This window comes from Nocardiopsis sp. CA-288880 (assembly GCF_050955985.1).
Lineage (GTDB): Bacteria > Actinomycetota > Actinomycetes > Streptosporangiales > Streptosporangiaceae > Nocardiopsis > Nocardiopsis tropica.
Genome location: NZ_CP192105.1, coordinates 5,920,528 through 5,978,198, shown reverse-complemented (window position 1 = coordinate 5,978,198; position 57,671 = coordinate 5,920,528). Strand labels below are relative to the sequence as shown.

The following is a 57,671-nucleotide window of genomic DNA, read 5'->3' as shown; positions in this document are numbered from 1 at the left end:
GAGCCCGTCCCGGCCGGTGAGGACGAGCGCGAAGACGATGAGCGGCCAGTGCCACAGGTACAGGGAGTAGGACACGTCCCCCACCCACCGGGCCGGCGCGGTGCCCAGGAGGGCCGACGCGGTCAGGCGGCCGGACCCCTGCTCGGCGGCGATCACCGCCGCGGTGCCCAGGACCGGCAGGGCCGCGGCCCAGCCGGGGAAGGGGGTGGCGTCGTCGTAGGCGACGGCGGAGGCGACGACGGCGGCCAGGCCCAGCCAGCCCAGGGGGGCGCGCACCCTCTCCGGCAGGCTGCCGTGGGCCAGGCCCACGGCGAGCAGTCCGCCCACCGCGAGCTCCCAGGCGCGGGTCGTCGGCAGGAAGTACGCGGACGCCGACTCCTGCGAGGTCAGCACCACCGAGCAGGCGAAGGACAGCACCAGCACCGACCCCAGGAGCACCGTGAGGGAGAGGGCGGTGGTCCGCCGGCGCCGCCGCGTGAGCGCCCACGCCGCGAACAGCAGCGGCCACACCACGTAGAACTGCTCCTCCACCGACAGCGACCAGAAGTGCTGGACGGGGCTGGGCGGCGTGTCGGAGGCCAGGTAGTCCACCGCCTGCCGGGCCAGGTAGAGGTTCTCGACGTAGAACGCCGAGGCCGCCAGCTGCCAGGCCGTGTCGGTGAGCCTGGTGATCGGCAGCAGGAAGAACGAGAGGACGCCCGTGCCCAGGAGCACGACCGTCGCGGCGGGCAGGAGCCTCCGGACACGGCGCACGTAGAAGCCGCGGATCGACACGCGTCCGTGCTCCGTCGCCTCGCGGTACAGCAGCGAGGTGATGAGGAAGCCGGAGATGACGAAGAAGACGTCGACGCCGACGTAGCCGCCCGGAAGCAGGGCGGGGTTCAGGTGGTAGACGAGGACCAGGAGGACGGCGACGGCGCGCAGCCCCTGGACCTCGGGGCGGAACCGGCGTTCGGCCCCGGGAGGTGTGGCAGGCATTCGGTGTGCTCCGCGAGCGGGTTCGGGGACGGGCGACCGGAAGGGCCGCGGAACTGGTGATCGCATTCTGTTATGTTCCGGCGACCTGTGTGGTGTTCCAAGGCAACACGAGGGGAGGTGTTCGCCCAACCTGGGCAGAGCGGACACCTTCCCGTGACCGGATGTTCCCCACACCGTCCCCGGGCTGGTGTGTTCCCGGCACGCGCGCTCCGGATCTCGGGCACACTGTCCTGTACGGACGCCGCCCCGCCGACGGCGCCGCGACCCCCCGTCGCGGCGTTCCCGGCCGCCGGGCCGCGTCCGCCCACCAGAGGGCACCGGTCGGGCACCGTCCGCCGCGGCCTCGCCGCGAGAGGAGGCGCACCGTCACCCCCGTCACCCGAGCACGCCTGATCGCCGCTGCCGCGGCGGTGGCCCTCGTCCCCGGTCTGCTGTACCCGCTCGTCGGTCCCTGGGTCCTGCTGTGGGCCCCGGTCGTCCTGCTGTGCCTGGCGGCCTACCTGTCGCGTTCCGGCGGAGCGGAGGGGCGGTCCGGGGCCTCGGACCCGCCCGGGCCGGAGGCGGGGCCGGGGGCCGAGGGGCCCGTTGGCGCGCGGGGCACGCGGATCCGCCCCGTGGCGCTTCCGAGCGCCGTCGCCGACCACGACCTGTACTTCTCCGCGACGGTCCACTGGCGCTGGTCCGGCCATGTGGACCTGGGCCTGCGCAACCCGGTCGCCCCGGCGGTCCTCGCCGTCGTCACGCGGGCGTCGGACCTGGTCAGCGGGACCGACCCCGCACGTGAGGGAACGGCCGAGTGCGAACTGGCCGCCCTGCTCGCGGTGGAGAAGGCCGTCCTGGGCAGCGGGATCGTGGTGTGGGCGGAGGACGTGAGCCTGCGGCTGGCGGACGAGGACGCGGAGCGGCTGCGACGCCTCTCCGCGCTGCGCAAGGACGCTGCGCTGCGCGACGCGATACGCGACGCCGAGGAGGAGCTGGAGGAGGCCGCGGGGGTTCCTCCGACGCGCCCGGGCGTGTACCCGTTCGGGGAGGCCGACCCCCTGGACGCGCCGTTCGGCGAGGGGGGCGGCGTCGCCGATCCGGTCGGGGCGCCGGACGGGCACGCGCTCGGCGACGGGCCGCCGCAGCCCGCCGGGCCGGGCAACGACGTCGACAGCGAGGGCTTCGAGAGCTACTGGTGGCCCGCCGAGACAGAGGGCCATGAGGCGGCCGAACGCGACGTCCAGGTCGCGATCATCCGGAGCCTGGTCGACGCCGTCGAGGACGAGGCCGCCCGGGCCGAGTTCGCGCGCGAGCAGGTGCGGGTCCTGGGGCTCGGCGGCTTCGACGACGTGGCGGTCCGCGTCCGGGAGGCGTTTCCCGGGCTCGACGGCGGCACGGAGCAGCGCACCGGCTCCTTCGACGCGCCCCGCTGAGAGGGGTTCCCGCCCCGGACCGCCGGGGGACGGGCCCCGGGCGCCGGCGCGGCAGAAAATCTCGCGAGGGCGCGGGAGTCGGCCATGGGGGCTCCGAGCTGCGGGGATTCCGTCCGGACCCCCTTCTCCGACGGGTTCGTGTGCGACGCCGTACGAGCTTTCCTCAAAGAAACCGCATCATTACCACACGTTGGGGTAGCTAGGCAGATGAGCATGAAAAAAGTATCTTTTTCGTGATTATTTCTCCCTTCCGTACCGCGCGTTCCCCGTGAGGACGGCGAGAAGGCGCAAGGCACCGCTCACGGAGCGCGGCCCGGCGTCCTCCGACCGGCGAGGGCCCGCGGGCCCCGCCGACGGTGGGAGCGCGGTCGGCGCACTGCGGGGGCCGAGGACCGGGACGGACCCGGCAGGGAGCCCCCGGGAGAACGACCACGGCGCCCTCCGGCGCCGCGACGGGGTGACCGCGCCCGGGAGATCTGCGGTGACGACGCCGCCACGAACCGACCGAGACAGCGCGGCTCCGCGCTGACGAGGAGGAGAACCGTGATGAGGAACCCCCTGAGGAAGGCCAGGAACCTGACCGCCAAGTGGGCTCCGCCGGCGCGACGGCGGCCCGCCGCCCGCACACCCCTGGCACGCGGACGCAATCCGCTGGCGCCGGGGCGCAACCCGCTGGCCCGTGGAGGCGGCCCCCTGGGGCGGCCCGGCCGCCCCGTGCGGACGCCCGGCCCCGTGAACCCGCTGCGGTTCCCTGCCGGCAGGACCCCTCCGCGCGGCCGCCGGCCCCGCAGGAGCCCCCTCAGCTGGCTCAGCGGCCTCGCCCGGAGCCGAAGGATTCGGTGACCCCGGGGGCGACGCCGCACCGGACTTCCCGCGTTCGGGTGCCCGCCCGGCACACTGAGGCCGAACACAGCGGGAAGGCACGGCCCCGCACGGTAGCGACCGTGCGGGGCCGTCCCGCGTCCCCGTCCCCGGGACCTCCCGCCCGTGCGTCGGCACGGCCCGGCCGCCCGCGGGACCCCCGCCGGCCCCGCGGATCCCCGCGGGGCCGGCGCGGGAGCGCCCGGGGTCAGGCGCGGGGCAGGGTCGGCCTCGGACGTCCGCCGGCCCCCAGCGTGCGGGTCAGGTAGTCGCCGAAGCCCCCGCGGGCGCGCGGGTCCGGCCTGGCGGAGGTCGTCACGGCCAGGTCGAGGGGGCGTCGGACGCGGTAGCCCGCGGCCTCCAGCGCCGTCACCAGCGCGAGGTCCTCGGAACAGGGCAGGGGCGGGAAGCCGCCGACGTCGCTGTAGGCCGACGCCCGGACGCCGAGGTTGGCCCCGTGGACGTGGGGGTGCGTCCCGCCCCTGTCGCGCGGGTACACCCGCTCGAAGCGCTGCCCGGACCCCGGCTCCCGGGAGGACCAGTCCCGCACCGCGACGGTCCCGACGACGGCGTCGCAGTCACGGGCGTGCCGGAGCTGCTCGGCGATCCAGTGCCGGGGCACGAGCGTGTCGGCGTCGGTGACGGCCAGCCAGACCGCGTCCAGGTCGGTGCGACCCACCAGGCGGAGGGCGTGTCCCGCGCCGGTCCGGCGGGCCGCGCCCACGTTCCGGTGGTCGGCGGCCACCACGTGCGCCCCCGCGGCCCGGGCGACCGACGCTGTCCGGTCGGTGCAGGCGTCGGCGACCACCACCACGTGCCGTTCGCGGAGCGGGACGTCCGAGGCGTCCAGCGCCGCGCCGACCGACCTCAGGCAGTCGCCGAGGAGCAGCTCCTCCTGGTGGGCCGGGACCACCACCGCGAGACCCCGGATCACACCAGCCCCCCGGCCCGGGCGACGGACACCGGACCCCCGGCCTCCGGGGCCTGGTACAGGTCCAGGAGGAAGTCCTCCTCGACGTGCTCGACCACCCGCTCCAGCCCGGGGACGGCGGCCAGGGCCCGGTGCGCGTCGTCTCCGGAGCGCGCGTGCTCGGGCACGTGGTGGCGCCAGTGGACGGCCAGGACGGTCCCGCCCGGACCGAGGGACTCCCTTGTCCGGTCCAGGACCGAGGCCAGGTCCCCGTCGTCGAAGTAGTAGAGCAGTTCGGAGAGGACCACGAGGTCGAACGGGCCCTCGGGCCACTCCGAGGGGATCCGGGCGCACCGCACGAGGACGTTCCCGGCGCCCGCCGACTCCTCGCGTGCCAGGGCCGCAGCCTCGGCCGACCCCTCCCAGGCCAGGACCCGGTCGCAGCGCGACGCGAGGTCCCCGGTCAGCAAACCGATCGAACAACCCGGCTCGAACGCGCGCCCGTAGCGCTCCCGCGTCAGGGCGGCCGTGCTCAGGGCGCGCTTGCGCCGCTCGTACCACCGGGACCGGAACCCCCACGGGTCGTCGGAGGAGGAGTACATCGCGTCGAAGTAGGCTCCGTCGACCGTCACGTGAACACCACCTCGTGGTCGCGGGCGAAGTGGGCCAGCATCGAGGGCTCCAGGATCGCCCGGTCCGCCTCGCCGGGACCGATCGGGGCGACCTGCGTGGTGAAGGCGCGGAGCGCGGCGCCCTTCCTGCGCCGGACGTCCCGGGACAGGTCCAGGCGGCTCGCCCGGTCCCACGGGACGCCCGTGTCGCCCGGCCGCCTCCAGTGCCACGTCCAGACCGGGTAGGACACGGAGCGGATTCCGAGCGTGCGGGCGGCGTGCAGGGAGGCGCGGCCGACCGCCTCGTGGTCGGGGTGCGGATCGCCCTCCCAGGGCGCCACGCAGAGGTCCGCGCCGACGCAGAGGTCCGCCAGCCGCCGGGCGAGCTCCTGCTCGTAGACGCCCACGCCGCCGTCGGGCAGGCCCAGGCGCTCGACCCCGGACCCGGCCGCGCCGAGGGCCGCCAGCGCGTCCGCGCGCTCGGCCGCGCGCCGCGCCACGAGCCGGTCCTGCGTGAACACGGTGCTGCCCGGGTGCGAGGCCTCCCCGTCGGTCACCGCCACGATCCGGAGGCGCGCTCCGGAGGCGGCGAGCACGGCGAGCCCGCCGCCGAACCCGAGCGTCTCGTCGTCGGGGTGCGGCGCGACGACGACCGCCTCGCGCACCCCTTCGAGGTCCAGGGCAGGAAGGCGGTCCAGGCCCTTCCACCGGACCCACTCCTCCTCGGGCGTACCGGTGTCCTCCGCCGGACGCGCCGGCGCTCCTTCAGTGGTCATCCCCGTCTCCTCTCGTCTGCGCCGCGAGCGCCCCCAGCGCGGCCAGGTCCCGGTCGGCGTGGTGCTGGCGGACGTACACCGCGAGGTCGGCCGTGGCCCGCGCGTAGGCGGGGTCGCCCGCGAGCGGTCCGGCCCCCAGGGCCTCCCCCGTCCGCCGGAGCACACCGGCGCAGGCCTCGGCGACGACCGCGCGCACCCTCGCGGCGAGCACGGCGCCGCGGGCGGCGTCCAGGGGGTGGTCGTCGATCTCGCGGGCGGCGCGGCGCAGCACCGACTCCGCGGAGTACAGGTCCCGGTCCACCGCGCCGTACGCGCTGAGCACGTGCGGACCGGCGCCCTCCGGCCCGGCGCGGTCGGCCAGGGGCCGCGCCACGGCCAGGGCGCCCCCGTACCAGCAGGCGGCGACCCCTGCGCCGCCGTGGTGGAACCCCGGCCTGTCCAGGTAGTCGCCGGGACCGCCGACCGGTTCGGCCGCCACCCCGTCGAAGCGGACGGTGAGCGTGTCGCTGGCCTCCATGCCCGCCGACGCCCAGGTGTCCGCCAACGGCTCCGCGCCCGCGGTCCCGGCCGCGAACAGGGCCCGTCGCCCGTCCTCGAGCTCGGCACTGACCAGGGCGTGGGTGCAGACGTGGGCCCCGGAGCAGAAGGGTTTGGTCCCGTACAGCCTCCAACGGCCGCCCGACCCGCGCGCCGTCAGGGTCGCGCCGGGGGGATGCGCGGCCCACACACCCCACACGTCACCGGGTTCGGGGGCGGGGCCGTCCAGGTCGGCCAGGATCGCGACGGCGTCGGCATGGCCCTCGGCCAGCCGGGCCAGGGAGAGGTCCTCACGGGCGAGGTCGCGCAGGCGCTCCCAGCGCGCCCACGTGGCGCCGCCGCCGGGGAGCGGCAGGTCCAGCCCGCCCGAGGCGGTCTCCGCCACCAGCCTGGCGGCGACGCGGTCCCCGTGCCGCTCCTCGTGCCCGCCCCCCGTCGTGTCCGGTCCGTTCCCGTCCACTGCCTCTGACGTTTTCACCAGGTCATGCCCCCTCGGTGCCGTGTGGGCCGGACCGCCGCGCCGGACACGCCGAAGCCCGGCCGGGAGACCGGCCGGGCTTGCCGTCCGCGAAGTTCGCGACGGGGCCCGCTCTGCTGTGCGGCCCTACTTCTTGGCCTCTTCGAGCCTGAGCGCCACCCCGAGCGCGAAAAAGGTCGGCGCCCACTCACCGACGAACAGGCCCTTGCGCTCGGCCGCGTCCTTGCCGGCGTCCTCCTTCTTCTTGGAGGCCAACCACGTCAGAATGGTCAGGCCGATGGACGCTGCGCCCGCGCAGTAGGCCATTTCGGAGGTGACGCCCAGTTCGGACAGCTTGCGGATCATGTCGTCTCCCTTGTGGTCGCGGACCTTGCTCGTGCCGCACTCGTGCCGCTGCCCGGGTCCTCGCCGGGACAAACCCAAGGGAGTGCGAGGAATGCCGTGGGGGACCGGGACGACCGCGTGCGGCGCCGCCTCCGCAACGGGGCGGAGCACCGCCGGGAAGGGCCCGGAACCCCCGTTCCGGCGGGCCCCGGCGGGGAGCGTGGCATCCTGGGAGCGACAGGAGCCCGCCCGAGGAGGAACCCCACCGCATGAGCATCGACGCGCGCCAGGCCCGGACGACTCCCGTCCTCGGGTCGCTCGCCGAGCCCACGAGCCTCCGCTCCCGGGTGACCCAGGTGCTGCGCGAGGCCATGGTCGCCGGGGAGCTCGCACCCGACACCATCTACTCGGCCCCGGCGCTGGCCGAACGCCTCGGCGTCTCGGCCACCCCGGTCCGGGAGGCCATGATGGAGCTGACCCGGGAGGGCCTCGTCGAGACGATCCGGCACCGCGGGTACCGGGTGGTCGAACTCGGCGACGTCGCGCTCGACGAGATCATCGAGCTGCGAGCCCTCATCGAGGTCCCGACCGTCGGCCGTGTCGCCGGGACGGCCACTGCCGAGCAGGTCGCCCGGCTGCGCCCGCTCGCGGACCGGCTCACGGAGACCGCCGAGTCGGGGGAGCTCCGGGAGTTCGTCGCCGCCGACACGGCCTTCCACCTCCAGCTGCTCGCCATCGCGGGCAACGCCCGGATCGTCGAGGAGGTGCGGCGCCTGCGCGGCATGTCGCGCCTGTCGGCGCTGCGCCGACTCCACCAGGAGGGGCGCCTCACCGCCACGGCCCGGGAGCACCACGCCCTGCTGGACCGTGTCGAGGCCCGCGACGCCCCGGGCGCGGAGGCGCTCATGAGGCACCACCTCGGGCACGTGCGCGGGGTCTGGGCGGGCCTTCCCGAGTCCTGACACGGCCTCCGCGACAGCGGCGGTCCGGGAACCGGCAGGTCACGAGGGTTTGCTTAAGTGCAATGTGAAATTGTACGTTGCACTAGTCCCCATCGTGAGGCCCACGTCACGTCGGCCCCCACCCCCAGGAGTTGTGCGTGTCACCGCAACAGTCCACGGTCGGAAAACCGGCCACCAACCGCCGGGTGCTCATCGGCAGCCTCAGCGGCAGCACCATCGAGTGGTTCGACTTCTTCCTCTACGCGACAGCCGCCGCGCTGATCTTCGACAAGCAGTTCTTCCCCAACGACGACCCCCTGATCTCGTTGATGCTGTCGTACCTGTCGCTGTCGCTGACCTTCTTCATCCGGCCGTTCGGCGGCATCGTCTTCTCCCACATCGGCGACCGCATCGGCCGCAAGAAGACCCTCGTCATCACGCTGTCGCTCATGGGCGGCGCCACCGTGGCGATCGGCCTGCTGCCCAACTACGACCAGGTCGGCGTCCTCGCCCCGGTCCTGCTGATCCTCTGCCGCGTGGTCCAGGGCCTGGCGATCGGCGGCGAGTGGGGCGGCGCCCTCCTCCTCGCCTACGAGTACGCGCCCGAGAACCGCCGGGGCTTCTTCGGCTCCGTGCCCCAGACCGGCATCACCATCGGCATGCTGATGTCCACGGTCGCCTTCGCGCTCGTGAGCCTCATGCCCGCGGCCGCGTTCGAGTCCTGGGGCTGGCGCATCCCGTTCGTCGCCAGCGTCGTCCTCGTCTTCGTCGGCCTGTGGATCCGCAAGGGCCTCGCCGAGACCCCGGCGTTCCGCGAGGCCAAGGAGAGCGGCGACGTCGCCAAGCTGCCGATCATCGACACGCTGCGCGACCACTGGCGTTCCGTGCTCGTGGCCGTCGGCGCCAAGGTCGTCGAGACCGCGCCGTTCTACATCTTCGCGACGTTCGTCGTCAGCTACGCCACGGGCACGCTCGACATGGAGCAGTCCGTCGTCCTCAACGCCGTGAGCGCCGGGGCCCTCGTCAGCACCTTCGGCATCCTGCTCATGGGCAGGCTCTCCGACCGGCTCGGCCGCCCCGCCGTGTTCCTCGGGGGCGCGGTGCTCATCGCCGCCTTCGCGGCCCCCTTCTTCCTGCTGCTCGACCTCCGGATGGACTGGGCCGTGTACGCGGCCGTCGTGATCAGCCTCGGCCTCGTGTGGCCCCCGGTCACCGCGACCCTCGGCACCCTGACCTCGGAGATCTTCACGACGCGCGTCCGCTACACCGGTGTGACCCTCGGCTACCAGGTCGGCGCGGCCCTCGCCGGCGGCACCGCGCCGCTCCTGGCGACATGGCTGCTCGCCCGGTTCGACGGCGCCTGGTGGCCCATCGCCGCATACCTGGTGGTCCTGGCGGCCATCTCGATCTGCGCGGTCTCGCTCTCCGGGCGGATCGTGCGCAAGGAGTCCGCGGCGATCGCCGCCAGAGAGAACGACAAGGTGACCCCATGAACCCCGCACCCGCCGGCCTGCCCCTCGTCGACGCGGAGGAGGTCCGCGCCCGGATCAGCCCCTCGCGCGCACGGGAACTGGTCGAGAGCGCTCTGCTCGACGGCTTCGACCCGGCCGGGGACCCGGCCCGCGCCCACGCCCCGGCAGGGGAGGGCCACCTGCTGCTCATGCCCTCGACACTGGGGGAGTGGGTCGGCGTCAAGATCGCGTCCGTGTCCCCGGACAACCCCGGGCGCGGGCTCCCGCGGATCCAGGCCGTCTACATGCTCATGGACGCGCGGACGCTGACACCGCGCCTGCTCGTCGACGGCGTCGCCCTCACCTCGCTGCGCACACCGGCCACCTCCGCCGTGGCCGCCGACCGGCTCGCCGCGCCCGAGGCCTCCCGGCTCGTCGTGTTCGGGACCGGTCCGCAGGCCGTCTCGCACACACTGGCGATCGCGGGGATCCGGGACCTCGCCGACGTCCGGCTGGTCGGCCGCACCCCCGGCAAGGTCGCGTCCGCCCTCGCCGAGATCGCGGCGCACGGCATCACGGCGGAGGCCGGCACCGCCGCCGACGTCGCGGACGCCGACATCGTCGTGTGCGCGACGTCCGCCGCCGAGCCCCTGTTCGACGGCTCCCTCGTCCGCGACGGCGCCTGCGTGGTCGCCATCGGCTCCCACGAACCGGACCGCCGCGAACTCGACGCGGCACTGATGGGACGCTCCCACGTCGTCGTCGAGGAGCGCGGCGCCGCGCTGCGCGAGTGCGGCGACGTCGTGCTCGCGATCGGCGAGGGGACGCTCACCGCAGGGGACCTCGTCGGCCTCGCACCCCTCGTGCGCGGGGAGGCGCACCGCAGCACCGACCGCCCCAACGTGTTCAAGGGGTCCGGTATGTCCTGGCAGGACCTCGCCGTGGCGGTGGGCGTGGCCCCCGCCCGCTGAGCCGATGGCGCCGGGGGCGGGCACGGCGCCGCCTCCGGCCCGCGGGGACGGGCGGAGGGCGCCCGGCCGGTCAGCGGCCGGTGTGGCCCCCCGTGCCGCGGGGCAGGGTTCCCGACATGCGGGAACCCGAACGCACCGCCGACGGCCGCCACGTCGTGATCGGCGGCCGGCGGTGGCGGGCGAGCGACCCCGACCTGCCGGACGGGGTGCGCGAGGACCTGGTCGGCCACCTGATGTCGGCCCGCAGGGACGTGGCGGCGGCTCTGCGCTCGCGGGATCCCGGCGCGGAGCGGCTGGCCCGGACCCGCGTGGCCTGGGCCAAGGAGGGCCTGGGCGAACGCGGGACCCCCTGGTGGGAGCTCACCGGTGACGAGCGCCGGAGCCGTTGGGAGGAGGCGCTGCGCCGCCTCGGCGGCCGGGGGCCGGCGGGGGCGCCGCCCTGAGCCGCCCCGGGCGTGGGACGCACCGCAGGGGAACACCGGGGCTGGGCCGTAGGGCATGTCCTGAGCAGGGAGAACGGTTTTCCCGGCGGCGGTCGCGGGTACAGGGGGCGGACACACCCGCGCTTCACGAGCGGCGGTGAACAGGGCGTTCGGTGCGGGTGTTCGCGCCATGGACGACGAGCGGACCGCAACCCCGGGAGGGCGGGGGACCGCCGGGTGCGCGGACCACGCAGAAGGGTGCCGACACGGTGAACCAGAGTCCCCAGGAGACCGGCAAGGGCAAGGAGCCGACCACGCGCTCCGGCGGCAGGAGAACAGGGAAGGGCGATGCCCCGGACGAGGGGAGCGCGAAGCCGGGGACCGCGCGGGCGAGGCGGTCCGACGGTGCGGAGGAGGAGTTGCGGCCCCGCCCGGAGGACATCGACCGGGAGTCCGGCAGAGAGGAGACGGACGTGCTCCTCGACGTGCCGGTCCTGAAGGTCGACGAGATCGAGCTCGAGGTCGAGAACCTCCTGGCCTCCGTCTCGCTCCAGGCCGAGGTGCTGGACCTGCTCAAACTGAAGGTGGGGGCGGACGTCGAACTCGGCCGCGTCCACCTCAACATCAAGGGCGTCGAGGCCCAGGCCCTGCTCAAGGTCCGGCTCGACAACGTCCGGGACATCATCACCCGGGTGCTGCAGACCATCGACGCGAACCCGCAGATCCTCGAGCAGGTGACCCGGGGCGTGGGGACCTCGCTCGAGCAGGTCGCGGGCGGCGCGGGACAGGCCGTGGGAGCCCTGGGCCGGGGCGCCGGAGGCGCCGTGGAGGGCGTGGGCCGGGGCGCGGGGAAGGCCGTGGAGGACGTCGGCGCCGGTGCGGGGACCGCGGTCGGGGAGGTCGGCGCGGGAGCCGGAAGCGCGGTCGAGGAGGTCGGCGCGGGGGCGGGGAAGGCGACGGAGGGCGTCGGCAGGGGCGCGGGCAGCGCGGTCGAGGACGCCGGGGCCGCCGCGAAGGACGTCGGCAGGGGCGCGGGCAGCGCGGCGAAGAGCACCGGCAAGGGTGCCGGGAGTGCCGCGAAGGGCGCCGGGACCGCGGCGAAGGATGCGGCCAAGGGTGCCGGGACCGCGGCCAAGGGTGCCGGCAAGAGCGCCGGGACCGCGGCGAAGAGTACAGGGAAGGGCGCCGGGGGTGCGGCCAAGGGCACCGGCGGCAGGGCCCGGAAGTAGGGTCCGGGGCCGCCCGGCCCGGCGGACGCGAACCCGACCGGCGGCAGACGGGGGTGGAGACCATGGGTGACCGGAAGCGAACCGAGTACGACGTGGAGATCAGCGCCTCCGTGACCGCGGACGAGCTGGTCTTCCAGGAGGCCCCGGAGGTCGTGTCCCGGCCCTGGGGGGAGCCGAACCAGGAGGGGACCGCCGGCAGCGACCGCTCGGGGCTTCCCCGGCCCGTCACGACCGGGGTCGTCTACGAGGACATCCGCGCCGACTACCGGCTCGCCAGCCGCATCCGCCCGCCCGGGGAGCCGTCCGAGGACGACGCCGACGAGGGGTGAGCCCCGGGAGGCCGTCCCGGCGGGAGCCGGAGGCGACCGGGCCCGCCCCGCGACGCCCGGCCGGAGCGGGGCGGCGGAAGGAACGCCCGACCATCGATGCCGAGGTGTGGGCGTTTTCCGGCTTTCCGAAAATGGCCTGTGGATAAAGGGGTTTCTGTCGAAGGCGGATTCCCGCCGGACGTGGAGTGCTGTCCGACCGCCCCGGTCCGTGTTCCGGACGCCGTGCTTCCACGACCCGCCTCCGTTCTGCCCGGGAATGACGGCGGGGAGGCGGAACGGACACAAGCGCCCCGCTTCTCGGGGCGACCGCCGTGTCGTGGCGGACCCGCCGGAGCGGCCGGGGGCAGGGACGCCCCTCCCCCGCGAGGCGCTGTCGCGGAGGGCGTGTGTCCACGCACCCCGGGAAGCAGCTGATTTTCGGGCCGACGCGAAGCGCAGTTCGATGGTCGCCGATTAAAGGTCGATCATGAGTTCGATTTCTTCTGCGTGGAGGTCGTTTCGGGTGGCGCCGTGTTTCCGGTGGTAGTAATTCTGTTTTTGGTCCGTATTTATGCCGCTGGGATTTGTGGGACGCTGCGGGAATTTGATAACTTCCTGGTTGTCGGAGCGGGGCCCGCATGTCCCGCCCGTATTCTTTTTCGGTCATAGTCGGAATGTGTAGGCACCCCCCGTCATGCGTCGTTCCCTGCCCCGTGCGACGACGGCCTGTGCGATTTTCGCCCTGGTCCTCTCGCTGCTGGCCGCCGCCCCGGTCGCGGCCGACGATGGGGCCCCGACCGCCGGTGGGACGGGCGCCTCCGGGGAGCGCGGCGCCCGAGAGGAGCTGAGCGGAGCTCGGGGGAGCGCCGCCCCGGCCGACGAGGGCCCGCGGCCGACCGGCTCCGATGCCGACGGCGCTCCCGACCCCGGGCGCTCCGGCGGTGACCGGACCGAGACCGGGAATTCCGCGTGGACCTACGTCGACCGGGCCTTCCCCGACCGGTCCTACGGCGGCGCCGAGACCGCCAGCGTGGGCACGGGGCGCCTCGCCTGGGACCGCGTCTACACCCGCAGGGCCCTGTTCCGGTTCCCGGTCGCGCCCGGCCCCGGCGCCGCCGTCGACTCCGCGGTGCTCCGCACCGAGGTGGTGTGGTCCTACGACTGCGACAGCACCTCCTACGCGCAGGTGCACCGGGTCGACCCCTTCGACGGAGGGGTCACCTGGAACGACCAGCCCGAGGCCCGCGCCCTGCTCGACACCCGGAGCATCACGGGAGGGCGGGCCGCCTGCCCCGTGGACGGGGGCGTGGAGTTCGACGTCACCGAGGCCTACCGGTGGGCCGTGGACAACGGGGAGTCCCACCTCCACCTCCGGCTCGGTGAACGCGACGAGTCCGGAACCGCGGCCTGGCTCCGCTTCGACGTCGGGAGCGCCCCGCCGGTGCTGGTGGTCGACCACGGCACGCCGCGGTACCCGGGCAAGGCGGTCGGCCCGGCCGGGCGCACGGGCAGCCTCCCGCGCGGGGTTGCGGACGCCGGGCCGGGCGGGGACCGCGCCGCCGTCCACGACGAGAACTCCCCCGTCCCCTCACCGGACCGGTCCGCGGGAGGGCCCGGCCTTCCCGGAGGCACCGTCCCCGGGGTCGTGGGAAGCGATGTCGCACGTGTCCCCGGCCCCGGCGCCGCGGACCGCCTCCGGAGCGGGGGTGGGCGGGTCCGTCCCCGGCGGGGGGAACGGGCCGTGCGCCCGGCCGCTCCGCGCAGCCGCCGACCGCGGGGCGGGGGTACGTCCACCCCGGCTCGCGGGCCTCCGGTTCGCCCGGTCGGAAACCGCTCCCCGGTTCACCGACCACGGAGAACCGGTTGACGGACGACGGCACCCGTCCCTCCCGGTGCGGAATCCGGTTGGGCGGAGGTACGCACCGGCGGCAGCCCGAGGGGTCGGGCAGGCCGCTCTCCGAGCGCCGCGGCGGGCGGGGCACGGAAGCGGTCAGGGAACCGTCGTCGCCGCACCGGCCACAAGACGCGGTGGCCGCCTGCGGTGACGGCACGGTGGCGCCGAGAGGAGAGATGCCCGTCCCGAAACCGGACGCATCTACGGCAGAGCCCGGCAGGGGGCTCTGCCGCCGGAAGCCGCGGCGGTCCGGAACCGCCTGTGCGCGTGGGCACCGCACAGGAGGACTCCGGGCCGCCACCGGCATGCGCGGAGATCGGACGGGGCCCCGCACGGGGACAGGAAAGGTCGCTCCGGAGGGCGAGGAGTCGAGCGTGGTCGCCGTGCGCGCGGATGGTCAGCCCACGCCGGTGAACAGCACGACGTTCGCCGCCACGTAGATCACGGTCGCCACCCCCAGGCCGAGGAGCATCACCCAGGCGGCGGGCCTCCTCCTGCTCAGGTGCACGATCGACCAGACGGTGACGATCAGCCAGACCACCCACGGCGAGAAGATCATCAGTGGGACGGCCGTGTCGACGGCGGCGCCGCAGTCGCTTCCACAGCTCGCGGTCGCCATGACCGAGAAAAAGCCCCAGGCACTCGTTCCGAGGCACACCAGCGGCGCGAGGCAGATGAGGACGATCGTGATCGCCTTGTCCGCGGGCGACCCCTGTCGGCGCTGCGGCGCCGCTCCAGGCCGGGAACCGGGCCGGGGGGAGTTCGGGGGGACGCCGAAGGGGGGTGCATGGGACATGGGCGTCATCCTGCCACGTGTGGGGATCGACGACCAGCGCGGCCGGCTCCGGTTCTCGGGCCGGACGGGGTGGCCGCTGCTTCCCACGGACACGGGAGAGGCCCTGACCTCTGCGCTTTCGCGCTGGTCAGGGCCTCTCTCCTGTGGGGTGAGTGACGGGACTTGAACCCGCGACTTCTTGGACCACAACCAAGTGCTCTACCGGCTGAGCTACACCCACCACGTTCGCCTGGCCTCGCGGCCCTGCGTACGTATGAAATCTTAGCGGACTCCGGGGAGTGCTTCGATCAGTTTTCCGCCGTGGCGTCCCCGGAGGCCCCGTCGCGGGGCTTGAGCCCGTTGCCCCCGGCGATCACCTCGGACGCGACGGCGCGTGCCTCGGCCGAGCTGGGACCGGGTTCGGGCACGAACGCGGTGGCGCGGAAGTAGCGCAGCTCACGGATGCTCTCGGTGATGTCGGCGAGCGCCCGGTGCCCGCCGTTCTTGTCGGGGCTCGCGTAGTACACGCGCGGGTACCAGCGCCGCAGCAGTTCCTTGATGGAGGAGACGTCCACCATCCGGTAGTGGAGGAACTCGTCGATGCGCTTCATGTCGCGGGCGAGGAAGGTGCGGTCCGTGGCGATGGAGTTGCCGCACAGCGGGGCCTTGCGGGGCTCGGTCACGTACCGGCGGATGTGCTCCAGGACCATGTCCTCGGCCTCGTGCAGGGTGACGCCCTTGTCCAGCACCTCCAGCAGGCCGGACTTGGTGTGCATGTCGCGGACGAAGTCGCCCATGGCGTCCAGTGCGGCCTGCGGCGGTCTGATCACGACGTCGACGCCCTCGTCGAGGACGTTGAGCTCACCGTCGGTGATCAGACAGGCCACCTCGATCAGCGCGTCGTTCTCGAAGTCGAGGCCCGTCATCTCGCAGTCGATCCACACCAAACTGTCATTCATACCGGTCAGCTTAGAGGTTGTGGGAAGTGCCGGGGATGACGGAGGGGCGGCCGGGCCCGTGGCCCGACCGCCCCTGGGGCCGGGTCAGTCCCAGACCAGGCCGCTGACGCCGAAGACGGCGTCCATCCAGTCGTAGACGCCCCAGAACTGGACGTAGGCCAAGCCGAGGACGACCACCAGGATCAGGAGGAAGAAGAAGCAGCCGCATCCGCAGCCGCGTCCGCAGCCGCCCTTCTTCTTCCTCTGCGACTGCGGGGGCGCCTGCGGGGGCTGCTGCGGGTACAGGCCGCCGGGCGGCCGGCCCGACCCCCTCTGCGGCTGCTGGTGGCCCCCGCCCATCGGCGGCTGCCCGCCGGGCACGCCGGCACGGGGGTACCCGGGCGGCGGCCCCTGGGGAGGGCGGTTCATGTGCTGAGGGGGCGGCATGGGGGGACCCTGGTGGGGGTGCCCGCCCATGTTCGGGTTTCCCATCTGCTGCGGCGGGTACCCGGGCGGCGGGTAACCGCCCTGGTGGTGCGCCGGGGGGAAGCCGGGCTGGGGGCCCGACGGCGGGATCTGCGGGCCGGAGCGCTGGTGCGGCGGGAAGCCGCTCGGGTACGGCCCGGAGGGGGAGCCCGGCGGAACGGCGTGCCCCGGCTGCGGACCGGAGAGGGGCGGGACGCCGGGATGCTGCTGCGTGGGCGCCTGCTGCGCCCCGGAGGGCTGGCTTCCCGGGACCTGCTGTCCCGGCGGCTGCTGTCCGGGGGCGTACCCCTGGGCCTGCTGGTCCGGAGCCGGCGAGGGCCAGGGCTGTCCGGGCTGCGGTTCGCCGGGCACGGCCGCGGCGGCGCCCGGAGCCTGGCCGGGGGGCTGCGGCCGGGGGTTGCGGGCCTGCTCCTCGGCGAGGCGCGCGGCCTCCTCCCGGAGTTCGGCCTCCTTGCGGACGCGCTCCTCCTCGCGCTGCTTGGCGGCCTCCTCCTCGGCCTTGCGGCGCTGCTCCTTGCGCTCCTCGGACAGGTCCGCCCAGCCCTCCTTGAGGCTTCCCAGGAACTTGTTGAACTTGCCGCCCTTGCCCTCGGGGTCCTCGTTGTTCCCGGCCCCCGAGAACATCGGGTCGGAGGGGTCGAACACCGCGGTTCCGGAGGGCTCCGGGGCGGACGGCGTGAACACGGCGGTGGCGGGGGCGTCGGAGGAGGGGGTGAACACCGCCGTCTGCGGGGCGGGGCGGATGTCGTCGTCGGTGAGGTTGGCCGTGGGGATGTCGTCGTCGCCGAGGTCCGCGGTGGGCGTCTCGTCCTGGTCCCGGCCGGAGGCGTCGCCGGGGCCCACGCGCATGGTCGCGCCGACGCCGCTCAGGTCGGCGGTCGGCTCCTCGTCCGCGCCGGGGCCGCGCACGTCGGCGGTGGGCGTCTCGTCATCGGAGGCGCCGTGGACCCAGGAGGGGTTGATGCGCACGGTGCCGGGGTCGTCGCCGACCGGGGCCGGGGCCGCCGGGGCGGAGGCGCTCTGGGCCCAGGACGGGTCGATGCGCACGGTGCCGGGGTCCTCGCCGATCGGCGCGGGGGTGGGGGGCGCCGGGTTCTGGCCGGACGGCCCGGAGGCGTCCTGGGCCCAGGAGGGGTTGATGCGCATGGTGCTGGGCTCGTCGTCCGCCGGGGCGGGGGGCCCGGAGGCGCCCTGGACCCACGACGGGTCGATCCGCATGGTGCTGGGCTCGTCCTCGACCGGAGCGGGCGCCGCCGCCGCGGAGCCCAGCCGGACGGTCCCGGCCTCCTCCTCGTCCGGGGCGGCGGAACCCCCCCGGTCGGGAGCGCCCAGGAACGCTGTGGCGGCCCCCTCGTCGTCCTGGCCGCCGGCACCGCCCTGGAGTTCGCTCAGGGAACGGGTATGCCGCGTCCACTCCTCGCCGTTCCACCATCTGAGCGTCTGCGCGTCGCCTCGCGGGTCCGCGTACCAACCCGGCTCGATAGATCCACCCATGGGCGACAGACTAAGGGGTGGAGGAGCGGCGCTCGACCAGTGGTACCCGGTCCCATGTGCCCGGGGGTGTACGGATCACGACCCCGTCGCCCTCCGTGTCCGAGTCGTCGCCCGGAGTTGCCCTGTGGTGCCTGTTCCCGGTGCCGGACGGTCGGGGCGGGCCCCGGCCGACAGCAGGCAGGCGGTGTCCAGCCTCCCCGGCCCCTTGGCGGACGAACCCGGGACCTGGTCGTGGCCGAAGTGGCCGCCCCGGGCCCACGCACGGGCCGCGACCTCGGCCTTGGGGCCCTCGGACCCGGGGCGGCCGGCGGGCCACGCGCGGCGCACCCCCCAGGAGTCCAGCCACAGCAGCAGCGGGGCCAGGCCGAGCATCGGCCCGTCCGTGAACGGGGTCTCCCGGAAGGCCACCACCGACACCACCAGGCACACCCGGCCCTCGTGCCCGTGGTCGAGGTGCTGCTCGTACAGGTCGGTGCCGCCCAGCTGCACACCGACGCGCCTGGTCGCCGCCAGCGTCTGGACGGTCTCGCCGGTCAGCGGGTTCCAGACGAGGTGCGTCGCGCGGCCCTCGTCCACCAGCCGTCGCGCCTCCTCGTGCGCGGACCACGAACCGGGGTCGGAGCCGGTCACCGTCCACACGGCGCGCGGGGCCCCGGTGCCGGGGGGTGTTCGGGTGGCCCCGCCGTCGAGTCTCGCGGCACCGGGCATCCACGCCTTCGCCATGGCACTCCCAATCGGGTCGTCGTGTGGCCGGGCCCGACGCCGGACGGGTCGGACGGCCCGGGCACGCCGACCGCGGGGCACGCGTCCCGGGGGAGGGGCCGGGCGCCGGGGGGCGTTCCCCGGCTCCTCCCTGAGTACGCCAACCCGGGGGAGAAGTCCATATCCCCTTCGCCCTAGGACAGGGTCTTGTCACCCCCAGTCACCCCGGGGGCCGTGCGCGGGGCGGCCCGGACGCGGTTCGCACCGCTGCCGGCCGCCCCTGCCCCGCCGGGGCGGGGACCGCTTACTCGGCCCCGGGGTCGTCCTCCGTGAGCCGCAGGGAGAACGCCTGGAGGAAGATGTCGCCGATCTCGGTGGGGTCCTCCGTCATGTACGCGGCGCCGCCCGTGGCGGCGGCGATCTCCTGGAGCGGTTCCAGGTTCTGCACGTCCGGCCCGAACGCGATCGTGATGATCGGGATGGGGCGCGAGGGGCTCGCCATGCCGTCGATCTGCGCCATCAGCTCGTCGAGCTCCATGCCGCCGGGGTTGTCGTTGTCCCCGTCGGTGAGCATGAGGATGACGTTGGTCCGGTCGGGCCGGTAGGTACGGGACATCTCCTGGTAGGCGGCCAGGTAGGTCTCGTACAGCGCGGTGTCGCCCTGCGGGCGGGGCCGGAGCCCGGCCAGCGCGCCGGCGATGGCGTCGCGGTGCTCGGTCCCGCCGTCCCCCGCGGCCTGGAGTTCGCGGACTGGCGCCAGCTCCTGGTAGTGCAGGTTGTTGTTGACGTCGGTGGAGAACTCCCACAGGCCCAGTTCCGAGGTGGGCGTGAACATCTGGAGGCCCTCCGTCGCGGCCGCGCCCGTCACCTGCATACGGGTCATCCCCGTCCCGGGCACCTCGGCGAGCATCGACCCGGAGACGTCCACGATCGCGAGCACCCGGGAGTCCATCTTGAGCTGGTTCCACGACCGGGTCAGATCGGTGACGGCCCCGTCGGAGGGGACGGGCAGCTCCTCCGGGGCGTCCTCGGCGAAGCCGACGTCCTCGGTGAGCACGGCGGGGTCCATCTGGTCGTCGGGGCCGCGGAACCCCTGCGCGAGCAGGTGGGGGAGGGCCTCGTCCGAGCGCACCGCCTCCCGGAACACCTCGGCGGCGCGGGTGATGTCGCTGTCCTCGCTGCGCACCACGTACGGGTAGTCGAGGTAGTAGGTGCCGCCCTCCAGGTAGTTGGCGCGGGCGGAGGCCTCCTCGTGCGCCGCGTTGTAGCGCCACACGGCCTGCTCGGACATCACCATCGCGGGCGGCGAGTCGGCCTGGCCGCCGCTCAGGGCCAGGAACGCGGCGTCCTCGTCGGAGGAGGCCCCCTGGTGGAGTGCCTGGAGGGCGGCCGTCATGTGGGCGTTGAAGGTGTCGGCGTCGGGGCTCGACCGCTCCAGCGCGGACTGCAGCAGGGAGAGGGTGCTCAGGCCGGTGGAGCTGCGGGCGGGGTCGACGACGCGCACGCTGCGCTCGGACGCCTCGCCGGGGGCGGAGGTGGGGATGACGTCGGCCCAGGCGAGGGGGGCCTCCCCGTCGGCGAACTCGGCGAGTTCGGCCAGGACCAGCGGGGACCGGGCCACGGAGGTGCCGGTCTCGGTGATGACGGCGTCCCCGGCCTGGCTCTGGACCAGGCGGGGCCACATGGAGGAGTCGGGGATCCACACGTCGGACTCGGTGTCGCCCATGGTGGCTCCCGAACCGGTGATCTGGTAGGCGACGTTGGCGGAGTCGACCTGGCGCACCTCGGCCCGGACACAGCGCCCGTCCACCCGGTTCTCCCCGGCGTTGAAGTCCGAGGCGACCTGGTCGACGGCGGGGGCGAGCTCGGGGCTGACGGCCACGTCGAGCGCGATGTCGGAGCCGCCGCATCCGTCGGACTCGCCGAACATGTACACGCCCGCGGCGGTGAGGCCGAGCACGATCACCAGGGCGGCGGCCAGGGCCACGAAGGCCCCGCCCCGGCCGCGCCGGCGTCTGGCCCGGTTGGAGGGCTCTTCTGCGTATCTTCCGCGGTGACGTCCCACAGCTTTCCTCACGGGGTGGTGTACGGACGGGGGCGCCGTACAGGGGGAGACATGTCGGCTCGGGGGCGACCGGCCCGGGACGGGCCGCGCGTACCGGTCCGCCTCGGGAGCGAACCGGCCACCTGTGTGTTACTGGTGGGAACGGTACTCAACCGCCCGGACCGGGTGGCGGCCGGGCGGGCCGGTGGCGACCGGTCGACGCGGGGGTGTACCGGGGGTGAACCTGAGCTCAGTGCCGGTCGCCCCGGGGTATCGGGCGGCCGTTCCGGGAACCGGGTTTTCGGGAGCGCTCGGGCTGAAACCCGATTCCGATATCCAATCGAGACCATCGGGCGCTGTCGTCGCCGGCGCCGACCGGGGAGCGCCCCGGGCCAGCGCCGACACGGGCACGGCCTCAGTTGTCGCAGTCGGGAACGCACAGCCGGCGTGAGATCGAGCTGAGGAAGATGTCGCCGATCTCGTCCGGGTCGTCGGTCACGAAAGCCGAGCCGCTCGTCGCGTCGGCGACCTGCCTCAGCTCCGCCTCCTCCGCCTGGGACCCGAAGGCGATGATGAACATGCTGACCGGCCGCTCGGGGTCGAACCGGTCCTGCAGCGCCGCCACGAGCTCCGCGTGCGAGATGTCGCTGGATCCCTCGTCCTGTCCGGCGGTGAGCAGGATGACGCTGTTGATCTTGTCCTCGTGGTAGGCGTCCTGGACCTCGTCGTAGGCGGCCAGGACGTTGTCGTACAGGCGCGAGCCGCCGCCGCGCACCTCGACGCCCTCGGCCACGGAGGTGAGCTCCTGGCGGCGGGTCGAGTCCCCGTCGCCGTCCGAGGTGCCCAGCGGGTGCATGTCGGCGGACTCCTCGCGGCCCTCCTCCCCGTACGCGTCCGACATCAGCCACAGGCCCATGTCGGTCTCGTCGGGGAACAGCGACAGGCCCAGCAGGGCCGCCTGGAGGGCGGCCTCCATCCGGGTCGGTCCGCCGGCGCCGTCGAGGTCGTCCGCCATGTTGGCCGAGACGTCGGCCAGGACCAGCGTGCGGCTGGGCATCGACAGGCGGTTCCAGTCGGTGACCGAGGCCAGCAGGGCGTCCCCGGTCAGGTCCTCGTGGGTGGCGGGCTCCTCGGGGATCAGCCCGGGCCGGTCGGCGAGGGCGGACGAGGCCCTCCCGTCGGGGTCGCGGAACCCCAGGTCGCGCAGGCGCGAGCGGTAGGCGTCGTCGCGCAGCACCTCGTACAGGTCCGCCGCCGCGGACCGCAGCGCCTCCTCGTCGGTGGTGGTGACGTAGGGGTAGTCGAGGCTGACCGTCCCCTCGGCCGGGTAGTGGGCGGCCAGCTGGGGCGCCGACTCCGCGCGGTCCCGGTTGTAGGACACCACCGCCTGCTCGGGGACGACGATCACCGGGTCCGGGCGCTCCGCGGAGGCCTCCGACCCCGTGTAGAAGGTGGCGAGGTCGATCTCGCCGAACGCGCTGTCCGTCTGCACGTCGCGCACGAAGTCGGTCATGGCGGTGTCCGCCCCGTCCCCGGCGCCCAGGTGGCGGCGCACGGCGTGCATGACCGTCATCCCGTCGGCCCCGCGGTTGGGGTCGACCATGACCAGCGGGCGGTCGGGCTCCCGGCCGTCGGGCAGGACCGCGGTCCAGCTGGTGTCGCCGGGGTCGGGCATGCCCTCGGTCCGCTCGGGGGCGGCGAGGACCACGGGGGAGGACGCCAGGGACGGCGGATCGGTCCCGATGCCCGGGGTTCCGCCCCCCGACACGCGGGCCAGCTCGACCCACGCCGACGACTCGGGCACCCACACGTGCGGGGCGATGGTGGAGTCGGCCGCCCGTCCGCCGGTCAGCGCGGTCATGATGCGGTGCGGAGCGATCTCGTCCACCTGCGCGTACACGCACGCGCCGCCGTAACCGGGACGGTCGGCGTTGAACTCGGTGGCGGCCTCCCGCAGCACGGGGGCGATGCTCTGGGTCGCCGACACGCGCAGGTAGCGGGTTTCGCCGCAACCGAGCGAGTTCAGGGCGACCGGAACCGCGATCGCGGCAACGGCGACGGTCGCGACGACGGCGGCGGTGATCCCCAGCGGCGACCTGAACGCACCGCGGGCGGTCCGGCCGGTCGGGGAGGGATGACGGTGGCGTCCACTGGACACGGGCACTCCGGGGGTGTGGCGGTGTCCGGCTTCCGACCGGCGGCCGCCCGGAAGCCGGGTGGGTGCGAGGGGAGGCCGCGGGGGTGGCGTCCCGCACCCGCGGTAGGGGAAAGGGGCGAACCATCGCGCGTCGGCCGGCGTCCCACAGGGTGGAGACGAACGACCGCGCCCTGGGGTGCGAACGATTCTTCACCTGGACCCTACTCGTTGGTAACGGTGAAGCGGAAGGGGCGGACCGGAGGCGTGGGAGCCCCGGAGACGCCGGATCGGGGTGATCGCTTTGTTACGGTGCTCTCGGAGGAGTGCTCCGCACCGCCCGCTAAGCTTGGGCCCCGCCCCTGGCGTCCACCCCGACTCACACTCCCCGGTGGACGACTCGTGACCAACCGACCCCCGAGGGTTTTTGGTATGTCCCCATCGCACCGTGACCACCGGAGCCGAGGAACAATCGGCACCGCCATGCTCGCCGGCGCCTGCTGCGTCGGCGCGATCGCCTACGGAGTGGTCGTCGGTCCGTCGATGATGCCGCCGCAGGACGTGCAGGCCACCACCGCGATGACCCCCGACGCAGGCCCGGCCGCCCCCGAGCCCGAGCCCGAGGAGGTGGCGGAGCCCGGGCCGGTCGGCTACCTCCAGATCCAGCTGAGCGACCGCGACCGCGCCTGGGTGCAGACGCTGCGCTGCACCGGCGTCGTCGAGGAGGACCCGGCCACCTGCGCCGACCTGGCCCTGGCCGCCGTCGAGTTCCAGGGCAGGACCGAGGGCGCGGAGGGTTCCGAGGAGGAGCTGGAGGAGGCCCTGGCCGGGGTCGAGGCCGAGCCCACCACCGCCGCGGACCCGGGCGGGGAGCAGTTGTTCACCGAGGTCGGCGAGGGCACCGTCTGCACCGACAAGGTGTACGGCCAGGAGGAGGCCACCGTCGTGGGCACCTGGGAGGGCCAGGAGGTCGAGACGACGCTCACCCGCAAGGGCTCCTGCGAGGAGGCGCGCTGGCAGCGGCTGCGCGCCCTCACCGACCAGATCGGCTGACCCCTCCCGCGCCACCCGGGCTCCGGCCCGTCCGGTGCCTCCTGCGCGCCGGCGGCCGGTCCGGCGCCCGGCGCCTCCGCGCGGCCGGGGCCGCAGACCCCCCGGGGCGGGCGGCCCGCCGCCCGGGTCGGACCCGCGTCCCGGAGCAGGGGATAATCCCGTCCCATGGACGTCATCAAGGTCAGTGACCCCGGGGACCCGCGCCTGGCCGACTACACCCGCCTTCGGGACGTGAACCTGCGCCGCCACCTGGAGGCCGAGCACGGCCTCTTCATGGCCGAGGGCGACAAGGTGATCCGCAGGGCCGCCGCGGCCGGGTTCCGGCCCCGCAGCTTCCTGCTCACCGAGCGCCGGGCCGAGGCCCTCGACGACGTGGTCGCCGGTTCCGGCGCCCCCCTGTACGTCGTCACCGAGGAGACCGCGGAGCGCCTCGTGGGGTTCGACCTGCACCGGGGCGCGCTGGCGGCCTTCCACCGCAGGGCGCTGCCCCCGCTCGACGAGGTCCTGCGGGACGCCCGCAGCATCGTCGTGCTCGAGGACCTGGTGGACCACACCAACGTCGGCGCGATCTTCCGCAGCGCCGCGGGCCTGGGCGTGGACGCCGTCGTCCTCGCGCCCCGCTGCGCCGACCCCCTGTACCGGCGGTCGGTCAAGGTGTCCATGGGCGCGGTCTTCACCCTCCCCCACACCCGCATGGACGACTGGCACGGCGGCCTGGACACCCTGCGCGGGGCCGGGTTCCACCTCATGGCCCTCACCCCGGGGGAGGGCTCCCTGCCGATCCGGGACGCCATGGCCGCCCTCGCCCCCGGCGACCGGGTCGGCCTGCTGCTGGGGACCGAGGGCGACGGGCTGTCCGCGCGCTGGCTGGAGCGCGCCACCGCACGGGTGCACATCCCGATGGCCGACCGCGACGTCGACTCCCTCAACGTCACCGCGGCCGCGGCCATCGCCTGCTACGAACTCGCGCGCGGCGCACGCCCGTGAGCCCGGAGGGTCCGGCGTCCCCTCCGCCCGTGCGGCCCGCGCGCCGCACCCCCGTGACGGCGGGGGAGAGGGGCCGGTGGACGTGTGATTCGTCCCACCATCGGACTTCGGTCGACCCGGGACACTAGGGTGGCCGGTGACACGGACCGAGGGAGAGGAAGCGGCGACATGGGCGGCCGAGCACTGGTGCAGTGGGAACGGAACAGGGAGGGCGCCCCGGCCTCCCTGACGGTGGACGTCTACGCCGGAGGACGCGCCCCCGGGGCCGGACTCGACGATGTCGCCTTCTACCAGGTGCCCTACACCCCCTCCTCCCAGGGCGTCGACGAGCGGCTCGACGTGATCTCGCGGATGCCCTCGCTGGAGGTGGTCCAGCTCCTCTCGGCGGGCTACGAGCACGTCCTGCCCCTGGTCCCCGACCACGTGACCCTGTGCAACGGGCGCGGCCTGCACGACGCCAGCACCGCCGAGCACACCCTCGCCCTGATCCTGGCCGCCCAGCGCGACCTGCCCCGGTGGGCGGTCGCGCAGAGGGACCACCGGTGGGAGTCCGTCCCGCTGCGCTCCCTCGCCGACTCGCGCGTGATGATCGTCGGCTACGGCAGCATCGGCAGGGCCGTCGAGCAGCGGCTCCTCCCCTTCGAGACCGAGGTCGTGCGTGTGGCCGGCCGGGCGCGCCCCGACGAGGGCGTGCACGGGGCCGGCGAGCTGCACGCCCTGCTGCCGGACGTCGACGTCGTCGTGCTGGTCACCCCGCTCACCGAGGCCACCCGCGGCCTGTTCGGCGCGGCCGAGTTCGCCCTGCTGCGCGACGACGCGCTCGTGGTCAACGTGGGGCGGGGCCCCGTCCTGGACACCCGCGCCCTGCTGGCGGAGAACGGCCGGGTGCGTGCTGCCCTCGACGTCACCGACCCCGAGCCCCTGCCGGTGGAGCACCCCCTGTGGGACGCGCCGGGGGTGTTCGTCACCCCGCACGTCGCGGGCGGCTCCGCCGCGTTCTACCCCCGCGCCCGGGCCTTCATGGACGCCCAGCTCTCCCGCTGGGCCGCGGGGGAGCCCCTGGCCAACGTCGTCCGGGCCGGGGACGGAGGCCGCTAGCGGGACGGCCGGGGCCGTACCGGCACGGGCGGCCCCGAACCCGGCGGCCCGTGCCGCAGGCGCGGCGACGGCCCCTCCCCCGGGAGGGGAGGCCGACACGGCGTCCGTGCCGGAGGCGGCCGAATGTCGGCGGTCGCGGCCAGAATGGGAGCATGCGGATCGCAGTGGTCGCCGACGGCGAGGGCGGCGGCTGGCTCCAGGAACTGGACACAGTCCCCGGCCCCGTCCGACGTGTGGCCGACCTCGCCGCCGCCGTCCGCGCCGCCGAGCACGCGGGGCCCGAACCGCCCCGGTGGGTGTGGTCGGCCGGAGAGGACGTCTACCCCGACCTGGTCAGGGCGGGCGTCCGGGTCTCCCGCTGCCACGACGCGGCCCTGACCGAGGCACTCCTCCTCGGCCACCAGGTGCGCCACCGTGAGGCGCACTCCCTCGGCGCGGCGTGGGCCAGGCTGCACGGTCTGCCCGTCCCCGCCGATCCGGTCCGGCCGCTCGGCGAGGGCGCCGCGGCCCAGCCCGCGCTCTTCGAGGCCGACCGCTCCACCCTGCCCCCCGGCACCGACCGCCTCGCCGCCCTGGTCGAGGTGCACGGCGACCAGCTGCGCCGTATCGCCGACCTCCCCGACCCCGGGCGGATGCGCCTGCTCACGGCCGTGGAGTCCGCGGGAGGGCTCGCCGCCGCGGAGATGAGCCACGACGGCCTGCCCTGGCGGCCCGACGTCCACGACCGGATCCTCACCGACATCCTCGGACCCCGGCCGCCGGCCGGGCGGCGCCCGCCCGTGCTGGCCGACCTCGCCGCCCGCATCGGCGACGCCGTCGGCCGCGAGGTCAACCCCGACTCGCCGGCCCAGGTCCTCAAGGCCATGGCGTCGATCGGCCACCCCGTGGAGTCCACCCGGTCCTGGGTGCTGGAGCAGGTCGACCACCCCGTCGTGCCCCTGCTGCTGCGCTACAAGGAGCTCTCCCGGCTGCACTCGGCCAACGGCTGGGCCTGGCTGGAGACCTGGGTCGGCGAACACCCCGGTCCCCGGGGCGAACGGCTCGGCCGCTTCCGCCCCGACTACGTGGTCGGCGGCGTCGTGTCCGGCCGCTGGGCCACCCGGGGCGGCGGCGCCCTGCAGATCCCCAAGTCGGTGCGCGGGGCCGTCCGGTCCGACCCCGGCTGGGTGCTCGTCCGCGCCGACGCCGGGCAGCTCGAACCGCGCGTGCTCGCCGCCGTCTCCGGGGACGACGCGCTCGCCGCGGCCGCCGCGGAGGAGGACCTCTACGCCCGCCTCGCCGTGCACGTGGGCGGAGACCGCGAACGGGCCAAGATCGGCATGCTCTCCGCCATGTACGGCCAGACCTCCGGCGACGCCGCGCCCCTGCTGGCCACCATGCGCCGCCTCTACCCGCGCGCCCTCGACCACGTCGACTCCGCCGCGCGCACGGGGGAGGGCGGCGGAGTGGTCCGCTCCTGGCTGGGCCGGACCTCGCCCGCCCCGGACGACTGGGCCGCCGCCGTCTCGGGCCCCGGCGGCGACCGCCGCAGACGGGCCCACGGCCGGTTCACCCGCAACTTCGTCGTCCAGGCCACTGCGGCCGAATGGGCACTGGTGCTGCTCGCCGCGCTGCGCCGGCGCCTGCCGGACATGCCGGAGGGCGGCGGCATCGTCTTCTTCGTCCACGACGAGGTCGTCCTGCACGTGCCCGCCGAACTGGCGGACGAGGCGGTGCGCGCGGTCGCCGACGCGGAGGCGCAGACCCGGACGACGCTCTTCGGGGAGACCCCCGTACGCTTTCCCCTCGCGACGGTCGTCACCGACAACTACGCGCACCTCTAGAATGCCCGCGAGGCCGGGACGTGGGCGTCCACCACCGGACGGCGTGGGCTTCTTGCAAACTCGTCCTGGTGCGCCCATTCTTGGACGCGGTAACCATCGGCAAGGAAAGACAGCCCGTGCGCCTCAGGGGTCCCCCACACCCCGGGTGGCTCACAGAAAGGTGAGATCTCCCCGTGCGGAGCCGTTTCAGAACGTGTACGGGTACCACGGTCGCGTTCGCGGTCGCCTTCACCGCCCTCGGAGCCAGCCCTGCCTGGGCGGACCCGGTGGTCGAGGACCGTCCCCCCGTCAGCGAGCAACTCTCCCTCAACGCCCCCAGCGGCACCGATCCCCGACAGGACCAGGGGGCCGACCCCCGGCCGCCCGACGTCGCCGACGTCGCCGACCTCGAACGCGACGCCTACGTGGCCCCCTTCCGGGAGGCGCGCAGCGTCGAGTACTTCGCCGTCTCCCCGCGCGAGCTGCCGCGCGAGGCCGTCGCCGCCGTCCGCGCCGTCGAGGGCGTGGAGGCAGCCCTGGCCGTCGACGCGGCCCGCGTCGAGATCGACGGCGAGCCCACCTCGGTCCTCGGCGTCTCCCCCTCCAGCTTCCGCAACCACGCGCCCGAGCCCTCCGCCGAGTCCGACGAGATCTGGCAGGGCGTGGCCGAGGGCCGCATAGCCCTCTCCAGGGACGTCGGCACCGAACGCGGACTCGAGGTCGGCAGCGAGGTCACCGTCGCGGGCGGGCGGGGCGAGATCCCCGTGGAGGTGTGGACGCACGCCACCTCCGGCATCGCGGGCATCGACGCGCTCGTGTCGCGTGAGCGCGCCGCCGAACTCGGCATGCCCGAGGGCAACGCCCTGGTGGTCTCGGCGCCCGACGCCGACCTGTGGGACCTGCACGAAGCCCTGGGGGAGGCACTCGGGGAGGACGCCTCGCTCCAGCTCGTCGCGGACGCCCCCGAACCCCTCGTCGACGGCGACGCCGTGCCCTCCACGGTGATCGAGCAGGTCATCGCCAACGCCGAGACCCAGCTCGGCGTCCCCTACGTCTGGGGCGGGACCACCCCTGACGTCGGGTTCGACTGCTCGGGGCTGCTCCAGTGGGCGTTCCGCGAGGCGGGGGTGAGCATCCCCCGGGTGACCCACGACCAGTGGAACGCCGGCGAGCGCGTGGAGTACGAGGACCTCCAGCGCGGCGACCTGCTGTTCTGGCGGTCCGACCCCACGGCGCCGGACTACATCTCGCACGTCGCCATCTACCTCGGCGAGGGCATGATGCTGGAGGCCCCGCGGACCGGCCTCGACGTGCGCGTCACGCCCGTGCGGACCCAGAACTACGCGGGCGCGGTACGCGTCAACGCGTGATTCCCGGGATTTCCCCGTCCGGTATCGGCCCTGGCGGGGAAATCCCTCGGGTGCGAGGGAAATGCGGCACACCGGGAAAAGCAGGAGTGGGCCGTGGTGCCACCGCGTCGGCGGCACCACGGCCCACTCTTTTCTCCTTGTCCGAAAAACCCAGCCGGGAGGGGAAGGCAGGCCTCGGTCAGGAGGGGGAACAGGGCCGTCGCTGAGGGAGGGGGAGACAGCGCGCGAACCCCGTATTCAATGGTTCCGAGTTGCGGCGGAGAGCACTCCGGGAGTTCCCGGGGACCCGCTGCACAGGTCTACATAAGCAGTGACCGGACGATTTGGCAAGAGGCCAGATCAAGGCAGGCAAGCGCTCTCAATCCGCACCCGGACCGCATCGCGGCCGGAGCCGTCCCGTGGGCCGCCGCCCCGTGTCCCCCTCCGTGTCAGCGGCCCGCCGCGTACCCCTGCGACGCGCGGGCGTCGGCGGCCGCGCGCAGCTCGCCGGTGTCGGGGTCGCGGGCCACGGCCGCCAGCCGCCCCAGCGACCACGGCTGCGCGACCTGCACCCGGTGCCCGCGTGCCACCAGGTCCGCGATCGTGTCCTCGCCGACGCCGGGCTCCACGACCAGGCCCCCCGGGACCGTCTCGCGCGGGTGGAACGAGCTCGGGAAGGCGTTGGTGTGGAACATGGGGGTGTCCAGCGCCTCCTGGAGGTCGTCCACCCCGTTGAGGATGCGCAGCAGCGCGGTGAACGTCCACTGGTCCTGCTGGTCGCCGCCCGGCGTGCCGATCGCCAGCACGGCCTGCCCGTCCTCCCGGGTGACCAGGGTGGGGGACAGGGTGGTGCGGGGGCGCTTGCGCGGGGCCAGGGCGTTGGGGGAGTCGGGGTCGAGCCAGAACATCTGGGCCCTGCTGCCGAGCGGGAAGCCGAGGTCGGGGATGACGGGGGAGCTGCTGAGCCAGCCGCCGCTGGGGGTGGCCGAGACCATGTTGCCGAAGGAGTCCACGACGTCCACGTGGCAGGTGTCGCCGCGCAGGTCCGCGGGGTTGGAGAGGGCCGCGTCGCGCACGGTCGGCTCCCCGGTGGTGCGGTCGCCGGGGGTCCGGCCGGGCACGTACAGGGGAGGCTCGAACGGGGAGCGGGCGCCGATGCGGCCGGGCCGCTGCTCCATGCCGGCGCGGGCGTCGTCGACCAGGGCGGCGCGCACGGCGGTGTAGTCGGAGCCGAGCAGCTCCTTGAGGGGGACGTCGGTGAAGTCCGGGTCGCCGTACCAGGCCTCGCGGTCGGCGAAGGCGAGCTTGGCCGCCTCGGCCACCCGGTGGACGAAGTCGGCGCTGATCCCGTCGCGGACGTCGTGCCCGGTGCCCAGGGCCTCCGCCAGCCGGAACTGCTGGAGCATGGTGGGGCCCTGGCCCCACGGACCGGTCTTGTGCACGGTGTGGGTCCCGTAGGCGACGCCGACCGGCTCCTCGTAGGAGGCGCTCCAGTCGGCCATGTCCTGGGCGGTGAGCAGGGCGCGCTGGGGCTCGCCCGTGCCGCTGGGGACGGGGGAGGCCAGGAACTCGCCGACCGCCTCGGCGACGAAGCCCTGCGACCAGGCCCTGCGCGCCGCCTCGATCTGCTCCTCACGGTCACCGCCGGCCCCCTCGGCCTCGGCGACGATCCGGCGGTAGGTGGCCGCCAGCGCGGGGTTGCGCAGCCGGGAGCCGGGCGCGGGCACCGTTCCGTGGGGGAGGTAGACGGCGGCCGAACCCGCCCAGTGCCGGGAGAAGACGGGACGCAGGGCGGTGACGGCCGCGGCGATCCGGTCCAGGACGGGGTAGCCGCGCTCGGCCAGCCCGATGGCGTGGTCGAGGACGTCGCGGACGGTCATCGTGCCGTGGTCGCGCAGGAGCAGCATCCAGGCGTCGAAGGCGCCGGGCACGGTGGCGGCGAGCACGCCGCTGCCCGGGATGCGGTCCATGCCCCCGTAGGCCTCGATGGTCGCCGCGGCCGGCGCCACGCCCTGTCCGCACAGCACGCGGGGGTCCGCGCCCGCCGCCTGGAAGACGACGGGGACCTCGCCGCCGGGGCCGTTGAGGTGGGGCTCGACGACCTGGAGGGTGAAACCCGCGGCGACGACGGCGTCGAAGGCGTTGCCCCCGCGTTCGAGCAGGGACATGCCGGTGGCACTGGCCAGCCAGTGGGTGGAGGCGACCATGCCGAAATCGCCGCGGAGCTGGGGACGTGTGGTGAAACCGGGCATCTGAGCGGGCCCTTCCTCGGGGGTGGGGGGATGGCGGTCGCCATCGGTGTCCTGGGCCGGGGAGCCCCGGACGGGGGTGGTGACGGGGCGGTCGGCCGTGGTCGCCCGGCCGCCGACACGGAGTGACGGTACATCATGGGATGTTCCCGGCCGAGGGGGCCGGGGAGGGGGCCGTCCACCGGCCGGAGGTCCTCCTCCCCGCCTCGTCCGCGGAGGGAGCCCGGGGCCGGCGCGACGCACCGGCCCCGGGACGATCCGACGCGGGGACCCGGGGGGCATCCGCGCCGTGCCGACCGGCTGCCGCCCGGGCCCCGCTCACCCCGGGGCGGTCCCGGCCGGCCCTCCGGCCGGTCCGGGCCGCCCCGGAACGGCCGTGGTCAGGCGCTGCCGGCCTCGAACTTCCAGGGCAGCGAGGCCCACATCTCCTCCCACTCCTGGGCGTCGACGGGGTCGACGGGCTCGGCGCCCGTGTCCGCGGCGGCGCCCTCCTGGGCGCCGCCCCCGTCCGACACCTGCTCCACGGCCGGGGCCGCCTCCTGGGCGGGCTCCTGGAAGAGGTCGCCGACCCTTTCCACGACCGCGCCGATCACGCCCTCCACCTGGACGGGGTCCAGGCCGAGCTCCCCGGCGCAGTGGTCGACGGCACCGGACCTGGCGTCCTCCTCGCCGTGGTTCCAGACGGCGGCGAGCAGCCGGTCGCGGTCCTCCGCGGTGAGCTGGTCCTTGCTCAGGGCCTGTTCCACGAACTCCCCCTCGGCCAGGGGCAGCCGGGCGCCGACCGGTTCGGTCGCGCCGGACCCGAAGTCCACGAACCGGTCGAGGACGCACTCCTCGACCCGGCGGGCCTCGGCGCCCTCGGGCAGTTCGGCCGCCGCGGGAGTGTCGGCGGGCGTCTGCGCCGGGGTCTGCGCCGGGCTCCCGGCGGGCTCCTGGCCGACTGCCTCCTGGGCTCCCCCGCCCGGGGCCTCCTCGGTGCCGGGCGCCTGCGGAGCGTCCGGGTTCGCGACCGGAGCGGCCTCCACCGCGCCGTCCGCCGGAGCCTCCTCGGCGGGAGCACCCGCCTCCCCGGAGCTCCCGGCCTCCGTCGCGGGTGCCTGTTCGGCGGGCTCCCCTGCAGCGGGTTCGACCTGCTGCGCGGCCTCCTCGGCGGGGGCCTCCTCCGCGGGGGCCTGTTGGACGGGGGCCTCTTCGGTGGGGGCCTCCTCGGCGGGAGCCTGTTGGACGGGCGCCTCCTCGGCGGGGGCCTCCGCCGCCGGCGCCTCCTCGGCGGGAGCCTCGGGGGCCTCCGCCGCCGGCGCCTCCTCGGCGGGAGCCTCGGGGGCCTCCGCCGCCGGCGCCTCCGGAGAACCGGACCCCTCGGTCACGGATCCGGCCATCTCGAGCAGTTCACCGCGGTCCCACCGCTCCGGCTGGAGGTGGGTGGTGACGGCGACGCCCGGCCGCTCCAGCCAGAACAGGTCGCCCGTGGACTCCGACAGGTAGGCCTCGCGCCCGAAGCCCTCGCCCGCCGCGAGCCGCTCCAGGCCCTTGTCGGCCAGGTGGGTGTAGCGGCTCTCGCGGAGGTCGTCGAGTTCCTGCACCCGCTCCGAGCGGATCACCGAGACCCGGCCGTACAGCTGGTCGGGTCCCTGGACCCAGGAGATCTGCGACTGGCGGACGCCCTGCCGGTCGGTGGTGGAGGAGGCGTGGATCCCGTACCGCTCCAGTCCCGGGGGCAGGTAGGCGATCTCGAAGCCGTCGAGGCTGTACGAGGACGTCCCCTGTCTGACCAGCGGCCAGCTCAGGCCTCCTCCGTCCCTCGCGTCCGCGGACGCGGCGGGGACACCGACCAGCCCCGACGTCGCGATGGCGGCGGCGCCGAACAGCGCGACCCACCCCGTGTGGTGCTTGCGCATGAGAGTTCCTTCCAATCGACTACTGAAGGTGATGATCTCAGGACTCTGGGTAGTTATGGGGGGACCCTGTGGTCAAAAATGACACATGAAGTAATCAAAGGGATGCACTGGGTGAGACGTGGTGTTGGGTGCCACTTCACCACCAGATGATGGGCCGCGGATCACCGAATGCTCTGCACACGGTCACCGCCCCGTCACCATGCGCGCTCACCCTGAGAAGCAGTCGGCCTGTTCACGCTCACCTGGGAGGTCCGGTGCACCGCATCGGGATCGTCGTCGGAGCCGTTTCACTCTTCGTTGCAGTCAGTGCCAGCGCCTCGCCCGCAGCACCGGCCCTCGACCCCGCGGGGACGGGCAGCCGGAGCGTCGTCGAGGTCCAGCACGCATCCCCCACACGTCCTCTGATCGCCGTCTCCCACAGGGGAGCCGCCGGTCACGCCCCGGAGAACACGCTCGCCGCACTCGACGCGGCCGACGAGCTCGGGGCGGAGACGGTCGAGATCGACATCCAGCGCACGGCGGACAACCACATCGTGCTCCTGCACGACACCACGCTGGCCCGGACCACCAACGTCGAGTCGGTCTTCCCGGACCGGAGCCCGTACCTCGTCGGCGACTTCACCCTGAGGGAGATCAGGAGGCTCGACGCGGGTTCGTGGTTCGCCCCCTCCTTCACCGGGGAGCGGGTCCCGACCTTCGACGAGGCGCTCGACCGGCTGGAGCGGCTGGACCTCAACCTCTTCCTGGAGGTCAAGGAACCGGCGCTCTACCCCGGCATCGAGCGGGCGGTCGCCGAGGAGCTGGCCGGGCGCCGGACCTGGCTGGAGCACAACCCGGCCTGGGAACCCCGCAAGCTCATCGTGCAGAGCTTCGACTGGGACTCGGTCCGCCGGTCCAAGTCCCTGCTGCCGTCCGTCCCGCACGCGCTCCTGGGCCGGGTGCCCGAGGCGCGCATCGGCGAGTTCACCTGGGCGCACATGATCAACCCCAACCACACCACCATCGACGCCGCCTACGTCCAGCGGGTTCAGGACGCGGGCCTGGAGATCATGCCCTACACCATCAACGACAGACAGCGCATGGACCACGTCCTCGACCTCGGCGTCGACGGCTTCATCACCGACTTCCCCGACACGGGGCAGCGGGCGATCGCCGACTTCAACGGCGGGCGCGACGCCATCGACAGGGCCGCCACACCGGCGCCGGCACTCGTCCGCTACTGACCCTGGTGGCCGCGCCGCCGCCAATGGCATGATCGGTCCGGACCACACCGAACCCGCGCGCCGGGGGCGACCCGTCGGGTCGCCCCCGGCGCGCGGCACTGGAGCAGGAGGCGACGTGAGCGACCGGCTGACCATCCCCCAGGAACACGTCGACTGGCGGACCAAGGGGCTGTGGTGGCCGGGCGGTCCCATCACCCTGGAGGAGTTCGCGGCCCGCCGCGACAACCTGTTCACCGGCCCCTTCACCTGGCCGCTGATGGTCCTGAGGGCCTCCGCGCTGGACCGCAACATCACCGCGCTCGCCGACTTCACCCGCGAGGGCGGGCTGCTGTTCGCACCGCACGGCAAGACCTCCATGGCGCCCGCACTCATCCAGCGCCAGCTGGACGCGGGCGCGTGGGGCGTCACCGCCGCCACCGCCAACCAGGTCCTGGACCTCAGACGGTTCGGGGTCCGCCGCATCCTGCTCGCCAACCAGCTGTTCGACGGGAAGGTCCTGCGCTGGGCGGCGGACGAGGCCGCGGCCGATCCCGGCTTCGAGTTCCTGTTCTACGCCGACTCGGCCGAGGGGGTCGCGGCAGCGGCCCGCTCCGTCGCCGGCCGGGAGGGCGGGCGCCCCCTCCGGATCCTGGTGGAACGGGGGGTACCGGGCGGACGGACCGGCTGCCGCACCCGCGAGGAGGTCCTCGCCGTCGCGCGCGCGGTCGAGGAGGCGCCGGGGCTGGCCCTGGCGGGCGTCGCCGGATACGAGGGGCCGCTGGGCGACGCGGACGCGGTCCGGGGGTTCCTCCGGGACCTCTCCGGCGACGCCGCCGCCCTCACGGAGGTACTCGGGGTGGGCCAGCCGATCGTCTCGGTGGGCGGCAGCGCGTGGTTCGACCTGGTCGCGGAGGAGATGGGCGGCCGGACCGAGTACATCCCCGTCCTCCGCAGCGGGGCCTACGTCGCCCACGACGACGGCCTGTACAGGAGGACGACCCCCTACAACCGCCTCCCCGAGGGGCCCGGGGCCCTGGCGGGCGCCCTGGAGCTGTGGGCCCAGGTGACCTCGACGCCGGAGAGGGGGCTGGCGATCGCCGCCCTGGGGCGCCGGGAGGCCAACTACGACCAGGGGTTCCCCGTCCCGCGCCTGCTGCGCCGCGCGGACGGGGGCGCGGAGGCGGCGGAGGGCGTCGAGATCACCGACCTCAACGACCACCACGCCTACCTGCGGGTCCCGCCGGAGCTGGGCGTCCGTCCCGGGGACCTGCTCTCGTTCGGCATCTCGCACCCGTGCACCGCGTTCGACCGCTGGCACGTCATCCCGGTGGTGGACGACGCCGACACCGTCGTGGACGCGGTCGCCACCTACTTCTGACCGGCGCCCGGCCGCCGTCCGCCGCGCGGCGGACGGCGGCCGGGGCCGCCGACGGCCGCGGGGGCGCGGCGGCGTCGGCGGCCGGACCCGGCGGGGAGCTACTCCCCCCAGCCGCGGACCCCGGGGCGGGTGTGCCAGGGCCGCGGCCCGTCCAGCGGCCGGTACTCCACCCCGACGGCGTCCAGCCGCTCCAGGTGCCGCTCCAGCCGGGGCTCGAACTCGGCGTAGTCGCGCTCACCCGCCGACCACACCTTCTCGGCGAAGGCCGACAGCCGGGGGAACACCATGTAGTCGAGCTTGCGCGGCGTGTCGATGTGCTCCACCCACACGTTCACCTGCGCACCGAGCACATGGGCGGCCTCCTCCTCGGTGAGGCCGGGGGGGACCGTCCCGGCGGTGTAGACGTCCTCGGTCCGCAGCAGCGTCCCCACCCGGATCGGCTCGTCCTCGGACTCGGACTGCTTGTAGTCGAGGTAGGAGGTGGCGGTGGGACTCATGATCACGTCGTGCCCGGCGCGGGCGGCGGCGATGCCGCCCTCCTCGCCCCGCCACGACATCACGGTCGCGCCCGGGGCCAGCCCGCCCTCCAGGATCTCGTCCCAGCCGAGCAGCCGCCGTCCGCGCGCCGTCAGGTGGTCGTCCAACTGGCGGATGAACCAGCTCTGCAGCTCGTCCTCGTCGGCGAGCCCCTCGTCCTTGATCCGCTTCTGCGCGGACGCGCTGTTCTTCCACTGGGTCTTGGGGCACTCGTCGCCGCCCACGTGGATGTAGGTGCTCGGGAACAGTTCGAGGAGTTCGTCGAAGACGTTCTTGTAGAACTCCAGCACGTTGTCGGTCACCGCGAGGACCTCGTCGAAGACGCCCCACTGGGTCCCGACCGGGATCAGGCCGCTCTCCCCCAGCTCCGGGTAGGCGTGGATGGCCGCCTGGGAGTGGCCGGGCACGTCGATCTCGGGGACGACCGCGACGTGGCGGGCGTCCGCGTAGGCGACGATCTCGCGGATGTCGTCCTGGGTCAGGAAGCCGCCGTGGGGGCGGCCGTCGAACTCGGGCGGCTTGCCGGCGCCCAGCTGGCTCTCGGTCCGCCAGGAGCCGACCTCGGTGAGCCGCGGGTAGCGGCGGATCTCGATCCGCCAGCCCTGGTCGTCGGTCAGGTGCAGGTGCAGGACGTTGAGCTTGTGCATCGCCAGGAGGTCGATGAACCGCAGGATCTCCCGTTTGGGGGAGAAGTGGCGGGCGATGTCCAGCATCGCGCCGCGCCACCGGAAGCGCGGGGCGTCGGTGACGCTCACGGCCGGCAGGGTCCACACGGCGCCGCCCAGGGGGGCGCTGCGGAAGGCGTCGGGCGGGAGGAGCTGGCGCAGAGTCTGCGCTCCGTAGAACACCCCGGCGGGGTCGTTGCCGACGATGATGGCGCCCTCGTCGTCCACGATCAGCCGGTAGCCCTCCCTCCCCAGACCGGCCTGGGCGTCGACGCTGAGGCGGATCTGCGCGCTGGCCTCGTCGCCGGTGGCCAGGGGGAGGCCGGTGGCCGCTCCGAGTTCACGCTGGAGCCACGTGAGCGTGCCCCGGGCTTCGGCGTCGGCGGAGACCCTGGTCGCGGCGGTGAGGGTGAGGCCCCCCGGCCCACCGGACTCCGTCCGGGAGGGGCGGGGGATCACGGGGAGGGGGGTCGGGGATGAGGCTGGGGTGTCGGGCACGGCGAACTGCTCCTATCCGGTCTAGACCAATCACGGACATAGTGCCACGGGGCCTCTCCCGAACACACCCCCGGCGCCAATCGGTCCTCCTGGGAGGGCTATTCACGCCTGCCCCATACCCAGTCTTGACCCTGCATGGCTCTTAACACTCCGTGTTTTGCGGGAGACGTAGAAACAGGCGGGGCGGTACGAAGGCGCCGAAAACCGTCGCAGAAGAGGCACAGCGCGTGCACGGACCCGTCGCGCAGTGGGGTGGGCACTACCGACGGAGGGGGGTTGGCTTTATCGCCAGGACACCCCTCCCGTTCGTACTGTTCTGGTCATGCCCGGTGTTCCACGATCCGGGCCGGGACCGAGCGTCAGGGGATGCGGCGATGACGGAGAGGCGGGGGACACCCGTGGAGCGCGGCGGGTGGTCCCGGTGATGTTCTGGCCCGTCCTCATCGCCGTCACGGGGGCGTTCAGCCTCGCGCTCGGCTCCGCCCTCCAGGAGCGCGACGCCGTCCGGGCCCCCGGTCGGCAGGTCGCCCGCGCCGGGTTCCTGCTGCACCTGCTCCGCCAGCCCCGCTGGCTGATCGGCAGCGCCGCCGCGGTCCTCGGGTCGAGCCTGCACCTCATCGCCCTCAGCGGGGCGCCGCTGACCGTCATCCAGCCGCTGGGCGTGATCGGCCTGCTGTTCGCGATCGTCCTGTCGGCGGTGTTCAACCGCCAGAGGGTCGGGATGTCCCAGGTCGTCGCCGGGGTCGCGGTGATGGTGGGCCTCACCGGGGTCCTCCTCCTCTTCCCGCACGGTTCCGACGTCCCCGTCCTGCCGACCTCCACGGCCCTCGCGCTCGCCGGGGCCGCGGTCGGCGCGGGCCTCCTCGTCTACCTGACCGCGCACTGGATGAAGAGCGGTGCCAGGGCCCTGCTCCTCGCCCTCGCCGGCGGCGCGGCCCTGGGGACCACCTCCGGCCTGGCCCGGGTGGTCACCGCGAACGCGGTCGACGACTGGACCCGGCTCGTCAGCTGGCTGACCCTGCTCGCCGTGGTCACGGCGGTCTTCGGCGCCCTGCTGATGCAGAACGCCTACCGCACGGGGCACTTCTCCGCCGCCTACGCGACCCTCCTGATCACCGACCCGGTCGTCGGCGTGGCGATAGGCGCCGTCCTCCTGGGAGAGGGCGCGCCGGAGACCCCCGGGGCCCAGATCGGAGCGCTGGCCTTCAGCATGCTGGCGATCGCGGGCACCATCGCGCTGGCGCAGGCGCGCCACCGCAACCCCGAGGCACCGGGCGGCCGGAGGCACCCGGGGACGACGGTCCGTACCCGTACACGTTGAACGAAGGAGACCCACTCATGGCCGAGCCCAGTCGCCCGCTGCGTGTCCTGATCGCCACCGACACGTACCCGCCCGACGTCAACGGCGCCGGGTACTTCGCCCACCGCCTCGCCGAGGGGCTCGCGGGTCGCGGGCACCGGGTCCACGTGGTGTGCCCCTCCGAGGTGGGCGACCCCTACGTGACGGTCGACGGGGCGGTCACCGAGCACCGCCTGCGCTCCGCGCGCCTGCCCTTCCAGCCGAGTATGCGGGCCGCGGTCCCCCTGGGCATGGGCGGGCACATCACCAGGCTCCTGCGGCGCTTCGACCCGGACGTCGTGCACGCGCAGAGCCACTTCACCCTCAGCCGGTCGGCGATGCACCGCGGCCGGGCCGAGGGGATCCCGGTGGTCCTGACCAACCACTTCATGCCGGACAACCTGTACGCGCACGCCCGGGTGCCCCGGTCGATGCAGTCGGCGGTGGGCGCGCTGGCGTGGAAGGACATGGTCCGGGCGGCGGGCGGGGCCGACCACGTGACGACGCCGACGCCCCGCGCGGCCGGACTCCTCCGGGAGAAGGGGTTCGCCCGGGAGGTCGAGGCCGTCTCGTGCGGGATCGACCTGGAGCGCTTCCACCCCCGGCCGCGGGACCGGTCGGCTGCGAGGGCCAGGTTCGGCCTCCCGGACCGGGACACGGTCGTGTTCGTGGGGCGGCTCGACGCGGAGAAGAGGATCGACGACACGATCCGGGCGCTGGCGCGGATCCTCCCGGAGAGGGACGCCCAGCTGGCGCTGGCGGGGATCGGGGCGCGCGAGCAGGAGCTGCGGGCGCTGGCGGCGGAGCTGGGGGTGGCGGACCGGGTGTTCTTCCTGGGGTTCGTCCCCGACGAGGACCTCCCGCTGGTGTACGCGGCGGGTGACGCGTTCGCGATAGCGGGCGTGGCCGAGCTCCAGAGCATCGCCACGCTGGAGGCGATGTCCACCGGCCTGCCGGTGGTCGCCGCCGACGCGATGGCGCTGCCGCACCTGGTGGAGGTGGGGCGCAACGGGTTCCTCTTCCCGCCGGGCGACCCGGAGAGCCTGGCGGACCGGCTGCTCTCGGTCCTCGGGAGCGAGCGGACCCGCCGCTCCCTGGGCGCGGCCAGCCGCGAGATCGCCCTGCGGCACGACCACCACCGGTCGCTGGAGCGCTTCGAGTCGGTCTATGTGCGTCTGCAGGGGGCCACCCCCGTACCGCTGAGGGCGGAGAGGGAGTTCTCCGCACGCCCGGTCGCGGTATGAGTCAATTGGGCGGTATGTCCAAAAAGGGAACCTTGAACCTTTTGCCACTTTCCGTATTCTTTGCGTGGCGAACGGTGATGTTGGGGCCCTTCGGGAAACACCAGACACTGTGTGGTTCCAAGGCATCAGTGGACAGGCCGGCCGCAGCCGGACCGCCCGCGGCGGGAACGCCGCCGAGGCCCTCGCCGCCCGGCTCTCGGACGCCGAGAGGGAGGCGGGGTCCCATGAGCGCGACATGTCGTCGTTCGAGCGCGAACGGATCGACCTGGAGCACAGGGTGACCCGGATGGAGGCCGAACTGGAGGCACTGAGACAACGCAGACTGGAAGCCTACGCGCGATGGTGGAACGCCCGGGACGACCGCGACCGCGCGCTCCACGTCTGCCGCAGACTGCGGCGCAGGATCGACAGGAGCCGCGGCAGGGACGGCGGCGAGTGAACCGGTGCGAGGCGTCGGAGCCCCGGGGGACTGCCGAACGCGACCCGACCGGCGTGTGGCCCGGCCCAGGAGGGCCGGGCCACACGCCGTTGTGGAGAGCCCCGGGCCCTGGACCGGCGCGGCGCCCGTATCCTGGCCCCGTCCTGTCCGCGCGACGGCCCCGCCGAGGGGCCCCGGAGGTCGAGAGCCCGTGTCGTTCACCGAAGCCGAGACCGACTACCTCCGCTCCCAGCCGCTCGCGCGCCTGGCGACCGTCGGTCCCGGAGGGCAGCCCGACGTCGTCCCGGTGGCGTTCGAGTTCGACGGCGCGCACATCTGGATCGGGGGCGCGGCGTCCGTCACCCGGACCCGGAAGTTCCGCAACCTCGGCGACGGGCCGGGCAGGGTCGCGCTGGTCGTGGACGACCTGGTCTCCCTCGAACCGTTCGTCGCGCGGGGAATCCGGGTCTACGGCCGCGCGGAGCAGCCGTTCGAGCGGACGGGCATGATCGGTCCCGGCGTGTTCCTGCGCGTCACCCCGGACGTCTCCTGGAGCTGGAACCTGGAGGGGGATCCCGTGGGCGACGAGTGGTACCCCTCGAGGAGGACGGTCCACGGGCGGCCCGGCGCCGACTGACGCGGGCCCGGGGAGCGGGCTACGGGTCCGCGAGTTCCGCGACCTCCTCGAGTTCCCGCTCGACCTGCCGGGCGGCCTCGCGCAGTGCCGCCAGCGTCACCTGCACCGCGGGCCTGCGCAGCGCGGCGGGGCGCACCACCGCGTACACGTGCCGCTCCGGCGCCGACGCGGGGAGCCGCCGGCAGACCAGTCCCGCGGGGGAGCCCACCATCGCCAGGGCCGGGACGGCGGCGATCCCGATGCCCCGGGACACCAGGCTCAGGATGGTCCCCAGGCCCTCGAACTCCCAGGTGGTGGCGGGAAGCCCGCCCACCTCGGCCAGGAGCCGGTCCGTTCCGTAGCGCGATCGCTCGGTCTGCGGCGCCACGATCCACGACTCGCCGAGCAGGCGGTCCAGTGTCGCCGGCTCGGCCGGGTCCGCCAGCCTGTGGTCCTCCGGCACCGCCAGCACCAGCGGGTCGCGCAGCAGGTGGATGTGGCGCAGCCCGCCGTCGGGCCCCCGGCCGGGGTGCTGCCCCGACCAGTCGTCGACCAGGGCGATGTCCACCTCCCGCGACCGCACCTTCTGGGGCCCGGTCGACAGCAGGGTCTGCCGGAGGACGAGCTGCATCCCCTCGTGCCGCCGCAGCGGCGGGGCGAGCAGGGGGGCGAACGCCACGGCGGCGGTCGGGAACGCCGTGACGGTCACCATGCCGAGGGCGACGTCCGCCTGCTCCGCGAGCACCGACTCGGTCGCCTCCACCAGGGCCAGGATCTCCTCCGCCTGGGTCACGAGCAGCCGTCCGGCGTCCGTCAGCTCGGCCCCCTTGGGGGAGCGGTCCAGGAGCGCGACACCCGTCTCCTGCTCCAGTCTGGCCAGCTGCTGGGAGACCGCGGAAGGCGTGTAGCCGAGGGCGCTCGCGGTGGCCGCGATGGTGCCCCGGACGCTGAACTCGCGGAGGACGTGCAGGCGTCGGAGATCTAGCATAAGGACATCTTACGCTCAGCATCGAAAAGACTCGCTTGTACTGATGACCGAAGCGGGGCAGGGTGAGGCATGACAGACCGTCGCACCGAGGCGCGGTCGAGCGCCGAACGATGAGCCGGAGATGAGTCGTCCATGACCGTCACTGTGTCCGCCACCCTTGCCGTCAACGAAGCCCTCGCCGAGAAGCGGCGCCAGGGGGTGCGCGTTCTGCCGCTGGGCTTCGGCGAGGCCGGGCTCCCGGTCCACCCGGTCATGCGCGACCAGCTCTCCGCCGGCAACGGCGCCAACGCCTACGGCCCCGTCGCCGGGTCGGCGGCCCTGCGGGAGGCCGCGGCGGGCTACTGGGAACGCCGCGGACTGCCCACCGACCCCGGCCTGGTCATCGCGGGCCCCGGCAGCAAGCCGCTCCTGTACAGCCTCCTGCTGGAGATCGGCGGCGACACCGCGATCGCCGCGCCCAGCTGGGTCAGCTACGCCGCGCAGAGCCGACTGGTCGGCCAGCGGCCGATCCTGGTCCCCACGGCCACCGGCCAGGGCGGCGTGCCGCAGCCCGACCTCCTGCACGCCGCGGTGACCGCCGCCCGCGAGGAGGGGCGGACGGTCAACGCCGTCATCGTCACCCTGCCGGACAACCCCACCGGGACCGTGGCCGACGCCGACACCGTCCGCAGGCTCTCCGAGGTGGCGCGCGAGCTCGACCTGCTGATCATCTCCGACGAGATCTACCGGGACCTGGTGCATCCGGCGGGCCCGGGCGAGGACCCCGTCCAGATCCACAGCCCCGCCGAGTACGCGCCCGAGCGCACCGTCGTCTCCACCGGCCTGAGCAAGAACCTCGCCCTGGGCGGATGGCGGATCGGCGTGCTGCGCCTTCCCGACTCCGAGGCCGGCCACCGGCTGCGCGGCGGGCTGCTGGGCGTGGCCAGCGAGATCTGGTCCAGCCCCGCCGCCCCCGTCCAGGAGGCCGCCTCCCACGCCTTCACCGAGCCCGTCGAACTCGTCGACCACATCGACCGCAGCAGCCGCCTGCACGGCATCGTGGCCCGCGCGGTCGCCGGGGCCTTCGAGCGCGCCGGCGCGACCGTCGCCGCCCCGCGCGCCGCGTTCTACCTCTACCCCGACTTCGAGCCGGTCCGCGAGAGGCTGGCCGCCCTGCACGGCGTCACCACCGGCCCGGCGCTGACCGGGCTGCTCCTGGACCGCTTCGGCATGGGCGTCCTGCCCGCCCTCGAATTCGGCGAGGGGGCCGGGGCCCTGCGCATGAGGGTCGCCACGAGCCTGCTCTACGGGGAGTCCGAGGAGCGCCGCTACACCGCGCTCGCCGCCACGGACCCGCTGGCCCTGCCCTGGATCCGCGCCCACCTGGACAGGCTCGACGAGGTCCTCGCCATGCTGCTCGACGCCGCTCCCAGCGCCGTGGTCACGCGGGCCCGGGCCACCGCCCAGACCGTCGGCTAGACCATCCCGGCGTCCGCCCCGTGGAAGGGGGCGGGGCGGGCGCACACTCTTCCGGCCTCCCCCGGACGCTCCTTCCGGGGGAGGCCGGAGCCCTGTCCGGCCCCCGCCCGCGGCCGTCCCCGCCGGCCCGAAGCGCTCAGGCGGACCGCGCGGTGTCGGTCCCCCGCGCCGCCAGCTCGCGGCTGGGCGCGATCACCGCCCGGTAGTGGCCGATGAGCTGGTCGCCGACCGCCTCCCAGCTGCGGTGCTCCACCGAGGCGCGGGCCCGCCCGGCCATCCTCTCCCGCACGGCCCTGTTGTGGGCCAGGCGCCCGACCGCCACGCGCAGCTCGCGGACCGAGTCCGGCGCGAACAGGAGCCCGTTGTGCTCGGGGACGACCAGGTCCAGAGGCCCGCCCGCGGCGGGGGCGACCACCGGCACCCCCGAGGCCAGCGCCTCCTGGACGGCCTGGCAGAACGTCTCGTCGGCCCCCGTGTGGACGAACACGTCCATCGACGCGTACAGCCGGGACAGCTCGGAGCCCGTGCGCTGCCCGGTGAAGACGGCGTCGGGCAGGCGGCGGCGCAGGCGGGAGCGCTCGGGACCGTCCCCGACCACGACAAGCCTGATGTCGCGCAGGCGGGCCACGTGGGCGAGCAGGTCGACCCGCTTGTCCCGGGCCAGCCTCCCCGCGTAGCCCACGACGGTCTCGCCGTTCGGCGCGAGCCTGCGGCGCAGGCCGTCGTCGCGGTGGGCGGGGGAGAACCGGCGGGCGTCGACACCGCGCCGCCACAGGTCCAGCCGGGGGAATCCGCGTCCGGACAGCGCCTCCATGGCGGCCGAGGAGGGGACGAGCGTGCGGTCGACGGCGGAGTGCGTGCGCTTGAGCAGGGACCAGACGCCGTCGCCGCCGGGCAGGCCGTAGCGCGCCGCGAAGCCGGGGAGGTCGGTCTGGAACACCGCCACCGTCGGGAGGGCCCAGCGGCGGGCGGTCTCCACCGCCGCGGACCCGAGCAGGGCGGGCGAGGCCAGGTGCAGCACGTCGGGGGCGAAGGCGCGGACGGCCGCGGTCATCGTGCGCCGGGCGGGAAGGCCCACGGGGAAGTCCCGGTAGAAGGGGAGGGGGAGCGAGGGCATGCGGACCACGGGAAAGCCCGCGTAGGAGGACGGTCCGGGGCCGGGAGCCAGGACGAGGGCCCGGTGCCCGCGCGAGGCGAGCAGCTCGGCGACCCGGCAGACGGAGTTGGTCACCCCGTTGACCTGCGGGAGGAAGGACTCCGTCACGATCGCCACGCGAAGCGGCTGAGAGGGCTCGGTCGGTGGCATGCGGGGGCTCCCAACGCCGGGGGAAGGCTGGTGCCGACACTAGGGCCGCCGGATGAACCGCGGTCCGGCGCCGGGGGAACCCCTCCCGAAGCGCAGGCGTGGGCCGGGCGATCGGACGGTGACCCGCCCGCGCGCGCCTGTGGCCGCCCGGTGACACCCGGGTGGCTATGATCGCCTGACGTGACCGCCATCCCTCTCCTAGGAGTCGCCCGGTGACCCTCGTCGAATGGGCGGAAGCCGTCCGCCGTGAACTGGACCTGACCGGTACGGAGCCCCTGGGCAAGGAGGACGTCGACCGCGTCCTCGACCTCGCCAAGGACGCCGCCCACTCGGTGGCCCGCCCCGCCGCCCCGCTCACCACCTACCTGCTCGGCGTCGCCGTGGGCCGGGGCGCCGACCCGGTCCGGGCCGCCGAGGTGTTGAGCAGGCTCGCCCTCTCCCACAAGGACGACTCCTGACCGCTGCCCGCCCACACGCGCCTCCGGGACCGGGGCGTCCGGCGGGCGGGCCCCCGGCCCCCGGTGAGGAGGCCCCGGGGAGCGGGGGACACGGCTCCGCCGCGTGTTGCCGCGATTTCCCGGCGACGCCGCGCGGTCTCCACTAGCGTCGGCACGACCCCCCGGACCGCCGGCCCCCGCCTCGTCGTGCCGGTGGCGCCGGGCCGACGCGCGCACCGAGACGGAGAGCCCCGTGGACCTGCTGCTCGACATGGCCGGAGTACTGAGCGGCGTCGTCTGGGGTCCGCTCGTCCTCCTCCCGCTGCTGCTGGTCACCGGGGTCTACCTGACGATCCGGCTGCAGGCGCTCCAGTTCACCCGGCTCGCCCACGCCCTGTGGCTCGCCCTCGTCCGGCGGGAGGAGGGCGGTGAGGACCTCAGGGGCGACATCTCGCACTTCCAGGCCCTCAACACCGCCCTGGCCGCGACGACCGGCGTCGGCAACATCGCCGGGGTGGGCCTGGCCATCGGACTCGGCGGACCGGGAGCCCTCTTCTGGATGTGGGTCACCGGCGTCCTGGGCATGGCCACCAAGTACAGCGAGGCCCTGCTCGGGGTGAAGTACCGGGTCACGGACGAGAGGGGCGAGCAGGCCGGCGGCCCGATGTACTACCTGCGCCGGGGCCTCCCCGGAGGGCTCGGCGTCCTCCTCGGCTCCTCGTTCGCCGTCTTCGGGGCGGTCGCCGCCTTCGGCATCGGCAACGGCACCCAGGCCAACGCCGTAGCCGAGGCGGTCAACGACGCCACCGGCGCCGACCAGCGGGTCGTCGGCGTGGTCCTGATGCTGCTGACCGCCGTGGTCGTCCTCGGCGGCATCAAGGGGATCGGCCGGGTCGCCTCCGCCGTGGTCCCGTTCATGATCATCGGCTTCGTCCTCATGAACCTGCTGGTCCTGGCGGTGCACCACGACCGGATCGGCCCCGCCTTCGCACTGGTCCTCGGCGACGCCTTCACCGGCACCTCCGCGGCGGGCGGGTTCGCGGGCGCCACCCTGATGTACGTCATCCGCCAGGGCGTCTCCCGCGGCATCTTCTCGAACGAGTCCGGCATGGGCACCGGCGCCATCGCCGCCGCGGCGGCCAGGACCGGCCAGCCGGTCCGCCAGGCCCTCGTCGCGATGACGCAGACCTTCGTCGACACCGTGATCATGCTGACCCTGACCGCGATGATGATCATCACGACCGGGGTGTGGCAGGACCCCGACGCCGCGGGGGTGGAGGGCAGCGACAAGGGGGTCCTGCTCACCACCTCCGCGATGGAGGTCGGCCTCGGCCGGATCAGCCCGGACCTGGCGGGCCTGGGGCCCGTGTTCGTCGCCTGCGCGGTGGTGGTCTTCGCCTACACGACCATCATCGGCTGGGCCTACTACGGCGAGAGGTGCGTCGTGTACCTGGCGGGGCGCTCGCTCGTCGTGCCCTACCGGCTGCTGTTCATCGCCGTCGTCTACGTCGGCGCCACGGCGCAGATCGACGCGGTGTGGCTGTTCAGCGACATCGCCAACGGCCTCATGGCCCTGCCCAACCTGATCGGGCTGCTCCTGCTGTCCCCGGTGGTCGTCGCGGAGACGAGGAAGTTCTTCGCCCACCCGGACTGGCGGGACCCGGACGCGGTCATGGAGCCCGTACGGGGGTAGCGGCACGACCGGCGGCCCGCCGCGCCCCCGGCCGCGGCCGCCGCGAACGCGGCCGGGCCCGGCGGAGGCGGCAGCGCCGCCGGGCCCGGCCCCGCGGGGAAGGGCGTCGGTGCCGTTCCCCGGCCGACGGGTCCTACTTCCACCAGGCGTGGAAGTGGTGCACGGGCCCCTGCCCGCCTCCGGCGTCGATCTCGTCCGCCCGCCGGAGCGCCTCGGTCAGGTAGGCCTTGGCGTCGCCCACGGCGGAGGCCGCGTCCGGTCGCTGCGGGAGCAGGGCCGCGATCGAGGAGGACAGGGTGCACCCCGTGCCGTGCGTGTTGCGGGTGCGGACCCTCGGCGAGCGGAACTCGACCGGGGCGGAGCCCTTGGTCGCGAGGATGTCGACGCAGTCATCGCCGGCCAGGTGGCCTCCCTTGAGCAGGACCGCGCGCGGACCGAACTCCAGCAGTCGGAGGGCCTGGCCGTGCATCGCCGCCAGGTCGGCCGCCTCCGGCTCGTCCAGCAGGTCGGCCGCCTCGGGCAGGTTCGGCGTGACCAGGTCCGCCCGGGGCAGCAGCCGGGTGCGCAGCGCGTCGACGGCGGAGGGCTCCAGCAGGCGGTCGCCGCTCTTGGCCACCATCACCGGGTCCACCACCACGTGGGGCAGTCCGTGGCGCCCGATCGCCTCGGCGACGGCCTCGGTGACCTCGGCCGTGCCGAGCATGCCGACCTTGACCGCGTGCACCGTGGCGTCGGAGAAGAGGGTGTCCATCTGGTGGACGACGAACTCGGCGGGGATCGGGTGGACCCCGGTGACGCCGCGCGTGGACTGGGCGGTGAGGGCCGCGACCACGGTCATGCCGAAGGCGCCGTGTGCGGAGAAGGCCTTGAGGTCCGCCTGGATCCCGGCGCCCCCGCTGGGGTCGCTGCCGGCGATGGACACGATGTTGTACGCGCTCATGGGCGTTCCTTCGCTAGTACGAACTAGGGCAGGTTCGACGGGTGTGCTCTCAGCCGGTGGACTCACCGGCACCCCGCGCCGTCGGGGCCGCCGCGTGGGCGGCCCCGCTCAGTATGCGGCCGACCCGAGGGGGCCGGCGTATGTGTTCCGGACGTGCGGGCCCGAGGGGCCCGTACGGCTGCCGGCGCCGTTCAGAGGGTGGGGGCGTTGTCCGCGGACCGGGCCTTGAGCAGCTTGCGGACGCGGGCGATGACGAACCACAGGAACAGCAGGGCGATGACGACCAGCACGATGTTGCTGATGAGGCCGCTCCACTGCACCAGGATCGGCTTGATGGCCGGGCCGAAGGCGTAGCCGAGGCCGATCCAGATCGAGTTCCAGACGGCGGAGCCGATCACGGTGTACACGGAGAACTTGAGGATGGGCATCCGCTCGATGCCGGCGGGGACCGAGATGAAGCTGCGCACCAGCGGCACGCACCGGCCCAGGAGAACGGCGAGGCCGCCGAAGCGGGCGAAGAAGCGCTCGGCCTTGTAGAAGTCCTCGACCTCGAGCAGGGGGGTCTTCTCCACCAGCCACTTGGTGCGGTCCCGGCCCAGCAGGGCGCCGATCGCGTAGAAGCCCCAGGCGCCGACCAGGCAGCCGATCGTGGCCCACAGGATGGCGAGCCAGACGTTCATGTGCCCGTCGTAGGCGAGGAAGCCCGCACCGGGCAGGACCGCCTCGCTCGGCATCGGTGGGAAGAAGGTCTCGATGAACAGGGCCACGCCGACGCCGGGCTCGCCCAGGGTCGTCATCAGGCTCAGCACCCAGCCGATGAAGCCCTCGTACTCGTGGACGACCTCGCCTTCCATCGCCAGGTTCGACGCCGTCCACAGATTCGCTGTCATGAGAAGTGGCTTTCCGTTCTTTCCGGTCAGACGCCGGCCGCGACGCGGGCGGCCTCGGCCCGGGAGCGCTTGCGGTGCTCCCAGACGATGGCCGCGGTCACGATCACGAAACCGGCGACGATGAAGACGACTGTCACAGGGACGTCGGTGGGGGTGACGACCTCGCGGGACTCGGTCTGCCACGGCCACAGGGCGCGCAGCGAACCGGCCATGAGGCCGGTGAGTACAACGAGGGTCATGTGGTGGAAGTTCTCCAGGAGGTGCTGGAGCAGCTTCACGAACAGGGACAGGCCGGTGAGCATGCCCAGGGCGAAGACGGCCAGGTAGGCGATGTCCAGGTCGCCGACCGCGCTGATCGTCGGCTCGTAGAGCCCGAGGGTGAGCAGGATGAAGGAGCCGGACAGCCCCGGCAGGACGAGCGCGCAGACGGCCACCGCGGCGGCGAGGAAGACGACCGCCGGGTGGGCCGGCAGGTTGGCGCCCGGCAGACCGGTGAGCACGAACGCGGCCACGGCGAACACCAGCGCCACGGCGTAGTGCCCGGCCCTCCAGGGGCGGCCCGCCCCGGAGTAGGGGATCCACAGGCACGCGAGGACGAGGCCGAAGAACAGGGCGTAGGCGTACTGGGTGTAGGCGTCAACGAGCGGCGCCAGCAGGAGGGCGGCCAGGACCAGGAACACGGCCATGCCGACCAGCGCGGGAACCAGGACGCCCCAGTCCACCTGCCGGAACTGCTGCTGCGCGCGGGCCCTGCCGCGCCCGCGCGGGACGTCCGTGACGTACCGCTTGATCCCGCTGACCGTGTGGCCCGCGCCGCCGATGAGCTCGTCGTAGAGGCCGACGATGAGGGCGACGGTCCCGCCGCTGATACCGGGAAGGGCTTCGGAGGCGCCCACGGCGCCGCCGCGCACCGCGTTGACGAGGTAGGAGCCTGCGGAATTGGCCATCTGGGTAGTTGGACGCGACCCGGGGTCCGGGAGAGGTGCGCCTTCCTCCGTCCTAAGGGTCTCGCCCGCGCACGCGAATGTGCGACGGGTGGGGGATGAGGCGAAAAGGAGACTGTCCGAATCGGCCGGAGATCGCGGCCGTCGGGATCTAAGGTACAAGGGGCGGAGGCCGCTGTGGGCAGCCGCTGAGGAGAGTTGTGGACGACCGCACCCCGCCTTGAGCCGCCGAAGCAGGGCATGGCAGAACCCTTACGTGGCCTTTGTCCTGGGATGTCTTAATTTTCGGCCCTGTGGCAGGGCAGCTGGATAGCATCCGAAAACTGTGCTTCGTCTCAGTGACAGGGTGTGGTCCTCCACAGGGCGGCCGCCGCCCCCGCCCCCGCGCCGGGCAGTTCCGCGGACCGCGGCCGTCAGTACCGCAGCGGGCTCGGACGCGGGACCCCGCCCTCGTCCCGGGCCACCGACGCCGCCCACCGGTAGTCCTGCTTGCCGACGGCCGTGCGCCGCACCCGGTCCACGAAGTGGACGGTCCTCGGGACCTTGAACCCCGCCAGGCGCACGCGGCAGTGGTCCAGCAGGACGGACTCCTCCAGGCGGGCCCCCGCGGCGAGGGAGACCAGGGCCGTCACCCTCTGGCCGAGCCGCTCGTCCGAGGCGGGCACCACGATCGCGTCCTCCACCGAGGGGTGCGCCTTCAGGGCGGCCTCCACCTCCTCCGGGTACACCTTCTCCCCAGCGGTGTTGATGACGGCGCTCCCGCGCCCCAGGAGGACGATCGACCCGTCCTCGGCCCGCGTCCCGAAGTCGCCGGACAGGGCCCAGCGGCGTCCGTCGGCGTCGGTGGGGAAGGTGCGGGCCGTCGTGATGGGGTCGTTGTAGTAGCCCAGCGGGATCCGGCCGGTGCGCGCGATCCGGCCGACCTCGGGCGAGCCCGGCGGGAGCGGGCGCAGCGCCTGGTCCAGCACCGCGATGCTGCCGCCCATCGTGAAGCTGCGGGCGTCGGCGGCCCCCTCCAGGGACACGGCGCCGTCCGGCCCGCCGCTCCCCTCTGCGGCGGTCGCCGAACCGCACACGCCCGTCTCCGAACCCCCGTAGGAGTCGGCCAGGGCGACGTCCTCGCGCCAGGCGCGCCACAGGCCGCGCACCTGCGGGGTGAGCGGTGTGCCGCCGGAGCGGACGGCGGTCAGGTCCGGGCACAGGCCGGGTTCGGTGAGCAGGTGCCGGGCCAGCGGGCGGGCCATGGCGTCGCCCACCAGCTGGACCGTGTGCACGCCCTCCCGGTGCGCCGTCTCCAGCACCCGGTCGGGCCGGAAGCTGCGGTCGGTGGACAGCACCACCTGCTTGCCGCACAGCAGCATGCTCAGGGCGTTCCACTGCCCGGCGGCGTGCATGAGCGGGCCGAGCACCAGCATGCGCTGGGGGAAGCACCGGGCGGCGCGCCCGGCCACGTCGTCCAGGGTCCGGGCCCGGGGCGCACCGGGGGAGCGCCGCTCCAGGGCGGCGCGGAAGATGTCGGCCTGCCGCCACAGCACCCCCTTGGGATAGCCGGTGGTGCCCCCGGTGTAGAGCAGGTAGTGGTCCTCGCCGCTGGTCGGAGGAAGGGCCGCGCCCTCCGGCGCGGCGGCCAGCGCCTCCTCGTAGCCGACCCCCTCGGCGACGCGCACGGAGCCGTCGGCGACGAGCACCACGTGGCGGAGCCGGGGGAGGTCCGGGAGCACGGCCTCGACCGTGGACGCCAGGGAGTCCTCCGCGATCAGCGCGACCGCGTGCGAGTCGGCCAGGACGTGCCGCAGCTCGCCCGCGACGTAGCGGTAATTGACGTTGACCGGGACCGCTCCCGCGCGCAGGACGCCGAGGAAGGACTCCATCCACTCGGCGCGGTTGAAGGCCAGGATCGCGACGTGCTCGCCGCGGCCCACGCCCGCGCCGACCAGGTGGCGGGCGAGGCGGACGGAGCGGTCGTGCAGGGCCCGGTACGTGAGGCGCCGGGGCCCGGCGACCAGGGCCGTCCGGTCGGGGACGGCGTCGGTGACCGCGGCGAGGAGCGCCGCGAGGGAGAACGGGGCGTCCGCGGACACCGGGGGCACTGAGGTGGGCACGCCCGACCTCCCATCGGTCGACGGGCCGTCCACGGCGGAAGGGCTCGCGGCGGCACGGTGGCTCGTTGGTGCGACGGTACCCCTCGGGGGAGGAGCCGATCGCCGTCGGGGCTGTGGAGCGCGTCACCCAGGGTGTCGTACCAGGTCACCACGGACGAAAGGGGGGGCCGCTCAGGGGGCGGGGAGGGGGTCTCCCGCACGGGTTCCGGGCCCCGCCGGCGATCTGTGATACCCCTCACCCCTTGTGGGCCCGCCGGATCATCTGCTCAACTCGTGGAGACCTCCGCCGGAGGGCTCTACAGGGCCGTCCGGTGGGTATCTACTGTCTGACATCGGTCAATGGTGATCGGAGCGGCTAGATGGACAACACCCAGAATCTGGGCCAGCAGGACTCTGCCGGAAACCCCGGCGGACAGGGATTTTCCAGCGCCGAGCACATCGCGCTGGCACAGGCGCGATCCGCGCACAACTACTCACCCCTTCCCGTCGTGATCGCCGAGGGCCGCGGCGCCTGGGTCACGGACGTCAAGGGAAGGAAGTACCTGGACTGCCTGGCCGGATACTCGGCCATGAACTTCGGCCACCACAACCCCGACCTGCTGGCGGCGGCGCACCGGCAGCTCGACCGGGTCACGCTCACCAGCCGCGCCTTCTACAACGACCAGTTCGGACCCTGGGTGAGCGCCCTCGCCGACATGGTCGGCAAGGAGAAGGTCCTGCCGATGAACACCGGCGCCGAGGCGGTGGAGACCGGCATCAAGGTGGCCCGCAAGTGGGGCTACGAGGTCAAGGGCATCCCGGAGAACCGGGCGACCATCGTCGTGGCGGGGGCCAACTTCCACGGCCGCACCACCACGGTCATCTCGTTCTCGTCCGACCCGGAGGCCAGGACGGGCTTCGGCCCCTACACCCCGGGCTTCCGGTCGGTGCCGTACGGCGACGCCGCGGCCGTCGAGGAGGCCGTCGACGACACCACTGCGGCGGTCCTCATCGAGCCGGTCCAGGGCGAGGCGGGCGTGATCGTTCCTCCTGCGGACTACCTGCCCCGGGTGCGGGAGATCTGCGACGCCAACCGGGTGCTGTTCATCGCGGACGAGGTGCAGTCCGGTCTCGGCCGCACCGGCACCGTCCGCGCCTGCGAGCACAGCGGGGTGGTCCCCGACGCCTACCTGTTCGGCAAGGCGCTGGGCGGGGGCATCCTGCCCGTGTCGGCGATGGTCGCCGACGAGGACGTGCTCGGCGTGATCCAGCCGGGCCAGCACGGGAGCACGTTCGGCGGCAACCCGATGGCCGGCGCGGTGGGGTCCACGGTCGTCCGGATGCTCACCGAGGGGCCCTACCTGGACAACGCGCGCCGCCTCGGCGAGGTGCTCAAGCGCCGGCTGAAGGAGTTCGTCGGCAACGGGGTGGTGTCCACGCGCAGCATCGGCCTGTGGGCGGGCATCGACGTCGACCCCGGACTCGCCTCCGGCAAGGAGCTGTGCAGGCGCCTCGCCGAGCACGGCGTCCTGGTCAAGGACACCCACGGTTCCACGGTGCGCATGTCGCCGCCCCTCGTGATCAGCGAGGAGGACCTCAACTGGGGTCTGGACCGGTTCGGCGAGGTCCTGGAGGAACTCAGGGCCGAGCGGTAGCGGACCGGCCGGAGGGGGCTCCGCCGTGACGGGCCCCCTCCGGCCGCCGCGCGCGGCCGCGGCCCGGGAACGGGAAGCGGCAGGCGTTCACCGGACGGCCGCACCACTGCCGTCGCCACCGGTCCCGCACCGCCCTCGGCGGCCCCCCGCCTCCCGTGCCCCCGACCTCCCGGGTCAGTGCGTCCGGGGCGCGTCGGCCTCGTTGGCAGGGGACCCGGAGGGCTCCGGGCCGCGGACCGGGTCCAGGGGGCCGCCCAGCTCCGACATCAGCTGTTCCGGGTCGACGTCCTCCAGCGTCTCCCGGGAGACGTACAGGGTGCGTTCGGGGCCCTCCAGGATCTGGAGGCGCACGCGTTCGGCGATGGACATCTGGCCCTGGGCGGTGGGGTGGAAGCTGGCCCGGTCCACGCGCAGGCCCTCGCCCAGCTGGCCGAGCACGATGCCGTTCAACCAGGACTCCTCCGCGCTCACCTCGTACCCGTTGAGGGCGGAGAAGGTGTTCACGTACTCGACGCTGCCGGTGCGGCGGCCGCCGTACACCTCACCGTCCACCTCGTAGACCCCGTCGCGGATGCGCTCGTTGAAGCGCTGGGCCAGGGAGTTCAACCAGACCTGGTCGCTCACGGTCAGCGTGTAGTACATGCCCGGGGGCTCCTCGGGGAACAGCCGGGGGTACCCCAGCACGAGCACGCGGGCGTCGGGCGCGCGGTGGCGGATCTCGCCGAGCACCTCGGCCAGGGTCTCCTCGAACGCGTCCATCCGGCGCTCCAGGTCCTCCTCCTGCTCGACGCAGACGCTGCTCTCCAGCAGCGGCATCCGCACGATGCAGGTGCGCAGGACGGGGGTGAACCCCAGGTCGTTGCCGCCGATGCCGAGGGTGACCAGGGACGTGTTCTCGGTGACCCGCTCGATCTGGGACTCGGGCGTGCCGATCTGGCCGAGCATGTCCTCGCCCTTGTGGGTGCTGCACGCGTAGAAGGCCAGCGAGCCCGAGAAGTCGAACTCCTCACCGATGACCTTGGGGTAGGCGTTCTCGGAGCGCCAGCAGCCGCCCGGCTCGGCGGTGGCCGGGTCGTAGTCGCCCGCGCCGTCCCCCGAGGAGTAGGAGTCGCCCAGGGCCACGTAGTTGCCCCAGAGCGCGGCGTCCTCCGGTTCCATCCGGACCCGCCAGTCGGACTCCTCGTCCTCGGTGATCGGGGGGAGCTCCTCCCCGGGGCACACGCCGCCGGTGGCGTCGCACCAGAGCCCCATCAGCCCCTCGCGCGTGGCGGGCACGGTGAGGGTGACGACCAGGGCGAGGACGAGCACGAGGGAGACGGCGACCGCGGCGCGGGCCCCGCGCCGCCGTGCGCGCGGACCCGAGGGGCCCCCGCCGCCCGTACCCGGGGAAGCGTCGCCGGGCCCGTCGGAGGGGTCGCCGTCCCGGGGGGCCGGGCTCTTCGCGGAGCCGGTCCCCTCGACGGCGGAGGGGTCGTCGGGCACAGGTTCCGGCGTCTGCGGGTCTTCACCACGTGCTGCCACGGCCGATACCGCCTCCCGCCTACCGGACGGCTCCTGATTCCCTCCGCAAGGGTACCGGGGGGCGGGTCGATCCGACGACGGCCAGCACACGGTCGAGGTCGCCGTCACCGAGTGTCGCGCGGGCGGTCAGCCGCAGCCTGGACCTGCCGTCGGGGACCGACGGCGGGCGGAAGCACCCCACCCGCACCCCTTCGGCGAGGCACGCGGCCCGCCACGCCACCGCGGCCTCGGGCGAGGGCGCCCCGACCGAGACCACGGCGGCGTCGGGACGGCTCGCGTCCAGGCCGCGCTCGCGCAGCCCCTCGGACAGCCGCCGGGCCCGGTCCCGGACCGCGGCGGCCCGCCCGGGCTCCGCGACCAGCACGCGCAGGGCCGCCAGCGCCGCTCCCGCCGAGGCCGGGGCGAGACCGGTGTCGAAGACGAAGGTGCGGGCGGTCTCGACCAGGTGCCGGACCACGCGCCGCGGCCCGAGGACCGCACCGCCCTGCGCGCCGAGGGACTTGGACAGGGTCACCGACACCACCACGTCGTCCGCGCCCCGCAGGCCGGCGGCGGTCGGCGTCCCCCGGCCGCCCGGCCCCACCACGCCCAGTCCGTGCGCGTCGTCCAGCAGGAGCGCCGCGCCGTGCCGGCGCGCCGTCCGGGCGAGCGCCGCCGCGTCGGCGAGGTCGCCGTCCACCGAGAACACGGCGTCGCTCAGCACCAGCGCACGGCCCCGCGCCGGGGCGAGAGCCTCCGCCGCGCGGTCCGGGTCGGCGTGGTCGAAGACGGCGACCCGCGCTCCGGAGGCCTTCGCCAGCCGCGTCGCGTCGATGAGGGAGGCGTGGTTGTGCCGGTCGCACACCAGCAGGGGCGCGTCGCCGCCGTCGCGGGAGGCCAGGGCGGTGACCATCGCCAGGTTCGCCGCGTACCCGGAGGAGAACACGAGGGCGGACTCCGTGCCGTAGAAGGCGGCGAGCTCGCGCTCCAGCGCCTGGTGGAGGTCGGTGTCGCCGGAGACCAGGCGCGAGCCCCCGGCGCCCGCGCCCCAGGCACGGGCCGCGTCGGCCGCCGCGCCGACCACGTCGGGGTGGCGGAGCAGGCCCAGGTAGTCGTTGCCCGCCAGGTCCAGGAGGCCGTCGTCGGCGGCCCTGGGGGCGGTGCGCCGGGACAGCCCGGCGGCCGCGCGGATCCGGGCGGCGTCGTCCAGCCAGCCGAAGGGGTGGCGGGGGGACGCGGCGGTGGAGGGCCCCGAGTCCGTGCGCGCCGGGCTCCCCGCCGGGGAGGGCGGGCGCCTGGCGCGCAGGGTCCACGGGCGGCGGGGCGGTGCGGCGGGGGCGGTGCTCGGCATGCGCGCGGGCTCCTCGGTGCGGTGGTCGGTGCGGGTCACACTCCGGCGGGGGCGGGGGAGGCGGACGAGCGGCCCCGGGCCGGATCGCGCGCCCCGGGGCCGTCGTGCGGGGCGGGGCGGCCGGGCGGACGTCGAGGCCGTCCCGGTCGGCCGGGACGGCGGGAGGGCCTCCCGGGAGGGACCGGCCCAGCGGCGGCCAATTCCGCTGGGGCGGTCCGGTCCTGCGTGCCGGGGAGGCGTCTACGACTCTGCCCGCCCGCGGGTCCGGCCGTCACCGGCGGAAGCCCACAAAGTTCCGCGCGGATTCCTGGTGGGACGGCCCGGGGGCGCCCGCCCGGCCCGGGTGAACAATGGGGCACCATGACGCGCACAGACACAGGAGAGGTCCGCCCGCGGGCCGGGTCCGGCCCCCGCCGGGTCAGGGACACCGACATGGCGCGCCTGTGGCACCCCTACTCCACGGTGCCCCCGGCCGAACCGCCGTACGTGGTCACCGCGGCGGAGGGGACCCGGCTGACCCTGTGGGCGGACGGGAGGTCCCACCGGGTGGTCGACGGGATGGCCTCCTGGTGGTCGGCGATCCACGGGTACCGCCACCCCGTGCTCGACGCGGCGGTGCGCCGGCAGGTGGACGCGTTCAGCCACGTCATGTTCGGGGGGCTCACGCACGGCCCGGCCGCCGAGCTCGCCGAGGCGCTCGTGGGGATCGCGCCGGAGCCCCTGGAGCACGTCTTCCTCGCCGACTCCGGGTCGGTGTCGGTGGAGGTCGCCATGAAGATGTGCCTCCAGTACCACCGCTCCTCGGGGAGCCCGGAGAGGCGGCGGTTCCTCACCTGGAGGGGCGGATACCACGGGGACACGTTCCACGCGATGAGCGTCTGCGACCCGGACGGGGGCATGCACGCCCTGTGGGGCGACCTCCTGCCCGCCCAGGTGTACGCGCCCGCGCCGCCCGGCGGGTTCGACACCCCTCCCGACCCCGGCTACGTGGAGGCGTTCGAGCGGGTGGCCGCCGAGCACGCCCGCGAGCTGGCCGCGATCATCGTGGAACCCGTGGTGCAGGGCGCCGGGGGGATGCGTTTCCACCACCCGGGCTATCTGCGGGAGCTGCGCAGGATCGCGGACGGGCACGGGCTGCTGCTGGTGTTCGACGAGATCGCCACGGGCTTCGGCCGCACGGGCGAGCTGTTCGCCGCGGACCACGCGGGGGTGGCCCCCGACGTGATGTGCCTGGGCAAGGCGCTGACGGGCGGGTACATGTCCCTCGCCGCCACCCTGTGCACGGGGCGCGTGGCCCGGGGTATCACCGAGGGGGAGGAGCCGGTGCTCGCCCACGGCCCCACCTTCATGGGCAACCCGCTGGCCTGCGCGACGGCCGCGGCCTCGGTGGACCTGCTCGCCGGGGGCGGCTGGAGG

Annotated in this window: 47 protein-coding genes, 1 tRNA gene and 1 riboswitch (2 of these 49 only partly in view); of the genes, 24 read left to right on the top strand and 24 right to left on the bottom strand. The window is 74.3% G+C overall.

Translation table 11 applies throughout. The features are described 5' to 3' along the window. Positions 1-978, bottom strand: partial view of an acyltransferase family protein gene (locus ACQPYD_RS25820; RefSeq protein ID WP_433698080.1) — the beginning only. It extends 1,056 nt beyond the left edge of the window; only the first 978 of its 2,034 coding nucleotides appear in the window; its start codon is at positions 976-978; its stop codon lies off the left edge, out of view. A gap of 410 nt (positions 979-1,388) precedes the next feature. On the opposite strand from ACQPYD_RS25820, the gene ACQPYD_RS25815 reads away from it, so the two are divergent. Further along, complete coding sequence (locus tag ACQPYD_RS25815; RefSeq protein ID WP_433698079.1) at positions 1,389-2,393, top strand: hypothetical protein; 1,005 nt, start codon at positions 1,389-1,391, stop codon at positions 2,391-2,393. 1,069 nt (positions 2,394-3,462) lie between these two features. Here the strand turns inward: ACQPYD_RS25815 and ACQPYD_RS25810 are convergent. The 5 genes from ACQPYD_RS25810 to ACQPYD_RS25790 form a co-directional block, all read right to left on the bottom strand. Further along, positions 3,463-4,188, bottom strand: a complete 726-nt coding sequence (locus ACQPYD_RS25810; RefSeq protein WP_433698078.1) for a glycosyltransferase — start codon at positions 4,186-4,188, stop codon at positions 3,463-3,465. Further along, positions 4,185-4,796: a methyltransferase domain-containing protein gene (locus ACQPYD_RS25805; RefSeq protein ID WP_433698077.1), complete on the bottom strand. Its 612-nt coding sequence runs from the start codon at positions 4,794-4,796 to the stop codon at positions 4,185-4,187. The genes ACQPYD_RS25810 and ACQPYD_RS25805 overlap by 4 nt, the downstream gene beginning before the upstream one ends. Then, the gene (locus ACQPYD_RS25800) at positions 4,793-5,551 is read right to left on the bottom strand and encodes a PIG-L deacetylase family protein (protein ID WP_433698076.1); all 759 of its coding nucleotides are present in this window, start codon (positions 5,549-5,551) and stop codon (positions 4,793-4,795) included. The genes ACQPYD_RS25805 and ACQPYD_RS25800 overlap by 4 nt, the downstream gene beginning before the upstream one ends. Then, positions 5,541-6,548, bottom strand: a complete 1,008-nt coding sequence (locus ACQPYD_RS25795) for an acyl-CoA dehydrogenase (protein ID WP_433698075.1) — start codon at positions 6,546-6,548, stop codon at positions 5,541-5,543. Before ACQPYD_RS25795 ends, ACQPYD_RS25800 begins: the two co-directional genes overlap by 11 nt. Before the next feature lie 144 nt (positions 6,549-6,692). Continuing rightward, positions 6,693-6,911 (bottom strand): hypothetical protein, encoded by a 219-nt coding sequence (locus ACQPYD_RS25790; RefSeq protein WP_267950482.1) that lies wholly within the window; start codon positions 6,909-6,911, stop codon positions 6,693-6,695. Between the two features lie 248 nt (positions 6,912-7,159). Between ACQPYD_RS25790 and ACQPYD_RS25785 the strand changes: the two genes are divergently transcribed. The 7 genes from ACQPYD_RS25785 (at position 7,160) to ACQPYD_RS25755 (ending at position 14,079) form a co-directional block, all read left to right on the top strand. Next, a complete protein-coding gene (locus ACQPYD_RS25785) occupies positions 7,160-7,852 on the top strand; it encodes a GntR family transcriptional regulator (RefSeq protein WP_344097518.1) in 693 nt (230 codons plus the stop codon). 137 nt (positions 7,853-7,989) lie between these two features. Further along, complete coding sequence (locus ACQPYD_RS25780; protein WP_433698074.1) at positions 7,990-9,324, top strand: MFS transporter; 1,335 nt, start codon at positions 7,990-7,992, stop codon at positions 9,322-9,324. After that, complete coding sequence (locus ACQPYD_RS25775) at positions 9,321-10,253, top strand: ornithine cyclodeaminase family protein (protein WP_433698073.1); 933 nt, start codon at positions 9,321-9,323, stop codon at positions 10,251-10,253. Before ACQPYD_RS25780 ends, ACQPYD_RS25775 begins: the two co-directional genes overlap by 4 nt. Positions 10,254-10,369: 116 nt before the next feature. Further along, positions 10,370-10,696 carry a hypothetical protein gene (locus ACQPYD_RS25770; RefSeq protein ID WP_433698072.1) on the top strand — a complete coding sequence of 109 codons (327 nt, stop codon included), beginning with the start codon at positions 10,370-10,372 and terminating at the stop codon, positions 10,694-10,696. Between the two features lie 248 nt (positions 10,697-10,944). After that, positions 10,945-11,904, top strand: a complete 960-nt coding sequence (locus ACQPYD_RS25765; RefSeq protein WP_433698071.1) for a hypothetical protein — start codon at positions 10,945-10,947, stop codon at positions 11,902-11,904. Positions 11,905-11,966: 62 nt separating this feature from the next. Next, a complete protein-coding gene (locus ACQPYD_RS25760) occupies positions 11,967-12,233 on the top strand; it encodes a hypothetical protein (RefSeq protein ID WP_433698070.1) in 267 nt (88 codons plus the stop codon). 673 nt (positions 12,234-12,906) lie between these two features. Continuing rightward, positions 12,907-14,079 carry a DNRLRE domain-containing protein gene (locus ACQPYD_RS25755; RefSeq protein ID WP_433698069.1) on the top strand — a complete coding sequence of 391 codons (1,173 nt, stop codon included), beginning with the start codon at positions 12,907-12,909 and terminating at the stop codon, positions 14,077-14,079. Between the two features lie 424 nt (positions 14,080-14,503). Here the strand turns inward: ACQPYD_RS25755 and ACQPYD_RS25750 are convergent, their stop codons facing one another. The 7 genes from ACQPYD_RS25750 to ACQPYD_RS25720 all read right to left on the bottom strand — a co-directional run bounded on the left by ACQPYD_RS25750 (position 14,504) and on the right by ACQPYD_RS25720 (position 22,703). Continuing rightward, positions 14,504-14,902: a hypothetical protein gene (locus ACQPYD_RS25750; RefSeq protein ID WP_433698068.1), complete on the bottom strand. Its 399-nt coding sequence runs from the start codon at positions 14,900-14,902 to the stop codon at positions 14,504-14,506. A gap of 144 nt (positions 14,903-15,046) precedes the next feature. Beyond that, positions 15,047-15,122, bottom strand: a tRNA-His gene (locus tag ACQPYD_RS25745). Between the two features lie 67 nt (positions 15,123-15,189). Further along, positions 15,190-15,840, bottom strand: a complete 651-nt coding sequence (orn, locus tag ACQPYD_RS25740) for an oligoribonuclease (protein WP_433698067.1) — start codon at positions 15,838-15,840, stop codon at positions 15,190-15,192. A gap of 84 nt (positions 15,841-15,924) precedes the next feature. Beyond that, complete coding sequence (locus ACQPYD_RS25735) at positions 15,925-17,799, bottom strand: DUF2510 domain-containing protein (RefSeq protein ID WP_433698066.1); 1,875 nt, start codon at positions 17,797-17,799, stop codon at positions 15,925-15,927. Positions 17,800-17,874: 75 nt separating this feature from the next. Further along, entirely contained in the window at positions 17,875-18,522 is a 648-nt protein-coding gene (locus ACQPYD_RS25730) for a hypothetical protein (protein ID WP_433698065.1), read from the bottom strand. A 283-nt stretch (positions 18,523-18,805) separates the two neighbouring features. Further along, on the bottom strand, positions 18,806-20,566 hold the full coding sequence (locus ACQPYD_RS25725; protein WP_433698064.1) for a substrate-binding and VWA domain-containing protein: 1,761 nt from the start codon (positions 20,564-20,566) through the stop codon (positions 18,806-18,808). A 394-nt stretch (positions 20,567-20,960) separates the two neighbouring features. After that, the gene (locus tag ACQPYD_RS25720; RefSeq protein ID WP_433698063.1) at positions 20,961-22,703 is read right to left on the bottom strand and encodes a substrate-binding and VWA domain-containing protein; all 1,743 of its coding nucleotides are present in this window, start codon (positions 22,701-22,703) and stop codon (positions 20,961-20,963) included. Positions 22,704-23,162: 459 nt separating this feature from the next. Here ACQPYD_RS25720 and ACQPYD_RS25715 point away from each other — a divergent pair, with 459 nt between their 5' ends. The 5 genes from ACQPYD_RS25715 to ACQPYD_RS25695 all read left to right on the top strand — a co-directional run bounded on the left by ACQPYD_RS25715 (position 23,163) and on the right by ACQPYD_RS25695 (position 28,989). After that, positions 23,163-23,732: a hypothetical protein gene (locus tag ACQPYD_RS25715; RefSeq protein ID WP_433698062.1), complete on the top strand. Its 570-nt coding sequence runs from the start codon at positions 23,163-23,165 to the stop codon at positions 23,730-23,732. A 165-nt stretch (positions 23,733-23,897) separates the two neighbouring features. Next, on the top strand, positions 23,898-24,719 hold the full coding sequence (locus ACQPYD_RS25710; RefSeq protein ID WP_267946095.1) for a TrmH family RNA methyltransferase: 822 nt from the start codon (positions 23,898-23,900) through the stop codon (positions 24,717-24,719). Positions 24,720-24,887: 168 nt separating this feature from the next. After that, the gene (locus ACQPYD_RS25705) at positions 24,888-25,817 is read left to right on the top strand and encodes a 2-hydroxyacid dehydrogenase (RefSeq protein WP_433698061.1); all 930 of its coding nucleotides are present in this window, start codon (positions 24,888-24,890) and stop codon (positions 25,815-25,817) included. Positions 25,818-25,969: 152 nt separating this feature from the next. Further along, complete coding sequence (locus ACQPYD_RS25700) at positions 25,970-27,640, top strand: bifunctional 3'-5' exonuclease/DNA polymerase (RefSeq protein WP_433698060.1); 1,671 nt, start codon at positions 25,970-25,972, stop codon at positions 27,638-27,640. A 173-nt stretch (positions 27,641-27,813) separates the two neighbouring features. Continuing rightward, positions 27,814-28,989 carry a C40 family peptidase gene (locus ACQPYD_RS25695; RefSeq protein WP_433698059.1) on the top strand — a complete coding sequence of 392 codons (1,176 nt, stop codon included), beginning with the start codon at positions 27,814-27,816 and terminating at the stop codon, positions 28,987-28,989. A gap of 428 nt (positions 28,990-29,417) precedes the next feature. Here the strand turns inward: ACQPYD_RS25695 and ACQPYD_RS25690 are convergent, their stop codons facing one another. Then, a complete protein-coding gene (locus ACQPYD_RS25690; RefSeq protein WP_433698058.1) occupies positions 29,418-31,220 on the bottom strand; it encodes a gamma-glutamyltransferase family protein in 1,803 nt (600 codons plus the stop codon). A gap of 377 nt (positions 31,221-31,597) precedes the next feature. Further along, positions 31,598-33,115 (bottom strand): hypothetical protein, encoded by a 1,518-nt coding sequence (locus tag ACQPYD_RS25685; protein WP_433698057.1) that lies wholly within the window; start codon positions 33,113-33,115, stop codon positions 31,598-31,600. 254 nt (positions 33,116-33,369) lie between these two features. On the opposite strand from ACQPYD_RS25685, the gene ACQPYD_RS25680 reads away from it, so the two are divergent. Together ACQPYD_RS25680 and ACQPYD_RS25675 are read left to right on the top strand one after the other, a co-directional pair. Beyond that, entirely contained in the window at positions 33,370-34,338 is a 969-nt protein-coding gene (locus ACQPYD_RS25680; RefSeq protein WP_433698056.1) for a glycerophosphodiester phosphodiesterase, read from the top strand. Positions 34,339-34,453: 115 nt separating this feature from the next. Beyond that, a complete protein-coding gene (locus tag ACQPYD_RS25675; RefSeq protein ID WP_433698055.1) occupies positions 34,454-35,695 on the top strand; it encodes an alanine racemase in 1,242 nt (413 codons plus the stop codon). Between the two features lie 98 nt (positions 35,696-35,793). Here the strand turns inward: ACQPYD_RS25675 and ACQPYD_RS25670 are convergent, their stop codons facing one another. After that, a complete protein-coding gene (locus ACQPYD_RS25670; RefSeq protein WP_433702134.1) occupies positions 35,794-37,356 on the bottom strand; it encodes a beta-N-acetylhexosaminidase in 1,563 nt (520 codons plus the stop codon). A gap of 463 nt (positions 37,357-37,819) precedes the next feature. Here ACQPYD_RS25670 and ACQPYD_RS25665 point away from each other — a divergent pair, with 463 nt between their 5' ends. From ACQPYD_RS25665 to ACQPYD_RS25650, 4 genes are all read left to right on the top strand, one after another. Then, positions 37,820-38,716 carry a DMT family transporter gene (locus tag ACQPYD_RS25665; protein ID WP_433702133.1) on the top strand — a complete coding sequence of 299 codons (897 nt, stop codon included), beginning with the start codon at positions 37,820-37,822 and terminating at the stop codon, positions 38,714-38,716. Between the two features lie 17 nt (positions 38,717-38,733). Further along, positions 38,734-39,978, top strand: a complete 1,245-nt coding sequence (locus ACQPYD_RS25660; protein WP_433698054.1) for a glycosyltransferase — start codon at positions 38,734-38,736, stop codon at positions 39,976-39,978. A gap of 109 nt (positions 39,979-40,087) precedes the next feature. Then, positions 40,088-40,417 carry a hypothetical protein gene (locus ACQPYD_RS25655; RefSeq protein ID WP_433698053.1) on the top strand — a complete coding sequence of 110 codons (330 nt, stop codon included), beginning with the start codon at positions 40,088-40,090 and terminating at the stop codon, positions 40,415-40,417. Between the two features lie 190 nt (positions 40,418-40,607). Beyond that, positions 40,608-41,033 carry a PPOX class F420-dependent oxidoreductase gene (locus ACQPYD_RS25650; RefSeq protein WP_433698052.1) on the top strand — a complete coding sequence of 142 codons (426 nt, stop codon included), beginning with the start codon at positions 40,608-40,610 and terminating at the stop codon, positions 41,031-41,033. Positions 41,034-41,052: 19 nt separating this feature from the next. Here the strand turns inward: ACQPYD_RS25650 and ACQPYD_RS25645 are convergent, their stop codons facing one another. After that, positions 41,053-42,000 (bottom strand): LysR family transcriptional regulator, encoded by a 948-nt coding sequence (locus ACQPYD_RS25645; protein WP_433698051.1) that lies wholly within the window; start codon positions 41,998-42,000, stop codon positions 41,053-41,055. A 132-nt stretch (positions 42,001-42,132) separates the two neighbouring features. Between ACQPYD_RS25645 and ACQPYD_RS25640 the strand changes: the two genes are divergently transcribed. Continuing rightward, positions 42,133-43,458, top strand: coding sequence for a pyridoxal phosphate-dependent aminotransferase (locus ACQPYD_RS25640; RefSeq protein WP_433698050.1), 1,326 nt, complete (start codon positions 42,133-42,135; stop codon positions 43,456-43,458). A 136-nt stretch (positions 43,459-43,594) separates the two neighbouring features. Here the strand turns inward: ACQPYD_RS25640 and ACQPYD_RS25635 are convergent, their stop codons facing one another. Next, positions 43,595-44,731, bottom strand: a complete 1,137-nt coding sequence (locus ACQPYD_RS25635) for a glycosyltransferase family 4 protein (RefSeq protein ID WP_433698049.1) — start codon at positions 44,729-44,731, stop codon at positions 43,595-43,597. 245 nt (positions 44,732-44,976) lie between these two features. Here ACQPYD_RS25635 and ACQPYD_RS25630 point away from each other — a divergent pair, with 245 nt between their 5' ends. Continuing rightward, a complete protein-coding gene (locus ACQPYD_RS25630) occupies positions 44,977-45,222 on the top strand; it encodes a DUF6457 domain-containing protein (RefSeq protein ID WP_433698048.1) in 246 nt (81 codons plus the stop codon). Positions 45,223-45,454: 232 nt separating this feature from the next. Then, positions 45,455-46,894 (top strand): alanine/glycine:cation symporter family protein, encoded by a 1,440-nt coding sequence (locus ACQPYD_RS25625; RefSeq protein ID WP_433698047.1) that lies wholly within the window; start codon positions 45,455-45,457, stop codon positions 46,892-46,894. A gap of 133 nt (positions 46,895-47,027) precedes the next feature. On the opposite strand, the gene thiD is transcribed toward ACQPYD_RS25625, so the two are convergent. From thiD to ACQPYD_RS25605, 4 genes are all read right to left on the bottom strand, one after another. Beyond that, entirely contained in the window at positions 47,028-47,834 is an 807-nt protein-coding gene (gene thiD, locus ACQPYD_RS25620; protein ID WP_433698046.1) for a bifunctional hydroxymethylpyrimidine kinase/phosphomethylpyrimidine kinase, read from the bottom strand. Continuing rightward, positions 47,823-47,920: riboswitch (TPP riboswitch) on the bottom strand. It overlaps the preceding gene by 12 nt. Before the next feature lie 105 nt (positions 47,921-48,025). Then, positions 48,026-48,724: a DedA family protein gene (locus tag ACQPYD_RS25615; protein WP_344179394.1), complete on the bottom strand. Its 699-nt coding sequence runs from the start codon at positions 48,722-48,724 to the stop codon at positions 48,026-48,028. A gap of 26 nt (positions 48,725-48,750) precedes the next feature. Further along, positions 48,751-49,671, bottom strand: coding sequence for a DUF368 domain-containing protein (locus ACQPYD_RS25610; RefSeq protein WP_433698045.1), 921 nt, complete (start codon positions 49,669-49,671; stop codon positions 48,751-48,753). Positions 49,672-50,081: 410 nt separating this feature from the next. Next, on the bottom strand, positions 50,082-51,770 hold the full coding sequence (locus tag ACQPYD_RS25605) for an acyl-CoA synthetase (RefSeq protein ID WP_433698044.1): 1,689 nt from the start codon (positions 51,768-51,770) through the stop codon (positions 50,082-50,084). A 359-nt stretch (positions 51,771-52,129) separates the two neighbouring features. On the opposite strand from ACQPYD_RS25605, the gene rocD reads away from it, so the two are divergent. Next, positions 52,130-53,404, top strand: coding sequence for an ornithine--oxo-acid transaminase (gene rocD / locus ACQPYD_RS25600; RefSeq protein WP_433698043.1), 1,275 nt, complete (start codon positions 52,130-52,132; stop codon positions 53,402-53,404). A gap of 174 nt (positions 53,405-53,578) precedes the next feature. Here the strand turns inward: rocD and ACQPYD_RS25595 are convergent, their stop codons facing one another. Continuing rightward, positions 53,579-54,925, bottom strand: a complete 1,347-nt coding sequence (locus ACQPYD_RS25595; RefSeq protein WP_433698042.1) for an SGNH/GDSL hydrolase family protein — start codon at positions 54,923-54,925, stop codon at positions 53,579-53,581. A gap of 19 nt (positions 54,926-54,944) precedes the next feature. Then, positions 54,945-56,255 (bottom strand): aminotransferase class I/II-fold pyridoxal phosphate-dependent enzyme, encoded by a 1,311-nt coding sequence (locus tag ACQPYD_RS25590; RefSeq protein ID WP_433698041.1) that lies wholly within the window; start codon positions 56,253-56,255, stop codon positions 54,945-54,947. Between the two features lie 360 nt (positions 56,256-56,615). On the opposite strand from ACQPYD_RS25590, the gene ACQPYD_RS25585 reads away from it, so the two are divergent. Then, positions 56,616-57,671, top strand: partial view of an adenosylmethionine--8-amino-7-oxononanoate transaminase gene (locus ACQPYD_RS25585; protein WP_433698040.1) — the 5' portion only. 300 nt of this gene lie beyond the right edge of the window; only the first 1,056 of its 1,356 coding nucleotides appear in the window; its start codon is at positions 56,616-56,618; its stop codon lies beyond the right edge, outside the window.

Coding starts and splice junctions, on each gene's coding strand:
- ACQPYD_RS25800 (WP_433698076.1), bottom strand. CDS start 5,551: ATGACCACTGAAGGAGCGCCGGCGCGTCCGGCGGAGGACACCGGTACG.
- ACQPYD_RS25790 (WP_267950482.1), bottom strand. CDS start 6,911: ATGATCCGCAAGCTGTCCGAACTGGGCGTCACCTCCGAAATGGCCTAC.
- ACQPYD_RS25785 (WP_344097518.1), top strand. CDS start 7,160: ATGAGCATCGACGCGCGCCAGGCCCGGACGACTCCCGTCCTCGGGTCG.
- ACQPYD_RS25775 (WP_433698073.1), top strand. CDS start 9,321: ATGAACCCCGCACCCGCCGGCCTGCCCCTCGTCGACGCGGAGGAGGTC.
- ACQPYD_RS25770 (WP_433698072.1), top strand. CDS start 10,370: ATGCGGGAACCCGAACGCACCGCCGACGGCCGCCACGTCGTGATCGGC.
- ACQPYD_RS25760 (WP_433698070.1), top strand. CDS start 11,967: ATGGGTGACCGGAAGCGAACCGAGTACGACGTGGAGATCAGCGCCTCC.
- ACQPYD_RS25755 (WP_433698069.1), top strand. CDS start 12,907: ATGCGTCGTTCCCTGCCCCGTGCGACGACGGCCTGTGCGATTTTCGCC.
- ACQPYD_RS25750 (WP_433698068.1), bottom strand. CDS start 14,902: ATGTCCCATGCACCCCCCTTCGGCGTCCCCCCGAACTCCCCCCGGCCC.
- orn (WP_433698067.1), bottom strand. CDS start 15,840: ATGAATGACAGTTTGGTGTGGATCGACTGCGAGATGACGGGCCTCGAC.
- ACQPYD_RS25735 (WP_433698066.1), bottom strand. CDS start 17,799: ATGGGTGGATCTATCGAGCCGGGTTGGTACGCGGACCCGCGAGGCGAC.
- ACQPYD_RS25730 (WP_433698065.1), bottom strand. CDS start 18,522: ATGGCGAAGGCGTGGATGCCCGGTGCCGCGAGACTCGACGGCGGGGCC.
- ACQPYD_RS25715 (WP_433698062.1), top strand. CDS start 23,163: ATGCTCGCCGGCGCCTGCTGCGTCGGCGCGATCGCCTACGGAGTGGTC.
- ACQPYD_RS25710 (WP_267946095.1), top strand. CDS start 23,898: ATGGACGTCATCAAGGTCAGTGACCCCGGGGACCCGCGCCTGGCCGAC.
- ACQPYD_RS25705 (WP_433698061.1), top strand. CDS start 24,888: ATGGGCGGCCGAGCACTGGTGCAGTGGGAACGGAACAGGGAGGGCGCC.
- ACQPYD_RS25700 (WP_433698060.1), top strand. CDS start 25,970: ATGCGGATCGCAGTGGTCGCCGACGGCGAGGGCGGCGGCTGGCTCCAG.
- ACQPYD_RS25690 (WP_433698058.1), bottom strand. CDS start 31,220: ATGCCCGGTTTCACCACACGTCCCCAGCTCCGCGGCGATTTCGGCATG.
- ACQPYD_RS25685 (WP_433698057.1), bottom strand. CDS start 33,115: ATGCGCAAGCACCACACGGGGTGGGTCGCGCTGTTCGGCGCCGCCGCC.
- ACQPYD_RS25665 (WP_433702133.1), top strand. CDS start 37,820: ATGTTCTGGCCCGTCCTCATCGCCGTCACGGGGGCGTTCAGCCTCGCG.
- ACQPYD_RS25660 (WP_433698054.1), top strand. CDS start 38,734: ATGGCCGAGCCCAGTCGCCCGCTGCGTGTCCTGATCGCCACCGACACG.
- ACQPYD_RS25645 (WP_433698051.1), bottom strand. CDS start 42,000: ATGCTAGATCTCCGACGCCTGCACGTCCTCCGCGAGTTCAGCGTCCGG.
- ACQPYD_RS25640 (WP_433698050.1), top strand. CDS start 42,133: ATGACCGTCACTGTGTCCGCCACCCTTGCCGTCAACGAAGCCCTCGCC.
- thiD (WP_433698046.1), bottom strand. CDS start 47,834: ATGAGCGCGTACAACATCGTGTCCATCGCCGGCAGCGACCCCAGCGGG.
- ACQPYD_RS25615 (WP_344179394.1), bottom strand. CDS start 48,724: ATGACAGCGAATCTGTGGACGGCGTCGAACCTGGCGATGGAAGGCGAG.
- ACQPYD_RS25610 (WP_433698045.1), bottom strand. CDS start 49,671: ATGGCCAATTCCGCAGGCTCCTACCTCGTCAACGCGGTGCGCGGCGGC.
- rocD (WP_433698043.1), top strand. CDS start 52,130: ATGGACAACACCCAGAATCTGGGCCAGCAGGACTCTGCCGGAAACCCC.
- ACQPYD_RS25590 (WP_433698041.1), bottom strand. CDS start 56,255: ATGCCGAGCACCGCCCCCGCCGCACCGCCCCGCCGCCCGTGGACCCTG.